Consider the following 57,671-nt stretch of genomic DNA (forward strand, 5'->3'; position numbering starts at 1 on the left):
TCTTTCACAAGCTATTCAAATAAGACATCAATCAAATCATGCCAATATATTTGAAGGGATTATAAAACCAGGAGAATATTTTGATTTTGTAATGTGCAACCCTCCTTTTCATAGCTCTAAAGAAGAAGCGTCTAAAGGTACACTTAGAAAACTAAAGAATTTAAAAGTATCTAAAGACTTAGAACTTAATTTTGGAGGGCAAGCGAATGAACTTTGGTGTAATGGTGGTGAAGCGCTTTTTTTAAAACGTATGGTAAAACAAAGTATTTCTTTTTCAAAACAGGTTGGTGTTTTTACCAGTTTAGTTTCTAAAAAAGAACATGTAGCCAAATTAAAAAAACAACTAGATAAAATAAAAGCTCAACATACTATTGTAGACATGTCTCAAGGTCATAAAAAAAGCCGTCTGATTACCTGGACATATTAATTTCTATATTATAAAGTATAAAATATTTTTAAAAGAAAAATGCCTGTCATACTATGACAGGCATTGAATAAAAAGTTTTAGCGTATATATATTTAAATAACTTTTACATTTACCGCGTTTAATCCTTTTTTACCTTCTGCAAGATCAAATTCAACTTCATCACCCTCACGAATTTCATCTATTAATCCAGAAATGTGTACAAAATGTTCTTTGTTTGAACCTTCTTCAATAATAAAACCAAAACCTTTAGCATCATTGAAGAATTTTACTGTTCCTTTACTCATTGTTATAATATTAATTTTAATAATTATTTTAACATATTCAAATATGGTGCCATAAATTTAATCAAACTTTCTAAAATTATACTATCTAATTAAATTAATCTTCAGGCGGCCTACCATGAATTTCTTCAAATAATGTATCAAAATTATCACGTAGATAAGAATTTAACTTCTTTCTATAATCATCTTTTAACCAGCTTAAAAAATTATAAGTACTCTTGCTTATACATTTTGCATACGCCTGTATTCTATGATCAATATCCTCACCCAACATCTTTGCTAAACCTAATGCATCATAGATATCCTCACTATTTTCAATACATATTTTTGCATGTTGCGCTATAGATTGTTCCAAAACGACTTTAGAAGATTGTCCCTTTTTCACAGATTCGATATATGTATCTTTAATATCAAAATACACCTCTTCAGAATTAGCAAACTCAGCTCTCAACTCAGCTGGCATTTCATGCTTAAATTTACTTTCTATCTCCTCATCATTGAGAAGCCTATCCATATAATAGTTAGGAGAGTTAAATATTTTCTGCCAATCCAAATCTGCACCCCAAGGTCCAAAACGATAAAGGTTGTTTCCTAGATCAATAACAGAAAATTTAGCTTTATTCTTTAAGATCCTAGAACCTCGACCAATCATTTGATAATATAAAGTAAGAGATTTAGTCGCTCTGTTTAAAATAATGGTATCTACCGTAGGCTCATCAAATCCTGTTGTTAAAATACTCACCGAAGTCAAAATAGCATTTGGTGTTTCCTTAAACCAAGTAAGGATTTGATTCCTTTGTTTTTTGGTAGCGGTATTGTCAAGGTGTGCTATAGGATATCCTGCAGCTCTAAAGGTGTCAAATACATGTAATGAGGTATTAATCCCATTGTTAAAAATTAAAGTTTTCTTACCCAAAGAATGCTTTTTATAGGCTTCTAGTAATTTCCCAAGCATATCACTATTAGTATATAAATCTTCTGATGATTTTACAGTATAATCACCGTTAGATCCAACTTCTAATGACGTCAATCCCATATTATAAGCAAAGACTTCTGCACGTGCCAAAAACTCATTCTCTATAAGGGATTCTATGGTTTCACCAGTAATTAGCTCATCATAATTATCCTTCATAGGTAACTTCATGTTTGAACTCAACGGAGTTGCTGTTACTCCTAGAATAAAGGATTTATCAAAAAATTTAAACAACTTGGTAAAAGAGTTATAATGCGCTTCATCAATAATAACCAAACCTATATCTGAAATATCTAATTTATCCTCATTAAGTCTGTTATTTAATGTTTCTACCATGGCCACAAAACAACTATACTCTTCCTGATCATCAAGATTGGCCTTACTATCAACTACTTTATTTACAACACCAAATCCCGTAAGCATATTAGAGGTTTGCTTACATAATTCGATGCGATGCGTCATCACTAAAACTTTCTTATTATGATGTTTTAAATATTGTCGTACTATTTCAGAAAAAATCACCGTTTTTCCACCACCAGTTGGTAATTGATATAATAGATGGTAATCTTCGCGGGCATCTTCAAAACTTTTAAAAATCTTATTAATAGCTCCTTTTTGATAACTATATAATTCTTTTCCTGTTTTCCTCTCTTCTGAACTAGTAATTATTTCCGACATAACCTCTATTTTTTTAAGGGATGTAAAATTAAGGCCTTTCATGGGTTTTTAAAGAATTTTATGATGAAAAAATTAAATCATTTTATAAAATTCGTATTTCTATACACTAAATAAAGAAGAAATAAATAAAAAAAGAGATTCTAATTCCTAGCAGAATCTATTAAAACTATTGGCTTAATACAAGTATTGATTGATTCTTTGATTATCCAACAGTAATTCTACACATATCGGTTAAATAATTGTTATTCTTACCTTTTTCTTTTTCAGTCTGCTATTATTTAAATTAGCTACTAATTGATTTGCAATAGATGCAGGTACAGCGACAAAAGTGCAATCTTGTTTTAATTCTATAACTCCTAATTGATCTTTATCAATTTTCCCTTGTTTAAAAAATAAACCTGCAATATCTCCCTTTGAAATCTTATCTTTTCTACCTCCAGAAATAAATAAAGTTTGCCAATATTGAGAAGGCCTTTGTACAGATTGGTCATTAATCACCTCTATTTCAGCATTTTTAATAAAATCTGGCAAATACTCTTTTTCCCATTTTAAAACATATGCAGTTCCTTTAGCATCTACTCTTGCAGTCCTACCATTTCTATGTGTGAATTCTTCCATTTTTATGGGAAGCTGATAATGAATGATAAATTTTATCTCTGGTATATCAATTCCCCTTGCTGCCAAATCAGTCGCAATTATGATTTGATGTGTTCCATTTCTGAATTTGATCAAAGATCGTTCTCTGTCTTTTTGTTCCATTCCACCATAAAAACATCCATGACTTATATTGTTTTTATCTAAAAAGTCACTTACATCTTTTATGGTATCTTTTAAATTACAGAATATAATTCCGGGTTGATTACCTATATGATTTAAGACTGACACAAGTGTATTTAATTTATCCTTTGATGGAGAAATTATGGTTTTAATAGCCAAATTAGAAACTCCTTCTTTTAAGTAATTAACAATAGTAGGGTTTTCTAGTTGTACAAAATCCGGAATATCAATTTCTTGTGTTGCAGAAGTGAGTATACGCTTTCTAATATTAGGTAATGCATTAATAATTCCTCTCATTTCATACTCAAAACCAATTTCCAGAGATTTGTCAAACTCATCTAATATCAAAGTTTTTATGTTTTCTTTTGAAAAGCGTTCTCTACTAAAATGGTCTGCTACTCTACCTGGTGTTCCTATTAAGATTGCCGGAGTATGTTTTAGTTCCACTTTGTCTTTAGAAATAGATCGCCCACCATATACAGCATTTACTTTATAACCTGATCCCATTTCTCTAACTACTTGTTCTATCTGAATGGCTAACTCTCGTGATGGCACTAAGATCAATGCTTGTATATCAGTACAATCGGGATCCATTCCCGAAATAACCGGTAATAAAAAAGCTAAGGTTTTTCCTGTTCCTGTAGGTGATAAAATAATTGTATTATCTGTATGTTCAACGGCAACAAGAGCTTCTTCCTGCATTGGATTTAAACTCTCAATATTCAATTTATCAAGAATTCGTTTTTGTCCTTTAATATTATTTGCCATATCAATATATATTACTTTCTTTTCTTTTTAGACACCTCTGTCTTAACCACAGGAACACTTGATGTATTTTGAATATGATAGCTTGCGATCATTTTTTCAATAAGTTCTTCTTTTGTGAGATGATGAAAAACAGTTTTTATTTTCTCTTTATACTGATTAGAGAGGTCATGATTTGGTTTAGTTTTAAATATTTTTTTAGCCCATAACAATCCTTTATTCTCTTCAATACTTTGAGCATCTACCTTATTATATTCTTTAAAGTTAATATCTAACTCATCAGAAAACTCTGCAATATCTATTATTTCTTCTTTTTGCAAAACAGTTAACGATAACCCCTTCGCTCCTGCTCTTGCGGTTCTTCCACTTCGATGTACATATGTTTCATATACATCTGGTAAATGATAATTAACCACATACGATATTTCTTTAACATCAATTCCTCTTGCAGCCAGATCAGTGGCTACAAGAATATGTATATGCCCTTCTCTAAATTGTTCCATAATTCTATCACGAATGGGCTGTGATAGACTTCCGTGTAGAGCACCAGAAGAGAATTTATTTATTGCCAAATTTTTGGCGAGTTTATTTACTGCAGCTTTTGTTTTACAAAAAATGATCCCTCGTTCTCCTTCTTTTGACGTTAAAAAATGCATTAAAACATCTAATTTTTCTATAGGTTCGACAACTACATATCGATGGTCTATACCCTGATGACCTATCTTTTCCATATCAGCACTTTCCTGTATGACATGTTTTGACATATAGTTTTGTACCATCTGTTTTATAGTTCCCGGCATTGTGGCGGTAAAAAGAATAGTTCTTCTGCTTTTAGGCAATACTGAGACTATTTCATCTAAACCATCTTTTAGAGAACTCACCATTTCGTCTGCTTCATCAAGAATTAGGTAGTTAGCAATTTTTATGTCAATAGCATTTCGTTTAATTAAATCTATTAAACGTCCCGGAGTAGCAACAACGATATGTGTTACTTTTGTTAATCGTTCTATTTGTGGTTTAATCGGAATTTCACCACAAATTGAAGCTATAGATATGTCAGGTAAATATGTTGCAAAAGACATTAAATTATTATAAATCTGATGTCCTAACTCTCTGGTCGGTGCTAATATTACTGCTTGAATATTTTTATTATCAACATCAATCAATTGTAACAATGGTAATCCAAAAGCGGCTGTTTTTCCTGTCCCTGTTTTTGCTAAACCAACAAAATCATTCTTTTTTTGTAATAAGACGGGAATTGATTTTTTTTGAATATCTGTTGGTGTAGAAATATTTAAGTCTTCTAAACTTTTTTGAAGAGGAGCTATAATTCCTAAATCGGAAAACTGTATTGACATAAAATAAATTTTGGCAAAGATAGAGGTATAAAATGGAAAGACTATCCCAATTTTAAACTCAATATATTAAAAGATTTTACCGTAGTAATTCAAGTCAACAATTTCACCTTTAGTAGTTTTATAATCACATCGTATAGTCCCCTCTAATTCAAAACCACTATTTAGAGCTACTCTAATACTTCTCGTATTTCTGCTAGAAATTCTACACAATAATTTCTTAAAATGATGTTCATTTACAATATCATCAATTAAAGAAGCCATTGTAGTTGTAATGATTCCTTTTCCTTCATGTTTTGAGTCGATAAAAGCTCCTAATTCTGCTTTTGGAATATTCCAATCAATATTTTTAACATCAATAAAGCCTACAATCACGTTTGATTCTTTTTCAAGTATAAGGTATGGAAAGTAAGACTTTTCGTTAATTTTTTGCTCTATTTCTTCACAATAATTGATTGTATCTGCTATGGTTTTAGTACGTAAAACTGTTCCTGCAAAGAAATCTTCTAATCGCTCTCTATTAGTGTTAATTAACTGAAAGAATGCATTATTATCATTTACACTTAACATTTTTACTATATACTTATTCATCTGCTAAAGAATTATTATTTGGTATTGGAATAGCTACAAAATAACCACATAATAAGCGTATAAAAATTGATTGAAATCAATATCTCTTAATTCTGGATAGTGTTTCTGGGGCCATTCTTAGATATGAAGCAATATACTTGTGCGGAATTTCCTGAAATAACTCTGGTCTTCTTTGTAAAACTCTTTGATATCGTTCTGCCGGAGATGAAATTAAAAGATCAATTTCTCTTTCGGTTTGTAAATAAATAAGTTCTTCTAAGATCGCATACCATAAAGATAAATTCTCTGGATTACTCATCATAAATTTCATAAAGTCATCTTTGGAAATAAAATCGACTTTTGTTTTTTTAAGGGCCTGAATTTCTAACTGTGATACTTTATTTGAAAAAAAAGAATCCAAAGCAGTTATCAATGACTTTTTATATCCCAAATACAAAGTATGTTCTTCTTTATCATTAACATAAAAAACTCTAAGGCTTCCCTCTGAGATAAAATACAAATTTGTATTAATATTATTAGCCGTTTTTAAATACTCCTCTCTTTCTAGAGTTTTGAATTTTGTTAGAATTCCTCCTTTCTCCAGATTATTTTTCAATTGCTGAATCGCATTCATTCTATCTAAATATGATGAAAAAGTTTTTAAATTTCATTTTTTAAACCACGATAAACTTCATTCATCCTTAGAATATAATACATTCCTAAAAGAAATAATAAAACAATCGTTATCAATACTGGCATTTTTGAAATATGTATGTCTAAACTAAATAAATGATATGACGAGGCAAGTAACTTAAATGCCCCGAAGCTTATTATAATTAAACTTGTAGCTATTCCAAAAAGAAGCTTCTTTACAGGAAAAACAACTTTTATTTCCTGCTTGTTTTTCTCTTCAATCTTATTCATCAATAAGTCTGTAAAATCATCTGAAGTATGAATCATACTTTTCTTTACTAAATCCTGAGTTAACTTATCATTCATAACAAACTATCTATATCTTTTTCTAATATCTTTCTTAAAATAAAATTCATATTATTTCTTCCTCTATGTAAACCTACTTTTATTTTTGAAACACTAAAACCAGTAACATCTTTTATTTCTGTTATCTTTAAGTCACAAAGATAAAAAAGTCTTATCAGCAACGCTTCGTCTGGTGTTAAGCGTTCCAAAGCAAGTGTGATATATTTCTTTTGATCCTTTTCCTTAAGTTTCTCGACACCTGTTTTTTGATTTGCCTCTATTTCATGACTATTAATTTTATCAATACTTATATGACTTCTTTGTTTTTTAAAAGCATTATAACTTGTATTAACAACAATACGATATAACCAGGTAGAAAAGTTTGATTTAAATTTAAATGTGCCTATTTTTTGATATACTTTAATAAATACATCTTGTAAAACATCTTCTGCTATACTTTGATCCTTCAATATTGATATAGCAAGAGTAAGAGATACATCCTTATACTTTTCGACTAAATGTCTAAAAGAGGTTGTATCTCCCTCTTTAATCTGCTTGATTAGATGGATATCATTATCTTCGATTCTATCTTTCAAGTCTTTTTCTTATAAAATGAGCAGCAACTAATCCCGCCGAACCAAAAATTAAAATGGTACCCCACACCAATAAATCTGTAGTGTCTTCTGTTAAATCAATTGATGTAAAAATTGACGAAAATAATAGTCCGATTCCTAATCCAAAAACAATACATCCTATATCTATATATTTAAATTTACTTTGAGACTGTTCTGGGACCAATCCTTTTTCTATCATTGCTTTTTTTATTAGATAATTGTATTTGGCTACGATAAAAACCATTACTACTAATCCAATTACTATGATCAAACCTCCTAGGGCTTCTCCTAAATTTTCCATGTTTTATACTTTAAAATTGTTGTTCTATTAATTCTCCTATTTTTTCTATTAAAGGAAGTAGCGTATCTGAATTTGTAAATAGTGCTATTCCGTATTGTTGTTTTGGCACAAACATGGCATATGATTGAAAATCATGATTATTGCCTGTATGTAAATGCATTAATCCATTAGCTGTCGGTTTTTGTGCAAAACCAAGCCCCCATCCTGTTTGCCCTACTTCTTTTAAAAGTTTGTTATCTGATTTAAAATGATTATGTTCTTTCAACATTTCATCGATTAATTCTTGTTTTAAGTGCTTTGGCTTCATCATTTCTATCAAAAACCGAGCATAATCCAAAGCTTCAGAATGAAGGCTATATCCCGGTCCAACAGCATTGTACTTTTCTATTTCGAGGTTCACTTTTCCTTTTTGGTGTCCTTTTGCTTTATACTTTTTTATAGTATCATTCCAGGTATAAAAACTGGTATTCATCTTCAATGGGTGAGCTACTTCTTTAAGAAACAAAGTATCCAATTTACTATGCCAACCTATACCTAAACTTGTTCCCATAGCGGCTCCAAGATGTTGATACGCTTCACCCGAGTATGAAAACCCTGTTCCTGGTTTAAAAGCGATATGAATAGGTTTTCCTTTTGCCCAATTTGGGATTCCCGTAGCATGCGAAAGTACAATACGAGGTGTAATAGTCCTATAATAATCAAATGAAACACTATCTATAGTATTAGCAGGAAAAATCTCTTTCAAATGTGGATATATAGGGGTATCTAAATCAAATTTTCCTTTCTCTACCATTTTCATGACAAAATAAGCAAAAAGTGGTTTTGAAAGAGAAGCAGCTTCAAAAATTGTCTTTTTAGTTACAGGTGATTTACCTTTTATATTTATCACTCCAAAAGTATTATGGTACACAACTTCAGCATTATTAATAATAGCAATAGAAAGTCCTGGCATTGCTATTGAATCCATTATTTTTTTAATATGATTATCTAATTGTGAAATGGATACAGGTTTTCCACTTACGGTCTTAATATATCTTTTATCGCTTTGTCCATAAAAAGCAAAAATTCCAAAAGAAAATATTAATAAAAATGTAGTATGGGATACTATTCGTTTTGATTGATTCATCTTGTATAAAATTAATATGATTACTTACTTTTATTGCGAATTCACATTGATTTGACAAAGTGTTGTTAAAAAAGGTTACAAAATTGTTATTTAACACTTCGACAAATACATTATTTGTATTAATATGTATACATTAAATATTCTCAACTCTTCAATAATACTATGGGTTGATATATAAAAGTCATTTGCAAATGTTACTTTTGAAATATTAAAGAATAGCATTATGAAAAAGCCAACTCAATCAGAAATTTTTACAGATGTTAAAGACTTTGTTTCTAAATTCTCAAGGTTTCCTGTTCATAAATTGAAGGACAATTTTATATTAAAAAGTCACCCACTTAAAATGAATAATCCACAACTAATTAGTATGGCATTGGCACTAAGAGGGTATGTTAAAAATTTTGAACCTAATGCTACAGTTTTAGCAACAGAAATAAAGAAAAGTAATTTAACCGTTGCTCTACTTTGTAATTTGATCAATAACAAAATAAACCACTAGGTTATGAAAAGTTATTTTATTCCAATTGTAGTAGTATTATGTGTATGTATTATTCCTGCGGACCTCCTTTCTCAAGATGATACTCAAAATTGGTTAGAGCGAAATAATATTAGCATTCGAAAAACTTTTGATGGTTCTGTTAATGAATATAAACCTGCTACGTTTAGTTTCTTTGAGAATCATAAATCAGATAATGATTTTATAAATGTAGATTTAGCTATTAAATTTGGCGAAATCGAGTTACTGGAACATACAAATTCTGTTTTATTGCTATATCCGGTAATAGAATGGCATAAGTCTTCTAATGAGGATAATGAAAATGATAAACTAAGTGCTGGTATTAATGCAGAGTATTATTTTGGTCAAAGTTTTACACTAAAACCTTATCTGTTATCCAATTTTGCATTTAAACGTAATCTTTTGGAAGATCATAATGAGCTAAGGTATGTGGGACAATTGTCATTTATTGGTGACCCAGAATATTCATATTTACCCGGAGTTACATGGCGTTTTAAAAATGATGAAGTAGATTATAAAGGGTTATACTTTCCATATTTTGGTTATGAATACAATGAAGTCCCTGATCTGGTTTCACAAGGAGAAACAGAAACATTTTCTGCCTTATTTGCACGATTATTTATAGAATACTGGGCTTTACCGCGATCTATACAGCTTATTTTTGACGGAACCTATAGAGGAGTTTTGGGCGATAGTTCTACCATAAAAAAAGAGCTTCCTTTAGTAAATCTTTCATTTAATTATTATCCAGGAAAACAGGAACATATCAGTATAGGTGTTACTTATAGAAATGGATATGCTCCTGATTTAAAATATGCCAAAATAGAAACTACCGCCATTAGTCTTAATGTGAAGTTTTAAATATAAAAATGAGTTTTATTTAATTGTAACCCCTTTTGGATTAGAGAATTTACCGGTAACTAACCAACCTCCAAAATCTTCAGAAACAGCTAACAGCAGCGTATTTTCTCCTTTTTTTAGATCCAAATATATTGCATCAAACAATCCAACAGTTCCTAAATATCGATAGTCTCTGGATCTCCATCTATTGGTTCCTTTATAAATAGCATTATTATTCAAAATAGCAACTACCCTATCACTATATCCAAATTCAAATAATTTTATCTGGTCCTTATCCGATGTAAAGGTAATTTTTGCAAAAACAGTATTTCTCGGAGTTCCATCTCTTAAAATTACCTCTCTTGCAATATTAGCAGCGGTACCTTCTTCTACCTGAATCATTTTACCCCACTTTCTGGACTTAACAACCTTTGTTAAATTCGTAATATCATCTAACTGCTTTTCTTCAAAAATATCAGAAACTTGCCATTCTGGAACTAACCCTTCTATTGGTTTTCTTTTTATTGGTTTAAAATCTACAATGTCATATTCATTTTTATTAATTGTAAAATTTGCATAGTGCATAGCCGAAGCTCCTCCTCCCCCTATAGCAACTTCTCCTTCACGGGGTTCACGAATCAAATCCCAAGATAGATTCGGTTTTTTTGCATAATCCAAATATATCTGAGCTCTACGACCGTTAACTACTAGTTTTACATGTGTCCAACCGTCATAATTATAGTCATAGGGAAAAGAATATCTCGGTCCAAAATAGAGTTGCCAGGGCGAAACCCCATTAATAACTGGGGTAGCTTGATTTGCATCGGGTTTTCCCGGCAAATGAGCTCGTAGATAAAAAGATTCCATATTAGATCTATCTACTGCCCTAAAGCGAACTCCTGGGAACCCCTGACGTTCTGTGAGATACACATCAAATTCTATAGTCCCATTTAAAAATTTGGTGTCCTTGAGGTATGCTAAGCCGCGTTGAATATAAATAGCGTCTTTGCCTTTAAAATTCTCTAAGACATAAGACTGAGCATTAATTTCCCAATGTGTTGTATCAATAGGGATAATATTTTGTGATTTTGTAGTGTGAATACAAAGTGTGCTCAATAAAACGAAAGTGAATACCTTGATCATTAGATTTAATTTTTTGATTGAACTCAAAGTTCTAACCTATTACCAAATAAAGCAGAAACAAGTTCGTTCAAATCGATTCAATGTTGTTCAAGTCGTATTTTTTGATGATTTTTGTTAGAGATTATGAATACATATCCAGAATATAAATTAGTACAGAAATGTCTCCTCGAAATTGAAGAAAATCTCGAATGGGGAAGTTCTGATGTTTGGCATAATGATGTATTTATTGAATTAAGCGAAACTATCCAACAACATACTCAAGTTCTTTTAAGTCCTACTACATTAAAACGAATTTGGGGTAAAGTGAGCTACAAAAGCGCACCTAGTATTAGTACCTTAAATACCCTTTCACAATTTGCCGGATATCTAAACTGGAGGGATTTTAAACATAAGAATGAAAGTCAAAAATCCTCATGGTTAGAAAAAAAAGTCTTGCAAAATATGGGGATTATTGCAACATCTGCGGCGGTTTTGACAATTGTATTTATTTCTTTTTATTCTATGATTGGATCTAATCAGAATACATCGAAAACAATTGACTTCACAAAAGTTGAATTTAGTAGCCGCCCCATAACCGATGGCTTACCTAACTCTGTAGTTTTTGATTTTGATTTAAATCATATTACATCAGACAGCATCTATATTCAACAGTTTTGGGATGTCACTAAGACTATTAAAATAAATCCAAAACAAGATCAGGCAACAGGAATCTATTACTACCCTGGTTATTTTGGAGCAAAACTTCTAGTTGATGGTAAAATTATAAAAGAACATGATTTATTTATTACCTCTCCTGGTTGGATTGGTACAATAGATTACAAGCCAGTTCCTAAATATATACAAAGTGATAATCTGTTTCATAGTAATTTGTCTTTTCCGAAATCTATTATTAAAGAAATTACAACCAGTACAGAACCTATTGTTTCTTCTTTTCATTTGGTAAAAGATTTTAAAGGTTCTTCTGGGGATAACTTATCTATAAAAACTTCAGTACGAAATGTATATAACGAAAAGTGGGCCATTTGTCAATCTTTAAAAATTGTAATTCTTGGAACGAACGGTGCTCTAGTCATCCCTTTTTCAATACCAGGATGCGTTTCTGATATTAACCTTATGCTTAATGATCTATACTTAAAAGGTAAGGAAAATGATCTTTCTGCTTTTGGCGTCGATTTATCAGAATTTAGAACAATACATATAGATATAAAAGAAAAACACGTAACTGTGTTAATAGACAATAAAAAAATCTATTCTGGACAGTATAATAAATCTATGGGGAATATTGTCGGTCTTCGATATCGGTTTTTGGGAGCTGGAGAAGTAGCTCATTTGAATGTAACAGAAAAACTCAATGAAGAAGTAATTCTTGATGAAAATTTTAAATAGTTAGATTACATTTATTTTTCTTTCCAACCCCAAGGTGCCTCGGGATTTTTGACTGGTTTTGTAATATCCATTACCACTCTAAAAACTCTTGGTGTTCCTAATCTTCTCAAATTATATGTGAATTTTGTTTCGTCTATAGTTATCCACCAAACATTTGTTGAAGCTTTAGGAATCATTTTTTGCGTGTCTTTATCTGCAGGAAATATCTGTATATCCTTTTGTCCAGGATTCGTTGTTATACCTCCATACTGAGTGATCTTATCTTCGGTACCATCTTGATGTCTATGATCATGTTTCAGCATAATTTGATCATTAATATGAGTTAATACCCAAGTTCTGGATTTATCTTCTCCTACAAAAAACGGTATTTTAATTACATCATTACTACATTGACGCACATGCATTACTAATTTTTTTCCTCCAAACTGGTCATCCTCTGCTGGTAATTCTAGAATGCCTTCAAATGATTTTCCACATAAATTCTGTAAAGAATTCCAAAATTGTTGAGAAGGATTATCATCCTGTGCTGTTAATGACATTAAACAACTTAAAAAAAGAAAAACAGAGAATACTTTAGACATATCAATATTAATTTGCAATAGTTAAGAAAGGTATAAACTTCTTTTTGAATTTAATCTAGAAATGTTAATGATAATTTTAGAGATATAAAAAAAGGACCGTAATGTACGATCCTTTTTTTATAAGTATAGGTAAGTTCAGGGTATTGATTAAATTTTATTCTCCTGCTAATATCACATAAGAGTTGGTAACGGGAGATATACTATATTCTTTAACATTTTTAATATCCTTCAAATGTTTGTCAGCTTCTTTAAAAGCTGTTTCTAACGCACTTAATTTAGAATTTTTATTAACAACAATGGTCTTAGATAATACATTACCATTAGTATACTCTATTGTGATTCTCCATTTCTTTAAAGAATGCGCATTTTTATTTTGAGAAGCATCTTCTTTTTTACGCTCAATTTTATCTTTCTTTTTTAATGAGATAGGATCTGTTATCGATGGGGTTGCATTTCCTATAGATACACAAAATACTACAGTTGCCAATAAGAGTTTCATAGTTTGATGATTTTGAATTTGTATTTCACGAATATACAAACATTATTTTAATAATCAAATATTTTTTTAATAAAAATTTATTTGATTAATCAAACATTATATGTATGTTTGTTTTATGGTTAATAGAAAATTAAAAAAGCTCCTTAAAAAAAGTAAAGGAGCTAAAACGGTATATGGTATTTCAAAAGTTCTGGGAGTAAGTCCGCAGGCCGGAGATTATGTCGTTAAGCGAAAAGATCTATTAAAAGACTTTGAGCGGTTAAAGAAAATAGCCGATTATATGGGAGTGGAAATAAAAGATATTATAGATTATAAGGAGAAATAAGTAAACTCTCTTACTTTTATAGCTTGATCACTAAAAATAGGCTTGAAGTTTTACTCCAAAAACAAAACCAGATCATTTCTAAGAGTTAATCTTATAGGATATTGGCTCCTTTAAAATTATCTTTTCTTAGAAATGATCTGGTAGATCATCTTTCAAAAGGTATGCTTTAAATAATTAGTATCTAATTATTAATGTGCTACAACTTTTGCTGTAATTTTTTTTAGCATTGCTCGAGCATTATCTCCAACACCTCCATCAGGATCCATTTTTATGGCTTTATTATAATACTCGATTGCTTTTTCCTTATTCTCTAAATTTAAGTAACTTTCTGCAAGACTATCCCAAGCATTTGCAGAATCTGGAAACAGAAGGGTGTTTGATTTAAAAATAACCTGAGCTATTTGTGTTTTCTTACTTTGCATGTATTCGTATCCAAGTTCATTAATACTTCCTTCTCCAAGTATATTGGCTTTCACCAACAACCCAAGTTGTTTATGTACTTTATTTTTATCTGCATCTTCTCCGTTTTTATCTTTTAAAGCAGTAAGTGCCTTTTCTAATGGTACAAAAAGAGAATTCTTATACTTTGAAGCTTCTTCTATTGCCAATTCCTTTGCTTTTTCCAGAGCATCATCAGCAACCATTTTAATATCTGGTTGTACACCAACTCCCTCCCAATTTGTTTTTGTAACTGTATTAATAGTTCTTGCAAAAGGTATCCCTATTCCAAAACCATGATCCAAAGGAAAATATCGTGTAGGGTGAGCCCCTCCTCCTGTGACTTCCCCAATTATAGTAGCTCTACTTCTACTTTGCATGGTATATGAAAAATCTTCTGCCCCAGAAAATGTGGATGTACTAGTTAGTATATACACCGGTACTTTAGGTCTTTTTGTTCCATTTACATCCACAACCCATAATTCTTCGGTATGATTTTGTGCACGAGAATATATAGAATTAAGTAATACTTTTTCATTAAAAAAGTAACTGGATAGATAGTTAACAGTGGTTGGATGTCCTCCTCCGTTTCTTCTCATGTCAACAATAATAGCATCCGCAATTTGCATCTCTTTCATAACAAGGTCTATCTTTGCCAGATGTTCTTCAGAACCACCAAAAAATGCCAAATCTATATAACCAATATTAGATTTCAAAAGTTGAAATCCTCGTAACATTGGAGATCTATACCTGGCTAGATTTGCTGTAATTGATCTTTCTTTTTTCTTTTTTACTTGATCTTTTCTAGGGGCCGAAAAACGAAGATGTTTATCTTTTGTAATCTTTTGCAATTCTAAGGTAAGTGCTTTTGCTAAATCAGCGGGAGATTTTTCATCAAAGAAACCTTTTTTCATTAATACATCAAGGTGCGCATTTGTTTCTTTTGCTTTATCCAAAAAGATATAATTCTTTTCTAATAATTCTTGTGCCTGTTTTATAATATCATTATTATGATACTGAGAAAAGGAAGGCGTTAAAATGAAAAGAAATGCGATTACTATTATACTTTTCATAAAGACTGCTTGTTTCATGATTATTGAATGACTTAATTAATTATATGAATAATGTAATACACTACTAGTTATGTAAATTAATGAAGAAAAAAGCTTAAAAAATAGGATGAAATTAACCTAGAAGAAATAATCTATTATATTTTTCTAAATTCATAAGGTCTAAAACCTGTGTTGAGCTTAAATATCTTCGAAAAATGGCTCTGATCAGAAAAACCGCATAAAAAAGTAATTTCTGTGAGAGACTTATTACTATGCTTTAAAAATAAAATGGCTTTTTCTATTTTGATTCTGCGCATATACTCTCCAAGCGTACAATTAAAGTATTTGGAAAAATATCTTGAAATCGTAACAGGATGTATATGAAGCTCCTGAGATAATTCTTCGAGTGTTATAAACTCATTCCAACGATCACATAATAACTCTCTAATAACATCTACCCAGGGAGGTTTGCAGTCAGTTGCTTTATTATAACCCGAAAACAAGGTAAGTAATGACGAATGAACAGATACTGAAGAAGAGATATCATTAACCCGTAGTTCTTTATATATCTTTAATAATTCAAACTGAACCTCTGTATTTTTAAGTATTGATGTTTTAAAATCAGAAGTTGAAAGTTCATTTTGCATAAAGAATAGATCATCTATTTCTATATTAAGATTCTCAGAAGGAAATGCGGTATGCCGATTACGATGTATTTCTTCTTTATCATATAATATGATACTTCCTGGCAGTACCTGAATATCTTTTCCTTTTCTAGATTCTAAGTTACCCCCTTGTAAAACTAAGGAAAGATGATACTTTTCATGAGAATGCCAATCTTCTGATACTGGTTGATGATATTTAACCATAGAAATATCATAATTATCAAAAGAAAACTGTTCTGTTGTTTTACCTAAAAACTCTTTAGTTTTTAATGAGATCATGACATGTTATCAAATTAGAAATCCAGCAAATACTCTTAAATATAAAGATAATTTTTGAGCAAATATAATGCCACTAAAAAATGCTCAAAAAATGCTCTTAATCATATTAGCAATTCTTTAACTGTAGACATACTACTTTTTCTTTACTTTTAAAAACATCGATCATTCTATAAATCGCACACCATGAAAACATTAGTAACATTCATCATCACTTTGATTCTATTTTTTTTGACCATCACCGGTAACGCAAATTCTTCTTTAAAAGCTAATTTTACTACCGGTAATCCTGAGATTAAATCAATTAATTCTATGACCTTCGGACCCAAATGCATATTATTTATTGGGGATAGTAAATCTGCACAGATAGTTGCAATTGACGTAAGTTCACATCCAAAAGTTGATAATAGTAAGGTAAAAATAGACCTTTTGGATCAACTTATTGCTGATATGTTAGGTACTACAACAGACCAAATACAAATTACTGATATGGCTGTTAATCCTGAGAATAATAATATTTATTTATCTGTACATCATGGTTCTGGAACTGCTATATTATTTAAGGTAGATAATAATAAATTAAAACCAGTATCTCTAGATAATATTTCTCATAGCAAAACTTCTTTACTTGATCCAATCGCAATGGATGCAAAAGACAAACGAGGTCGAGAACTTCGTAAGTGGGCGGTAGCAGATATGCAATATACTTCTGGAAAAATTATGTTATCTGGTTTAAGTAATAAAGAATTTGGATCCACTTTTCGGTCAATCGATTTTCCATTTACTAAAGAACAGAATTACAGCTCTCTAGAAATTTATCATGCTGCACATGGTAAGTATGAAACACATGCTCCTATAAAAGCATTTGTTCCTACTAAGATAAAAGGGAGTTCTCATATTATTGCTGGATATACATGTACCCCATTGGTCATATTTCCTACAGATCAAATCAAACCAGGTGTTCATAACAAAGGAAGAACTGTGGCAGAACTCGGCAGTGGAAACAGTCCTATAGATATGATTGAAGTGGAAAATGGAGGGAAACGATATTTACTTATTGCCAATAGTAATAGACCTCTAATGAAAATGGAATTTTCTGATTTAGAAACTTATGAAGGTTCTCTCACTACTCCTGTTATCAAAAAAGGAGCTGCTGTAGGTGTTGATTATGTAAATTTACCTTTTGTAAATGTCCAACAATTAGATAACTACGGACCATCAGGGTTCTTAATCGTACAACGAGAATCGAATGGAAATTTAGCTTTAAAACAAGGACGTACCTGGTGGATCGAGAAATAATACTAACAAGCCATGCATAACAAGGTTAAAAGCATTGTTAGTGTCATATTTATATCGTTTTATTTTGTTTTGGGGATGTTCTCGCAGACATCTCCAAGGTTTAGCTTTGGCAAAACCCGTCTTACTATAACAGATGAGTTTAACCTTTCTAATAATCTTAAGGTGTATAGAGGCCAAATTTCTGAAGAAGAACTTGATCGTACACATCCCATACTGGGTACAATACAGATAGATGAGCTAGAACTTCATTTTACACCATTGGTGCCTTTTGGATGGAATCAGGAGTATACCTTTATATATAACAATACCATAGAATATTTTACTTTAGAGATACCTGAAGCGTATAATTATCTTGCGGTAGAAGCGATTTATCCTTCTGCAAAATCACTCCCTTCGAACCTGTTAAAGTGGTATGTACAATTTTCTCATCCCGTTAATGAAGTTCATGTGTACGATTATATTCGTTTTATAAATAATCAGGGAGATACATTATCCAGGACTACTTTATCTCTTGAAAATGCTCTTATTAGTGAAGACGGAAAACTGTTAACTGTCTGGATAGAGCCCGGGCGACAAAAACGTGATTTAATTCCTAACAAACAATTAGGGCCAGTATTCGAAAACGATGCTATGTATCAATTAATCGTATTAAAAAACATAAAGGACCGACAAGGTGTTTCCATGCAAAAAGATTTTACTCATTTGTTTAAAATTACTTATGCAGATCGAATACAGCCCAGTATGGGTTCTTTCAAAATTTTACCTCCAGAAAACAATGATGATTTGGTTATTTTTCTTGGTGAATCCATGGACTATGGTAGCACCCTAAATAGCATGAAAATTATTAATGCTGAAAAACAAGAAATCTATGGAGAATGGCAACTAACAAACAATGAATCAACATTAATTTTTACTCCAAAACATCCATGGAAAAAAGGGCAATATCAAGTTTTGATTGATTCTCGCCTAGAAGATCTGGCAGGAAACAACCTAAATAGATTATTTGATAGTGAAGTTAGTATTTTAGATAAAAAGCAACTTTACGATGAATATAAACTAGAATTTAGTATTAAATAAAAGGTGGGCTTTGATCTCGATTTAAAAATAAATCTTACAAGATTCTGGCAATAATTGTTTTATTTTCTGTTTCTCTTCTTCTGTAAGCTTATTATGAGTTATCTCTAGTCTTTTTAAATTCACTAAATGTTTAATCGTCTCTGGTAAATTTCTTAATTTATTTTTGTTAAGAATTAATACCTCTAAATTTTTTAAATTACCTATTAAACCTGGAATGTTACTTAAGTTATTTTTACTTAGATCTAGTTCTTCTAACATCTCCATATCTTTTATAACTTCTGGAAAAACATCTAATTTTGTATCTGATAAATATATCTCCTCAAGTTTCGTTAGGTTTGTTAAAGATTGTGGTAAACTTTTTATACTATTTTCATTAAGCATCAAAAACTCCAAATTTTTTAGCTGACTAACTGCATTAGGAAAACTATCTAATTTTATATCCAATACATATAATTTCTTTAGTTTAGTGAGCTTTGCTAATGATTGTGGTAAAGTTTTTATCTTATTTTGATTGAGAACCAGAGTTTCTAAATTTTCTAACGTACTCACTACTTCTGGAAATTCTTTTAATTTATTTCTTTCTAAACCTATTGATTTTAAATTTGTTAGATTTTCAATAAATTCAGGAACAGTCTTTAGCCCTAACCCTCCAATACTAAGTGATTGCAAGGTTTTTAAATCTCCAATTACGGTAGGCAAAGCATCGAACTTATTATCTATTAAATATAGTCTTTTGAGACTGGTCAGATTTTTAAACGAATCCGGTAAATCGCGAAGCTTATTTTTATAAAGTTCGAGCATTTCCAGATTTTTTAAATTGCCAATGGATTCTGGCAATCTTTTTAATTTATTTTTGTTCACCCTTAACATCTCTAATTCTGTAAGTTTCCCTATAGATTCAGGAAGATAAGTCAGTTTATTATTATGAAATTCTAACCAATATAAATGATTCAAACCCCCAATCTCTTTTGGTACATGGGTTATATTGTTATTTGCAAGATCAAGTGTTCTCAATTCTTTTAATCTCATCAAATATGATATTTCTTTTATTTTACCATGTGTAATTCTTAAATCTTTTAATTTGATGAGTTTAGTAAATGACTGCGGTATTTCTTTAAGGTTAGTTTCATAAATAAAGAATATTTCTAAATTGATTAGCTCCCCTATTGATTCTGGTAATTCGCTAAGTTGGTTTCTAAATATTTTTAGATCTTTTAAATTGCTAAAAACTCCTATAGAATCTGGTATTACTGAGGGTTCCCATTTATCAAAACTTAAAGATTCAATATTTTCTTTATTCTCAAAAGCTCTTATTATATAACTAGGGTAAGTATCTTTTTGAGCATTAATATTAGAATACCCAAATAGTATTATTAAAATAGAAATCAATGAAGTTTTTGTTATTTTTAAAAGATGTAATAATATCATATTCCGTCTATTTTATCTAGTACTAGTTTTCTATATGATTTTCCTATCGGTAAAACCTTAGTACTATTAAGTATAAGTTGATTCCCTTCTATCAATTTTAATTCGTTGAAATTAATCACAAAAGATTTATGAATTCTAATAAAATTCTCTTTCGGGAGTTTCTCATAAAAATCAGATAATGTATTAGGGGTTAACACCATAGTATCAGTAAAAATCTTAATATAATTTCCATAAGCTTCTATATATTGAATGTCCTCAAAACGTATTTTTATGAGTCTCTTGTCACTTTTTACAAAAATAGCTTTAGGTGGCTCCTCTTTCTCTGAAATGATTTTTACATCATTTTCTACAGTATTCTTTTTTTGAGTTTTTAGTACTGCCTGTATAAAACGTTCTAATGAGAAAGGTTTTAACAAATAATCAGTTACCGATAATTCAAATCCTTCTAAAGCAAATTCTGGATACGCTGTTGTAATAATGACTTCTGGACGGTCTATCATCGTTTTCAATAAACTCAATCCTGATAATTTTGGCATATTAATATCCAAAAATAAAATATCAACCATTTGTTTCTGCAATAACTCCATTACCTCAAAAGCATCTTTACAAGATGCTATTAATTCCAAATTTGGGACTTGTCCAATATAATTTTCTAAGATCTGACGAGCAATAGGCTCATCATCTGCGATAATACATTTTAATAGTTTCATTTAAAGTTGTAATGTTAATTGGACATTATATTCTTCCTCTCCTTCATTTATGTCAAGTATATACCTGTCTTGGTATATTAAATTCAAACGTTTTTTTGCATTTTCCAAACCGATTCCGCTTTTCCCTTGTTCTAAATCAGACTCAAGATTTTCAGATGTATCGATAGTATTTTTACAAATAAACATTAATTCCCTTTCATTAAGTTGCAAGTCAATCATTACTCTATTTTCATCTTTTTTAGAAACTCCCAAATGTTTAAATGCATTCTCTACAAATACTATTAATAGCATTGGGGCTATATATAAAGCTCCCGTATCAGAAGGAACATTTAGAACTATATTTGTTTTGTCTTCTAAACGTATCCGTTCTAAAGATATATAGTTTTGCAGATATTGAATTTCTTTTTGTAAAGGAACTACTTGTTCTTTAGTATCATATAAACTATACCTGAGTAAGTCTGATAATTTGAGCATCAAATCAGGTAATTTATTAGAATTTACTACAGATAATCCATACAAATTATTTAAAGTATTAAACAAAAAATGAGGATTTAATTGTGCCTTAAGTAATTTTAATTCAGCATCTTTTATCTCTTGTCTACGTATAAAACTGTCTTTAGCAATTTTTATAGCAGTGCTAAAAAGCAATGCCAAAATCATAACTGAAAATAGATTGTATAGCATACGCCATTCAAACTTTTCAAAATAATTACTCATAAAATATACAGCAATACTACTAAAAACAAATGCATTTAAACAGAACAACAATATTCCCAATAGTTTATTTTTTCTGTTAAACAAAGGAACTATTTTGAGATTGTTTATATATACTGGGAAAATCAAAAACAGTACAGCAAAAACAGCCGTAAGAAGTCTATTTTCTGCTTGTATAGACATCGCGAGTATTAACATGATAAAAATCCATACGACTATATTTTGTACAAATTTGTTATCTATAAATCGATCTAGTTTAGACATGTTTTTTATTTAATTGCTCCCAAAAATACTAGAAAATGCTTCGAAAACACTTATATTAATGATGAAAGGAAGTCTTTTCCTTGTGAACATATCTAATTTGCTGATTAAGGTCACTATCGAGGTTTTACTCCTATTGATCATCAAAATCAATCCATTGGTCACTCTTTATTTTTTATGTATGGTTTTAACATGACTTTTGAAATGTATTAATTCAAAAATCAATCATTATGAAAACCATCCAAAATTTAATATTATATGTTATCCTTGCTTGTTTAGCCATATTCAATGCTATATCTGCTCAAGAACAAACCTTATCATCTATTACAAATAAATATACCACAAAACTTAAACAAGAAAACAAAGGGGTGGGAATTCTGATTAAAAAAAATAACAATACAGAAACGACAAGTCTAGGAAATTTTGATCTAAATGGTAATACCGTTTTTAATGTGGGGAGTGCTACAAAAACATTTACCGCGATACTAATACTACAAGAGGAGGAAAAAGGAACATTACAACTTACAGACAGTATTGGTGCTTATCTCTCTCCTATTAAAAATGTTGATGGTTCGCTTACCATTGAATCATTATTGAAACACCAAAGTGGTCTTGGTGAAATTGTTGGTAGAGATACTCGAGTGTATTTTTATGCTACCAAGGACTCTGTTTATCGTAAAAATGTATTAAATAAATTTCCAAAAAGTGATCCGTCAATGGTTGGTCATTATTCATATTGTAACTCTAACTATATTCTCCTTGGAAAAATTATAGAAAAAGTAACAGATAAGGACTACTTTGATTTATTAAGGGAGCGAATTTTTATTCCATTACAAATGGATGATTCTTACCCTTATGTCTCTAAAACAATTAAAAATTTAGCTCGACCATACGATAAAAACAAGGACGTATATGAGCTTTTGGATTATCGTTTTTTTGCTGATTATGCATTCTCTGCCGGAAGTATTGCTTCTACCCTTTTTGACATGGAAAAATTCTATACTGGTCTATTTGAAACTGAAATCCTTCTAAAAAAAGAAACCGTAAATAAAATGCTTCCTTCTGCAGAAGAAAAATATGGACTAGGGCTAATGACCTATACTCATGATAACACAATACATTATGGTCATGGAGGAAATAACATTGGATACGCTTTTAGAAACACATATGATCCAACAACTAAAAACTTGGTTCTATTATTTAGTAACAATCGTAGTATTCCCTTCAAAGCATCCATACAAAAGGATATGTTAGATTATTCTAATAGTAAAAAAGTAACTACATCATTAAATCAAAATATAGTTGCTGATTTTAAAGATTTTGTGGGAGAATATAATCTGGTTGAAGCCAATGCAAAATTGGAGATCGTTGCAGAAAATAATGAAATGTACATGCTCATTCAAGGCCAAAAAGTCCTTCTGGCCTATGAAGATATTAATACACTATATGATGTCAAAGTCGGTGTGAGATTACAAAGAAAACCAACAGATAAAAGCATCATCACCTTTAGACAAGATAGTTTTAAAGCAGAATTAAAAAGAGTAACCAAATAGTACATCTACACATTAACCTTAAAAATAGCAAAGATGAAATTAGATATACAAAACGTATCCAAAAAATACAGCGGAAAAAAATACGGATTAAAAGATTACAGCCTTAGTATTGAAAAAGGAATTCTAGGACTATTAGGTCCTAATGGAGCAGGAAAATCCACCTTACTAAAAATGATTGCGACCATAAGTAAACCTACTAACGGGGCTATACATTTAAACAAAAACAATATTATTAAAGATCCAAACTATATGCGTAAACAATTAGGGTATCTTCCGCAGGATTTTGGAGTATATCCAAACTTAAATGCCTATGAATTTCTTGAGTATATGGCCGCATTAAAAGGTATTGGAGGCACACAATTAAAAAAAAGGATTGCTCTTTTATTAGAAGGATTAAATTTAACAGAAGTTGCAAAAAAACCTATAGGAAATTATTCTGGAGGTATGAAACAACGTATCGGAATTGCACAAGCATTGCTCAATCATCCTAAAATAGTATTATTTGATGAGCCTACTGTTGGTTTGGATCCAGAAGAACGTGTACGTTTTAGAAATCTAATCTCAGAATTAGCAAATGACTGTATCGTTATTCTGTCCTCTCATATTGTTTCTGATATTGATACCATTGCAGACGAAGTTGCAATAATGAAAGATGGGCAACTACTTACCAAAGCATCCCAAAATACAATTGTTGATTCGATTAAAGACAAAGTATATGAAACTACCATTACCAAAGAAGCAATATCTGGTTTTAGTGCTAACCATGTAATCTTAAATACAATTCGCAAAAAGGAAAATATTATCGTGCGTTATATTTCCGAGGAAAACCCAAAAGATAGCAAACTATGTCAAGCAACCCTTGAAGATGCGTATCTATACCTAACTAAAAGATAATAAAGACATGAAAAAGTTTATAATCTTACTAAAATCTGACTATCTGCAACGAACGCGTAGTTATCCATTCCTAATTACATTATGTATTAGTTTAGCCATAGCGTATACTTTTATTCCACCTCCTGATGCTACGTATTCTACCATACGTATTGGTGATTATCAAGGTTACTATAACTCAGAATGGATCGGCTATGTAACCGCTATAATGACAAGCATCTTTCTTTCTCTAGTAGGATTTTATTTGGTTAATAGTGGAATTAAAAAAGATATATCCAGTAAAATAGGACAAATTATAGCAACTACTAAGATTTCTAATTTTCAATACCTATTATCTAAAGCCATTGGAAACTTTTTAATCCTGTCTACAATCGCGTTCATTATATTTATAATGAGTATTTTACTTTTTTTTATATACAGTACTGGTTACTCTTTTAAAATACTCCAGTTTATTATTCCTTACGCCGTTATAGTACTACCTTCGTTACTCTTTATTTCTGTACTAGCAGTTTTCTTTGAAGTTTTTTTAGGACGTATTCCCGTACTACAAAATATACTATTTTTCTTTCTTTTTTCACTAATACTGGTTAATGACAATTTTGGAACCAAAGAATTTGGATGGGATATCTTTGGCACCAGAATTATTCTGGACCAAATGGAAGAATCAGTGCGGGAAATTTCAAATATAGAGAATACATCAGGGTTATCTATTGGATATGCTTTGGGAAATATTTCAAAAACCAAATACTTTCCTTTTGAAGGAATTCATTTTCCCGGATCATTTCTTCTAAGCCGATTGGCATGGATGGGATTAGGTCTGTTTTTATTAGGTTTTGCTTCTATATTTTTTCATAGATTCAAAATTAAAGAACGTTTTCAACCCAAAAAGATAGAAAATGTATTAAAAACTGTGATTAAAAGTGATATTAATATTTCGAAACTACCAAAAATTGAAAAGTCTTTCAGGGTTTTACCATTAATAAAAACCGAATTTGTATTGCTTGTAAGAAGCGGACATAAATGGTTATGGGTACTTAACATCATAGGAGTGTTATCGCTTTGTTTTGCTCCTCTATCTGTCGCACATCAAATCATATTACCTATACTTTGGTTTCTTCAGGTAAGCAGATGGTCTTCTTTAGTAACCAAAGAAAAAAACTTTAATACACACTTCTTTACTTTTGCTTCGTACCGACCACTTAGAAGACTTCTTCTATCTCAAGTGATATCAGGGATTTTATTAGCGCTTTTATTAGCCACACCATTGCTGGTAAGGTATTTGATACTACTTGATTTTGCTCATATTACAACGATTTTATTAGGAGGTGTATTTATTGTTTCTCTTGCAGTTGTATTAGGAATTTTAAGTAATGGAAAAAAGTTATTCGAAATCATATTTTTTATGCTTACTTATACCAACATTAATGCTATACCATTTACAGATTACTATGGAGGATTACATCATCACCATGCATATCTTATGGCAATAACCATAGTCTCAGCTTTTCTGTTAATCGTGAGTTACACTATTAGAAGTATAGAGCTAAAAAAAATATAAATAGTGATACTAAGAAAATTAAAAAGCTTCCGAAACATATGCTTTCGGAAGCTTTTGATATTATGTATATATATTTAAAATTATTTATGAATGATAAATCTTTTTGCAATAGTCTTTTGACCTGTATTTACTTCTAAGATATACATTCCTTCAGGTAAATTTGTCACATTAATATTGTCTTCTGATAACTTATCCCTCATCACAGTTTGACCAATATAATTTACAATTCTAAACGCTACATCTTTCTGATGTATACCTTTTATAAATAGTACACCTTGCTCTATCGGATTTGGATACAAAAACATATCATTTATTCCTAATTGAGTAAGGTTATTCTCTTTAGAAAGGGTTGACGTACCAATATTTATTGTATAGTCTTCTACTTCTCCATAGGTAAATGTATCACAAGCTCCTGAAGCTGTACTATATTTCATAGATACTCTCATTCTGGTATTACCCGAAGAAGCAGTATTAGGAACATCAAAATTAAAGGATTGATTAGCACTACTATTTGATGAATTTGAGACTATCTGTTCTGTAGTATCAAAAACACCATCTTGATTATAGTCTATCCAAACACTAAAATGTTCTCGATATGCTGTATTAGCAAATCCTGCACTTAATATAATGGTATTGGCTCCATAACCAATTGATCCTACCAAGCTTGTAAAATCTCCATAACCTCCATTGGCCACAGTTGAATTTGCAATACCTCCTATTTCAACATAGTCAATATATTCAAAGCTGACATTAGTTCCTGTAGAAGTACAATACGTAATTGTGGTTTCTACTGTGGTCACGTTAATAATATCACTTGATGAAGAAGTATTTCCTGCAGCGTCTCTGGCTTTAACTGAAAAAGTATATGCAGTGTTTGGTGATAAACCTGATACCACATGACTGGTTCCTGTAACTGTAGTAATGAGTGTTGTTCCTTGATATATTTCATATCCGGAAACTCCAATATTATCTGTAGATGCATTCCAGAAAAGGCTTACAGTAGTTCCTGTAATTGCTCCTGCAGTAAGTGATGTTGGTGTTGAAGGTGACTCAGTATCTGGTGCAGAAGATCGTATCACAAGGTTATCTATAGCCATATCACTTCTGAAACTTGATCCTGTAGTTCCTTTAAATTGTAATTTGATAACCGATCCGGCATAAACAGACAAATCAACTGATGCTTGATTCCAGGTATTTCCCGCATCTCCACTTTTTGTCCAGATTGAAGTATAATTAACACCATCATCTGTACTTGCTAAAACCTCCATGCTTCCCATATTAGATCCATACATATGATATCCAAATTCTAAAGAAACACCCGAAAGTGAAGCCAAATCAATACAAGGACTTGTAAGAAGTGCTGTCTTATTATTAGAATTACCAGAAGCCTCTGTATACAGATAAAAAGAACCATCTTGTGCTGCAGAAGGACCTGTTGAAGATGAAGGTGTACCTCCAGAATCACGGGTCCAATCAATACCATCTCCAGTTTCATTGATCCATACTCCTATACTAGTTTCAAAACTCTCATTATAAGGAAAGTTACTTATTCCTGTACAAGGTTGTGCGTCTGTAGTTGTAAAATTAATTAATGTTCCGTACGGAGAACTGGCTCCGCCTGCACAGTTACTTCTTACTTGCGCTTCATAAGCAGTAGAAAGTGTTAATCCTGTAATATTAATTGTATTCGTATCAGATGATAAAGTTGTCCAGTTTGTAGTTCCGGTCTCACGATATCTCACATCAAAAGTAGCTCCAGAATTAGCACTCCAACTTAGCGTAGCCGTTGTGGTTTGAATATTTGAAGCAACTAATCCAGTAGGTGCCACTCCCCCAATTGGTGTTAATTGAACATCTTTAATGACTGTAGCATAATCTGCTACGGTAACACCAGTTAATGTAACCGATTCATAGCATTCTGCTTCATATAAAATATCATATGTCCCCGCTTTTATTGGTCTATAATAATCTCCTTCTGGCAGTTCTGTAGGTACCCATGATTCATAACTCTCACGTCCTTTTACAGTTACTTTTGCTTCGATAGGCTGGTTAGTAACGGCATCAGTAACCACGCCGTGTATCCCATAATTTACCTGTTTTAAAAATGCAATAAGAGCATCTCGATTATAATTCCAAAAATTTACCAACTGACTAGCAGCCGGGGTTTTATTATCTGATAACTCAACGGTTACTTCTCTTCCTTTATGATTATAAATCTGATAATCTTGTCTTCCTCCTTGTACTTCATACCAGGCAAAACCATTGGTAATTCCGTTATTCAAAGCATCAAAATATCCAGCAGGGCTATTAGCTTGACATAAATCTCTATATTCTTCAGAAACATGAATAAAATAATCCTGATCAGGGTGAGCTCCTGCATACGTATCCCAAGGATAATTAATCAATTCTATTCCCCCATGAAAATTAGCAGATAATACAAAATGTTTGGATGCGGCAAAATTCATGAAAGCAAGTGTTTCTATTTGATGTACATTACCATCCGGATTCACTCCATCATCTGGATCAGGATAATTTCTATTTAGATCCACATTATTTGCATTTCCTCTAGTTGCATTTGCTACAGATGTGTTATTTGGACTATTTCTATAGGTCCCATCTGGATTTGCTAATGGATTAATCCAAACTTCGTTATTATCAAGAAGATCTTTAATTTCTGCATGTTTTGGATGACTTGTATCCTTGTATGCATCAAGTAAATAATCAATTAGATTTAGCATCATTGGATATCCAGCAATTTCATCTCCATGCATAGAGGATGTATACATTACCCTTGGTTCTTGTTCATTAAGATCAACATTATCAGATAATTTTACAAATAATATGGATTTATCTCCTTCTGTTGTGGCTCCAATATTTTCTACTTTACACATAGAAGGATTATCGGTTGCAAACTCATTCATCATAGTTACATAATCAGCATATGTTGGATACGCTGTAAGCGGATAACTAGTTGCTTTCACTGCAAGATCAGAAGTCATTAATCTTTCTCCAACAATATTATCTTCTGTAGTAATGGTAAAACTGATTTCTTTCTTTAAAAATGAAGAAAACTGATTTTTATTGGCCATTACTTTTACAATATTGTTAGCATCATCATAATGTACAATAGATAGTTCTTTGGTAATTGTGCTTAATTCTGCTTTGTTTTTTACTTCAAAGCTAAAAATTACTTCCCCCTTAATAGTAAGGTATTCGTTGGCGAGTTCTTTGTTACTTTTTTGTGCAACAAGAGAGATGCTCATGGTGCATGACACCAAAAGCACTAATAAGAATGTGTTTTTCATCGGTTTTAAGAGTGATTTAAATTGAGTTAATTATTGATTTAATAAAATGCGTAATAAATTGGTAATCTAAAGATACTATAAATTCAATAACAATTCAATAGAAACACCGATATCAAAGGAGTAATCACTCTTAAAACCAGCATTTTAGGATGTATTTATATTCTTTTTCTTTATTAAAACAACTGGACCTATCTAATATGGCTTCCTGCATTCATATCAATGGTTGCACCTGTGGCATGATCCATTAACCCCGAACACATCAATCCAATCAATGGGGTTAGATCTTTTGGTTTTGTAAGTTCATTAAGTGCAATTTCATTCAGAACCTTTTGTTCACCATGATTTGCAATAAAGTTTTCAGCCATTTGTGTACGTGTAAATCCGGGAGCAATAATAAAGGATTTAATGTTTTGTTTCCCAAAAGATCGAGCAATACTTCTGGCTAAGGAAACCATTCCTCCTTTGGAGGCTGCATATGCTAAGTATTCTTCTGTTTCTCCTCTAAATACTGCTCTACTTGCTATATATATAAATCTTCCTTCTCCATTTTTAATGAAGTGATCTATGCCTAATTTAGTAAGCAGCCCTACAGAGTTTAGATTAACATCCATAGTTTTTTTCCAGACCGAAAACCAATCCTTAGCATTCTTTTGAATAGAATGAGGTAGAAACACTGCCGCATTTAGTATAATAACATCAATTTTTCCAAATTCATGGCAAACATCATCAAAAAGTTTATAGATATCTTCTTCTATAGAAATATCAGCTCCAAAAGTTTTTGATCCTGTATGAGGATATAAGCTAACCAGCGTTTCGGCAGCTTTTTTATTCGTATTGAAATGTACAGCCACTCTTGCTCCCATTTTCATTAAAAACTCAGCTCCTTCTTTTCCTATTCCATTAGAAGCTCCGGTAACTAGAATAGTTTTTCCTTTCAAATCAATGTCTATCATTATCATATATGCTTTAGCTTGAATATAAAAATAAGGTAATTGTATAAAATTATTATAAAAGAGTAGTGTAATAATGTATCAACTAAAGGCAATAAAACACCTGTAAGTTTTACGTTCTGTTACTTAGCAATTCTTTTAAAAATATACAACAAAATATTAACGACAACTCGTTAAGCAGATTAATAAAAATACCGTATATTTAAGGATAGACCTCTTCTTGTCAACAAGTTACACCTTTAGACAAAATACACACATTTTTATTACTTAAAAACCTTAATTCTTAAATTATGAGTATCTCACAAGCATCTCCTAAAAGTAAAATGGAAAAACCCAACTTTAAAAGTCAATATGAAAATTATATTGGCGGAAAATGGGTAGCACCCGTAAAAGGGCAATATTTTGACAACATCTCTCCCGTTGATGGAACTAGTTTTACAAAAATAGCTCGTTCTACCAGTGAAGATATTGAACTGGCAATTGATGCTGCATGGTCTGCAGCTCCAGAATGGAATAACTCTTCAGTAACTTATCGTAGTAATTGTTTATTAAAAATTGCATCAACATTAGAAGAAAATCTTGAAGTATTAGCTCGTGCAGAAACCTGGGATAATGGAAAAGCAATACGAGAAACATTGGCAGCTGATTTACCTTTGGCAATAGATCATTTTAGGTATTTTGCTGGTGTAATTCGTGCAGAAGAAGGTTCTGTAAGTGAATTAGATTCAAGTACAGTAAGTCTAAATGTTCAGGAACCTCTGGGAGTTGTTGGTCAGATAATACCGTGGAATTTTCCAATATTAATGGCAACATGGAAAGTTGCCCCTGCTTTAGCAGCAGGGAATTGTATTGTTCTTAAACCTGCAGAGCAAACTCCGGTTGGTATTATGCTTTTAATGGAACTAATTGAAGGTGTGTTGCCTGATGGCGTACTTAATGTAGTTAATGGATTTGGAGCTGAAGCTGGTAAACCTTTAGCGTCAAGCCCTCGTATAAATAAAGTAGCATTTACAGGTGAAACCACAACTGGACAACTAATAATGCAGTATGCTTCTAAAAACATTACTCCTGTTACTTTAGAACTTGGAGGAAAATCACCAAATATCTTTTTTGAAAGTATTATGGATGCTGATGATGATTTCTTTGATAAGGCGATTGAAGGTGCGGTTATGTTTGCCCTTAATCAAGGAGAGGTATGCACATGTCCATCCAGAATTCTAATACAGGAAAGTATATATGACAAGTTTATAGAACGTGTAATAGAACGTACTGAATCTATTAAACTAGGACATCCCCTAGATCCTCAAACTATGATGGGGGCACAAGCATCTAATGATCAATTTGAAAAAGTCATTAATTATATCAATATTGGGAAAGATGAAGGTTGTGAAGTATTAACGGGTGGAGAATCTGCTTATATTGAAGGGCTGGAACATGGATATTATGTAAAACCTACATTACTAAAAGGTAATAATAAAATGCGTGTATTCCAGGAAGAGATTTTTGGTCCTGTAGCATGTGTAACTACGTTCAAAAATGAAGCAGAAGCAATTGAAATTGCAAATGATACACTCTATGGATTAGGTGCTGGAGTTTGGACAAGAGATACACATCAGGCTTATCAAATTTCTAGAGCTGTAAAAGCCGGACGTGTTTGGGTGAATTGCTACCATACATATCCTGCACATGCTCCTTTTGGAGGATATAAGAAATCTGGTATTGGACGAGAAAACCATAAAATGATGCTTAATCATTATCGTCAAACCAAAAATATGTTGATCTCTTATGATAAAAAAGCGATGGGCTTTTTCTAAAATTAGATAATATGATTTTACGTGTTAAGATTACCGATGCAGCAAAAGCTGTAATCGACACCCTTAGTACAGAACATGGAGAGTTAATGTTCCATCAGAGCGGAGGATGCTGTGATGGATCATCTCCCATGTGTTTCCCTAAGGGCGAATTAATGATTAATGAAACCGATGTATTACTTGGAGTAATTCATGGGTGTGATTTTTATATGTCTAGCGATCAATTTGAATACTGGAAACATACGCAACTTACAATAGATGTTATACCTGGCAGAGGAGCTAGCTTTTCTCTTGAAATTCCTATGGGAATAAGATTCGTAACAAAATCCCGAATCTTCACAGAAACTGAAATAAAAAAATTAGAGCCAGTTTTAACAGGATGACTTACCTGTTTCTGAATATAAAACCACATCGAATTCTATATCATCTGATATCATTTGATCAGTGAGGTGAATATGAAACCTTCCTGATGCATGGTTTATATCCCATCTGGTACGATTTATACTAAATTTAGATTTCAATATAGTTTGATTATTCTTATTTTCAATTTCTGCAATAAAATTAACTGGTTGCTTAATACCTTTTATGGTTAAGTTCGCTGTAATGTTAACTTTTGAAGTAGTAATATATTCAATACCAATGATTTTCAATTTTGATATTGGATAAACATGTACTTCAAAAAAATCAGAATTTTTTAAGTGATCCACCAACATCTCGTTGTACTTACCATCAGTATTCACAATTGAATTCATATCAATGTAAAATTCTCCTCCAATGATTCTGTTATTTTCTGTGTAAAATTCTCCTTCTTTCAATTTTATTGTACCAAAATGATCTCCTGTTTTCAAAGCATAAAAGCCTCTCCAATTAATTGTACTGGCAACTGTATCAATAAAAACTTTGTTTTCTGCGACAAACTTATTTTTTTGTACGATATCTATTAATTCTACCTCATATACTAATGTTGAATCCGGATGAGGAAAAGTTATATTCCCCATTCTCTTACTGAGTTCTGGTGGAACAATTAATTTTCTAACCTCTCCTACTTTCATCCCCAATATTCCTTCATCAAGCCCCTTAATAACCTGATTACCTCCTACCAAAATTTTAATTGGGTTTGTCAAATTTCTAGAAGAAAAAACCAAAGAACCATTCGTATATTTTGTAGTTTCATGAATATGTATTTCCTGTCCTTTTTGTACGACTCCTCCACTACCTTCTTTTAGAATTTTATATTGTAAACCAGAAGATGTTGTAATCATTCTTTTATTATCATCTGTATTATTGCCACATGATGTTACTATGACTAATAAACTTATCATAAGTAGTGCTATAAAATTCTTTATGTATTTTTTATGGGTTACTTTCATTTTTATGTTATTTTGTTTGAAGTTATTAATGAAAGTTAAATATAGAATTGGAGCTACCTTAAGCTTTTAAAAGGATTGTAAAAAAGTGTAACTTAAATGTAAAATTGATACTAATTGAAGTTTTTTAGCTATAATATCAAACAAAATCATAGAAAATTATTTGGGTTATTATTCATAATTTTTGGATCGTTAATTTTATCTGGTTTTTATCAAAAAGAAAACCCTTCTTATTTTTCTGAAAGAGTCAAAATTGCTTTGCGAGATATTGGTAATACATTATTACTTGCTGAGAATGATTCTACTTCTCTTATATTACCTGTAAAAGAGGTTAAGGATTATGAATATATTGTTTCTTTTCAAAACGAATTATATATCGAACCTGATGTTTTAGTTCATTCTATCAAATCCACTTTTAGTGCTTCTAACTTACCAGAAGATTATATAATTGAGGTAATTGATTGTAGTATCAAAGAGGTTGCTTATAGCTATCAAATTATGGGGCCAAAGGAAAATGATATTATTCCATGTTCTGGAAGAACACTACCTTCTAGTTGTTATAAAATACGGGTCCTTTTTTTAATAAAAGAATCCGCATCTGGTTCTAAAATATATCCAATTTCTGCTTTAGTACTTCTTTTGGTATCACTTTCAACAGGATTTATATTTTTTAGAAAAAAGAAGAATAATTCCATAAATGCTACAACCGGCATAGAATTAGGGAAATTTAAATTCTATTATGAACTACAGTTATTAAAAATAGAAAAAAGCCAAATAAACTTAACTTCTAAAGAGTCTGAAATTTTAAAGATCTTTAGCCAAAATCCTAATCAACTTATTAAAAGAGAACGATTGATTAAAGAAGTCTGGGAAGATCATGGGATAGTTGTTGGCCGTAGTCTGGATATGTTTATTTCTAAACTAAGAAAAAAACTAAATACAGATCCGTCTGTAAAAATAATCAATGTTCATGGGGTCGGATATAAAATTGAAATCTCATAATCTTCATTTAACGCACTATCCCGACTAGTATCCACATTTTTTTATTCGATTCATTTTTCCAATTCCCAAAATCTTTAATTTCTTTAGAAATTGAAAAACCAGCCTTTTCTAATTCAGATTTTACAAATCTTAAAGATATTGTATGTTCATCCGTTTGTTCTTCTCTGGATTTATTACGAACATGGCTTTTAAATTTTTCCAAAATCATAATACGTCCATCTGGTTTAAGTGATGTTTTAATATGATCTAGCACCTTCATATAATCATCGATTTCATGATAGGTATCCATAACAATAACTACATCCAATGATTGTTTAGGTAATTTTGGATTATCATAATCACCCAATATTGTTTTTACATTAGTAATTTTTCTTTCCTCCAGATGTTTGTCCAATTGTTCTAATCGATCTTTTCTGACATCTACAGCATAAACTTTACCCGCTTTATTAACTTGTTTAGACAAGTGAATGGTAAGATATCCTTCATGAGAACCAATATCTGCTACGACACTTCCTGTTGTTACTCCTGTTAATTTTAATAATTCTGGTACGTTCATCCACGTATCTCTCTCTTCCCAATCTTTTTGTTTATACTGAGCAGAACATAGGTCCATTCCCAAAACTAAAATTGAAAATATCAAAAATCGCATAGATCGTTTCATAATCATCACTTTTACAGTATTTAAGTATTCAAAATACCTCTAAATAACGTTGAAACTATCTATTTTATGAAAAGTTTGTGTTTTAGAAGAAAAATATGATCAGGAATATTTTACTTAAGGTTATTATGATATGATGTCTCTATTTACTCTATAAAGACCCTGTCTTTTCCCTTGAATTCTGGAGTTTGAATTGAAATAACTTTCAAAGGGGTTTCAGAAATCACCTTAACCGCATGAATTGTCTTTTCTGGTATAGTTATCCAATCTCCAGCTTGCACAACAATTTCTTCCTTATTTAACCAGACATTAGCCTTCCCTTCAAGTATAAAAACTTGTTCGGTATGTTTCAAATGTTGATGTGGTTTTACTTCGTTTTTAATCCATATGACAAAGGTAGAAGTATGAGGATCAGTAAATATTTTTTTAACCAATACATTTTCAAACTCTTTGTCTGGTTTAATATCGTATGCCGAAAATTTACCCTGAGACCAAAGTATGGTGGTTGAAATTAAAAAAAAGAATATCACGCATAACTCTTTCATAAATAGTAAATTGAAAACCAAATTAAGAATTGCTTTTTTTAACTTTTTTCACTGTAGGTGGTCTATATCCCAAAAAGGGGAGTTTTAAGAGTTTTCCTATATTTGAATTAGCGCCTACATCAGGATAAGTATCTACTCCATAAATCAAATCATCTTTTCTTATTTTGGCAAATGTTCCAAAAATTCTATCCCAAATAGAAAAAATATTCCCATAGTTTGTATCTGTATATGGAAGTACGTAATGATGGTGTACTTTATGCATATCAGGAGAAACGATAACCCAGCTTATGATATCATCAACTTTTTTAGGTAACGATATATTGGCATGATTAAATTGAGATAATACAACTGATAGAGATTGATATAACATGATTATCCCTACAGGAGCTCCCACTATAAGTACAGCAAGCGTAGTGAATACAAAACGAATAATACTTTCTCCTGGATGATGTCTATTTGCTGTTGTGGTATCTACATGATGATCTGTATGATGAACCAAATGGAACATCCATAATGGTTTTACCATATGTTCTACATAATGAGCTAACCATGCACCTATAAGATCCAATAAAGCTACACCCAGTAATACAGAAGCCCAAAGAGGTAAACCTAACCATTGAATCACTCCAAATTTATTTGCAACTGTCCAATCACTGGTTTTTAATAGAATAAAAGCTAAAACAAAATTTATAACGATGGTGGTTAACGTAAAGAAAATATTAGGCCAGGCATGCTTAAACTTCTTATACTTAAATTTAAATAATGGCACGGCATATTCAACTAACCAGAAAAATGTAATTCCTCCTACCAATATTAAACTGCGATGTGACGAAGGTATCGTTTCGAAATAATTCATTATACTTTCCATAGCTACAAAATATTCCATTTTTAATAAATTACCAATAGTTTTGAAATAAATATGGAATGAAAACAGGTCATTTGCGCAACCAAAAAGTTGCGTATTTGAAAAATATCTTTATATTTGCAACTATATAGTTGCGCATTGATATCATTTTGCTATACATTGTTTAATCAATAAAAATAATTAAGATGAAAGATGTAATTCGTAAAGAACATATACTTAATCATTCTATAGATAATGTTTGGAATGCTATTACCAAACAAGAACAAATTTCTAACTGGTTTATTGAAGCCGATTTTAAAGCAGAACCAGGTTATAAATACACTTTTACAGCTCCCGAGGAGCAAAACTGTTCCCAAATTACCGGAGAAGTAAAGAAAGCTAACCCCTATACTCTTATTTATACCTGGATTGTGGCTGAAACCAATATTGAAACTACTGTAAAATGGGAACTCGAGAAAACCGAAGAAGGTACAAAGTTATTGCTTGAGCATTCTGGAATTTCAAATTACTTGGGAGAAAATGCCGTTACAATGTTTACTAGTTTTAATGGAGGTTGGGATAACTATATTTCTGGCCTATCAAAATATTTAAAACAAGATGTCCATGCAAGATAAAATCACTAAGATATTAAAAGCTATAGCTGATCCTACCAGACGTGAAATTTTTCATGCTCTGGTAGTAGCTGCTACTGCCCTGCCTATTACTCAAATATCAGGGCAATTCAATATTAGTCGCCAGGGAGTTACCAAGCATTTAAAAACTTTAGAAGATGCTAACTTGATTAGAATAAAAACAAAAGGTAGAGAGCGTTTTTGTTATGCAAATACTAACCCTCTTAAAGAAGTAAATCAATGGTTAAAATTTTACGAGAAATTCTGGGATGGTGCATTAGATAACTTAAGTAGTTATTTAGATAAAAACGCTTAAACAGGTATTTATTTCTCTTGCGTTTCCAGCTCAAGACACTTCTTAACCGAAGCTACTGCCATTTCAAGTGTTTCAAATATCATTATCTTATCATGATAAAATATTCTTTCTATTTTTACGCTAATTTCTTGTGCAGTAGTATATGCAACAACCACAAATACTGCAAGATTTGGAAACACCTCCCTTATTTTCATATAATCCGTAGGTTTTAAAGAGTATGAATTTATTCTATGAGAAATGTAACCAAAAGGACGGTTACCAAAATGTAAATTTGTTAGCAGAGAGAGTTCGGTTGCTTTTTCGTGATTAAAACATATACCTTCTGCGACTTCAATAATTAGATAATTCTCAAAAAAAAAGACCTCACCCATATCAAGGCTATATTTCTGAATAAGCCTTTCTTTCATTAATGGTTTCAACATATTCATTACTAGGTTTAAGAGCAAAATGAGTTCGTTGTTCGAAGGCGCGAATCTAGTTAAAAACTCATTACGATTGTAGATTTTATAATTTTGATAACATTTAATACTAAAACCCATAAACTTCTTGAACCAAATCTCAAAAAATCAATTATGACCAGTGTTTTCTCAAATTTGTAATTCACACAGTTTCTGATTACATTGTTACAAACAAACAACTTAATATCAATGAATTATGAAAACAATAAACAAACCACCCATATGGTTCTGGATAATTGCTGTTGTGGCTCTTATATGGAATATTATGGGAGTCATGGCCTATATTGGTCAAGCATATATGACACAAGAAGCGTTAAAGGCATTGCCAGAAGCTGACCAGAATTTTTATAATAATACACCCGCTTGGGTAACAGCAGCATTTGCTATTGCCGTATTTGCTGGCGCTTTGGGGTGTATAGCACTATTGATTAAGAAAAAATGGGCTTCTACCCTACTTATTTTATCCCTCATTGGCGTCCTTGCTCAAACGACTTATAATTTCTTTTTACAAGATTTTATACCATTATCCGGGGCACGAATCATTATGCCTATTATTGTTGTAGTTGTTGCACTCTTTTTAGTGTGGTTTTCTAAAAATTCTACATCAAAGGGCTGGATTTCCTAATTAGTTAAGAATATATTAGTGCCATTCACAACCTGAATCATGATCATAGATTCAGGTTTTTTTAATTTCAATACCTTCATTTTTTAAGAAACTTTAACAATTTTTTTAACATCATCTTAAACACTAATATGAGTTTTTGACTAGTTAACCTACTTGTAAAACTATTAATTGTCATAAACTCAAAATCAAACTTAATGAAAACAAAGACAGTATTAAATGGATTAAAAATTGGTGTTCTTGCCATTGCCCTATCATTTATTTCTTGCGAAAAAAATGAAGAATTTGATCAGTCAACAGACCCCACTAGTCAAGAAGAACAAACTATAGAAAAGTTTTTCTTAGGAGAACGTGTTCGTGTGAAAAAAGAAAATGATGGCACGTTTAGCCTTCAAGGAACTGATGTTAGATTATTCGAAGATCAATTAAGTGACACAGCTATCCCTGTTTCTAACACAGAAGAACCTACTGATGAAGTAAATGCAAAGCTTGGACTTGGAGGTGGTGTACGTAAATGGACTAATAATACCATTGTTTATGTTATCCAAAATGGATTAAATCAATTTGTTAGAGACGAGCTTCAAAAATCTATGGATGAATGGACTAGTAAGACAAATGTTCGTTTTAAAGAACGTACCAATGAGTCTAATTATGTAACAATCAGCAGTAATGGTAGAAATTGTAATTGTGGGGTTGCTACATTAGGGATGAATGGTTCTAGAGGTTTTATTCGTTTAGGATCGAGAACTAGTGCCGTCGTAACTATCCATGAAATCGGACATACCTTAGGGTATATCCATGAGCAAAATCGTTCTGATAGAGATAATCATATTATTATCAACTTCAATAATATTCAGGATGGTGCAGAAGATCAGTTTTTCAAAAGTAATTCTGCAACTCTAATTACCAGAGATTTTGACATTAATTCTACTATGATGTACGGAAGCTATACATTTAGTAAAAATGGTCAACCTACAATAACAGATCTAAATGGTAACGTTTTACCTAGAAGAAGAGCTGCAATTTCTCCTTTGGATATCCAAGGAACCAATAACGCATATCCAGGTGATGGAGGTGGTGGAGGAAATCCATCTGTAAATCCTTGCGAAGGCATTGCCGCATGGGTAAGAGGTCAGAGCTATTCTGTTGGCGATAAAGTTACCTACAGAGGTTTCTTATACGAAAGAGATTTTACAAGATGGAATAGAATTGCAGAATGTACTGACACACCGGTAAGTGCAGATATCTGTGAAGGTGTTTCAGAATACAATAGAAATAATAATTATTCTGCAGGGGATAAAGTAACTTATAACGGATTCTTATATACTCTTGGATCTAACGGAAGATGGTCTAACAACGGACGTTGCGGAGCGTAAACATCTGTTTGTTTGAATATTTTTAAAATTTAAAAGGGCTGTAAAAAACAGCCCTTTTTATTTTACAATAATTTATTCTTTTTCTTCAAGTTCTTTAATTAGTACCTCTGCAGAATTCATACTTCCAGTATAAGACTTATATACCCATTTTGTAAAAACAAAAAAGAATACAATTGCCAGTGGAATGGCTATTACTATTGGCCAAATAGATTTTGTCTCTGTAAACAAATCTTTACCTTTAATAATTTTTGAAGAAACAGGCATAATAACAAACATGAGTACAAATCCTAAATAGTATCCAAGTTTCATACTTTTTTTAAATCGTTGTTTCCCTTTAGTATATTCAATCAATGTTTCTTTATAGCTATTTCCAGAAATATTAATATTTCGCATTTTACTTATCCATTTTAGAGATAAAACAGGTAATACTAAAAGTGTAACTACTGATATTAATCCAGATACTAATGAATACCAATTATCTAGTTTTTCGAGATTAAATAAGATCAATATTGCAACACTATAGCAAATGACTGCTCCTATTATTTCCGGGTATGCTATTTTATTCAATTTCTTTCTGTACTGCTCTTGTGTCATCATAATAATCATTTTATCCGTTAATTTTTTTTGTTTTTCTATCTGATCACTCATTTGGGACCAAACTGCTTGCATTTCTTCTAATTCCATACCCATTATTTTTTTACAATTTGTGTCTTTAATCTTTGTTTGATTCTCGAAATTTTGGTACCTACATTGCTAGGAGACAAACCTGTTATACTTGCTATTTCCTCGTATTTTTTTCCTTCTAAAAGCAATAACATTAATCCTTTTTCCAATTCATTAAGACCATGTATATGTGCATAAAGAATCTTTAATCGTTCCTCAAATTCTGTATCGTATTGATCTGTTTGTTTCATGATCACCTGATCAATTCCAATCTGATTTCCTTTTCGCTTCTCCTTTTTTAATCTGGTAATTGCGGTATTAAGTCCTACACGATACATCCATGTACTAATTTTTGAATCTCCTCTAAAATTGTCAAATGATTTCCACAACTGATAGACAATCTCTTGATAGAGATCTTTCTGATCTTCATGATTATTAGTATAGATGGTCGTTATTTTAAAAATAACACCTTCATGATCTTTAATAATTTGAGTAAACTCATACTCTTTGGCCATATAAGCTTATGTTTTTCTTATTAGTAACTAATACATAGAAAAAATCACAGCATATTTATAAAAAATTATAAAATAACTACACTTAACATAAAAATACATTGAAAAACAAGTTGCTAAAGAAGAGCATGCAACTTTTAAAAAAAAACTGATTATTCTTTTACGACAATTAGAGAAGCCTTAACTCCTTTTGTTAAATTCCATTCATTACTGGTAAGTAAATTTCCTTGATCATCATACAAATGAAATTCTGCAGTATTAGGTCCAGATTCACCCTGATTAAGAGCCTGAATATCGATTTTATTGAACCCTTTAATTAGATCGATTGAAATTCCTTGAAATTTTCCTGAAAGATATGCACTTTGTACGATTACATCATCATTAATAAAAATTCTCACTATATCACCATCAACAAATTGATGATCTCTATACAACAATCTGACAAATTTACCATCACTTTTGAAATCACCAAGATACTGATCACTTTTATATTCTTCCTTTATTTCTTTATCTTTTTTAAACCACTTTGGAGTGCCTTTAATTTCTGGTTTAAAAAAGCCATCATTACCAGTCATATCAAATGTTTGTTTGCGACGGCCATATTCACTCAACTCTTTTGGTGCAGTATACAACGGGATATTACTATTGAAATCTGATTTTGGAAGCCCTGTAGACAAACTGTACTTATCAGTTTTTAAATCACTTTTTGCGTCAATACGTAAAGAGGTAGAACTTTCTACCTGAGCCTGTATCACTCCTGCCATACACAACAAAAAAACTATATTTAGTTTAGCTTTCATATCTTTTCGTACCACGCTTGTTTAATGTAAATATAAAGATTATAGAGGGTTAATAATGTTAATTACTTGCAAAAGTACCCATTATATCCTATAACCAATATATAATAGGACGTTATAAATTTATAATAATTACATTAATCTTCTCTGTAGTTGGCCAAATCAATAACAAATCGTCAATTGTACATGAACAACAATTAATTTATTGTTAATTCAAACACATGATTTATAGTTATTTAAATATATTTTATAACTTAAACTTATAATATTTTGTTTATTATTTACAATCGAAAATTACTCTGAAAGCCAATAACTTACAAGAAGCATTTTAATTAAAAACTGTCAAACTTTGTACCATTTTTTATATTGTTCCAAAAGTTAGATTTTTCGTTACGATTTTAGGAATTGCATATTATAAGATAACTTATTATTTTAATTCAAAAGTGTGTAATTAAACTTCTAATTTTAACGTATGTCATATTATACCCATCTTATTGTAAAAGTTAATTAAAAAAACTGTACTTAAATTTGTAAGATAATCCTTATATCTTTTAATTTGTTTTTAAATATAAAGTATGATATATTATATAATTATCGGTATCCTATTCGCTGTAATTCTTTTTTTATGGTTAAAATACCAAGGAGTCAAAAAAAGGCTGGATGAGAAAAGTAATGAATTGCAATCTTTACTCAATACATCTGAAAAACAAGTTCAATTTCAGCAAGATTTTATTTCTATTCTCAGTCAAGAATTGAGAACTCCTTTGTATGGAATAATGGGGTTGACAAATCTTTTAGCAGAAGAACACCCAGAACTTAAAGATGATAAAAAAATAAAATCGCTGAAGTTTTCTGGAAATTACCTACTTACCTTAATTAATAATATTCTTCAAGTAAGTTTTCTTGATAATGAAGAAGTTACTGTACAAAATACTCTATTTAATTTAAAAGACGTTACTCAAAATCTTGTTCAGTCTTTTAGTTATGCGACAGAAAACAGTGATAACATTTTGCACTTTGATTTTGACGCTGAAATAAGCCAAACTGTTGAAGGAGATCCTGCAATTTTGTCCCAGATACTCATGAATCTTGTAAATAATGCTCTGCGATTCACAAAAAATGGAAATGTTTATTTCTCAGTAAGTTTGATTAAGAAAAAAGGTGATGTTTCTACAATTTCTTTTAAAATTACTCATGATGGATATGAGGTATCAAAAGAGGATCAAAAATCAATCTATCAAGAGTTTATTAATGTAGAAAATGAAAAAAAATGGTATTTGGGTACAGGTATAAACTCAAGAATAGTAAACCGACTGGCAGAAGCTGTAAATGCAGAAATAATTATTCAGAATAATTCTCATGTCGGATCAGAATATGTATTTGTGATTGATTTTAAAACACAACAAGTCAAGGAAGAACAGGCCCATCAAAATTCTGTTTTTGAGGTCAATTCTGGCACAAAATTCAAAGCTCTAATTGTAGATGACAATAAATTAAACCTATTAGTAGCAGATAAAATGTTATCAAAAGAGCAATTTGATTGTACAACTATTGATAATGGCTTTGATGCTATTAAATTGGCAAAAGAAAATGTGTATGATGTCATTTTAATGGACATTAACATGCCCAAGCTTAATGGTATTGGAACAACAAAAAGAATAAGAGAATTTGATTTAAAAACACCTATTATTGCTCTAACAGCAGTAGACGTAACCCAATTAAATAGACAAATCATTCAAGCAGGACTAAATGATTACATTTTAAAACCTTATAACAAAAATCATTTATTAGAAATGATTCATAAACATATTGAGAATTCAGTACTTAGTTGATAATTATCTGTTGTCCGATTTTTAGTACTGTATTATATTTTATAGAATTAGTTTTACAGATTTCGGAAACAGCTAATCCATGTCTATTGGCAATTCTATGAAGGGTATCCCCTTTTTTTACCGTATAAATCTTTTTTTGTTGCTCTTCGAATACTGTAATATCATCAATGGATTTATGAATTACTATTTTACTCTTCCTTGTTGATCTATGAAATCTTGGTGTTGCCCATTTTCTAGTTACAAAAAGTACATCTGATCTTATTTTAGTATCAGTTGTAAACTCAAATAAATATTCTGGATTAATACTTTTCCCATGATATCTTACTTCTAAATGTAAATGACTACCTCTTGCGTTTCCTGTCACTCCTCCTTTTCCTATAGCATTACCTTTTTTTATTTCGTCATTCTCCTTGACTAATGTTTTTGATAAATGTGCATATACCGATTCTAAGCCATTGTAATGTCTAACTATAACCGTATTTCCATGCCCTCCATGATATCCTACATACCTAACTTTACCATCTAGTATAGATCTTACACTGTCTCCAGTTTGAAGATCAATATCTATACCTTGATGAGGCCTTCCTCTTCTCCACCCATAACGAGAAGTAACCACCATCTTACGGGTAACCGGTGATGAAAAATTAGTATCATGAAAAGTCAATTGAAAAGGAAAAGACAATGATTCATCCCAGTATGGGTTAAATCGTTGATTATCCCATTTAGCATTAAATTCTTCTTTATTTTTTACTCCTAAATCTCTTGAAAGTAATTCATTATTAGAAGAAACTATATTATTGAGATATATAGGTAGGTAGATTATATCTCCTTGAAAAATTAGTTTTTTATGATCTACTGGTACTTTTTCTTTTGTTTCAATAATTTCCTGAGCAGATATCATAGAAAAAGATAATAGAATCAGGAAACCAAATACAAGCCTCTTTTTAATTAAAAACATCAATTACAATACATTTTACAAATTAAAATAGATTTCGGGCTTTAAATTCTTCTACAATATAACTGTAAAAATAATACGTTATTACAACAAATCAATATTTTATTTAATAGAAAATTTGATTTACAATATGATATCATAGATACAAATTTGAAAATCAAACACTTAAAAAATATCTAGATATAGAACTTCCGTAAGAGTGTTACGGGATAATATTGTTTGTCAAAATTATTAACATATTTTAAGAAATTCATATGAAAACATTAATATCTGCAAAAGCAATAAATGCAGTTAGCGGTAGTTAATTAAACACTAATTATTAATTAAATAACCATGAAAAGATCATTCACATTAATTGCGTTATCTGGAGTTTTAGTTATGACATCCTGTGTATCTAAAAAGAAGTATGTTGCTCTTGAACAAGAATTACAAGACACACGTAGTACTTTACAGAAAACTGCAGTAGAAAAGGAAGAATTAGAAGAAAAATTTGCAAAGATTGAGTCCAGAGTGGCTGATTATAATGCTAAAATTAATTCTTTGAAAGAATCAAATGATGAGAAAATGGTGATGGTAGATGGGATTGCGGCTATTTCTAATAAAACAAAGGAAAGTATGAAAGCAACTTTAGCCAATGTTGATCAACAAAAACTAAAAGGAGCTACATCTTTAAAAGATTCAATGAATCTAGCAGTTTCTTACAATTTAAAAAGTAATCTATCTGATAACTTGAAAGAAGATGACGATATTTCTATAAACGTAGACAATACTGTTGTTATGATATCTATTTCAGATAAAATGCTTTTTAACAGTGGTAGCTACCGCATAAGCAATAAAGCTGATGAAGTATTACAAAAATTAGCAGATGTTATTAACTCTGAGCCAAGTTTAGAAGTTATGGTTGAAGGACACACTGATCCTAGAACCATAAGTAATGCTGTAATACAAGATAATTGGGATTTAAGTGTAAAAAGAGCTACATCAATTATCAGAAAACTACAAACATCTTATAATGTTGATCCTTCAAAATTAATTGCATCAGGAAGAAGCAGTTATAAACCTTTAGTAGAAAACGATTCTAAAGAAAATATGGCTATCAACAGACGTACTAGGATAGTTTTATTACCAAATATGGATAAGTTTTTTGCAATGCTATCCTCTAACTAACTATTATCGATATTAACCACTCTTATTGAAAGCGGGATGAATTATAATAATTCATCCCGCTTTCATTTTGAAATACTTTTTATTCTTTATGAAATTAAACCTTTTTGTAATTAAAGTGTCTTAATTACAAATCAAAACATTCATAAACTATGAAACATACAGCCACACAAAAAATTCACCATTCTTTATTATTATTATTTATCTTACTGATAACCAGTAGTTTTTCTTCAAATATTGCTAACTGGGAATATTTAGGCTCCAAAATAGTTAATTACAAATTAGATAAAGATATTATAAAAGTAACGGCCAAAGAAGGAGCGTTTAAAAAACTTAAAATAAAAATCACAGGAGGCTCTATTAATATGCACAGAATGGTTGTTCAATATGGTAATGGAGAAAAAGATGTGATCCAATTAAGATATAACTTTTCTCGTAGAAGTGCAACAAGAGTCATCGATTTAAAAGGAAACAAAAGAATTATAAGAGATATTACATTTTTCTATGACACCAAAAATTCATCAAGAAAAAAAGCAAAAATCCACGTGTTCGGAAGGCATTAAAAATAATCAAAGTAGTACCTCCCCTTCTATATTGTTAGGAGAGAAAGGTTACCATTGTAGTTAATGTACTCTATAATATCCACATTTAAGATATGCACCTTCTGCAAAAATTATAGGATGATCAATATCATGAGTTGTTTTTTCTAAAACTTCAAAAGTTCTGCCAGTACTTAAAATGTTATCCTCAGAGATTTTAAAAAAATCTTCTTTTATAACTCTCGAAGAACAAGAAGCTAATACTAACAATCCATTTTTAACTACTAATTGAGCTCCTAACCTAGCAAGTCGAGCATAGCTAGTTTTTGCTTTATCAATTTCATTCTCTCGTTTTGCAAACGAAGGTGGATCAATGACCACAATGTCAAACTTTTTATTTGTATTTATCAGATTTTGTAGTCCTTCAAAAGCATCGGCTACAATAATATTATGTTTTCCACTACATGTATTAAGGTTGACATTTTCTTTGGCCATATTTAAGGCATGCTTGCTAATATCAAGACTCACAACTTCATTAGCTCCACCGGCTAATGCATGCACAGAAAAGCCACCTGCATAAGAAAACACATCTAACACTGTTTTTTCTTTGGCTAACTCCCCTACTCTTTTTCGATTATGGCGATGATCCAGAAAATATCCAGTTTTGTGTCCTTTAATTACATTTGCTGAGAACAACACTCCATGTTCTCTAAAAACAACAACATCCTCTTCTAAAACCCCATAGATTACCCGACCATCTTTTAGATCATATAATTCGCCTTTAGATTGTAACAATCTGCTTAAACGTAGCACAACAGTAATACAACAGCTTATTGCAACCAAATGTTCCACAATGTAATTCAAATACGGAAACCAAATTTGTGAATATAACTTAATTACCAATACCCCATCATACACATCTGCAATACATCCCGGAAGATGATCATTTTCTCCAAATAACAGTCTATAACTATTTGTATCGGTTTCAAGTAAAGGTTTTCTTAATTCATATGCTTTTAAAATAATTGCTTCAAACCATTCTTTATTAATTTTGACTGGTTTCCCATAGTGTAAAAGCTTAACTCGTATTGGAGAATATGGATCGTACAACCCACAAGCCAAAAAAGTATTCTTTTTATTATCATAAACAACCACCAAATCTCCTGGATTACCCTCTTTATTTTGTTTAATAATACTATCTTCAAAAATCCAAGGATGCCTTCTTTTGACCATTTTCTCTGCAGAAGGCCTTAGTTTTATAGCAATTGTTTTTACGGGTATATTTGGAATAATATTCATCTTTTGCAAGATTAGTAATTATTTTTCTCTAATGATGTAATCTACCTCTTTATTTAATCAAAAAGTGGTTTAAGACCTGTGTGTATGCTTTATCAAATACAGTATGTCGATAGCAACAAAAAATCATTCATGTCTACAGATATCTCCTTGGGTAAAATATCTTAAAGAAACACAATTAGTATGGAGCCCTGTATACACAACCAACTTACTATTATTCTTAGCAATAATTTATGGCTAACAAATCATCAAATAAAAAAAGAGACTGTTAATTAACAGTCTCTTTTTCAAATCTTTTTTTGAGCAATGGTTAATACCACAGACAACCACCTGACCCTCCAATACCTATACACCTACCTGCATCGCAAATAGCCGCACCTGGTGCAAGTTCACAACAAAATATACCCCTCTGTTCACAAGCATAACGTGCTGCTCCAGAAATCTTACTTTGTTCTTCTTTACTTAGAGTTTTGATACCGTCTAAATTCAAAAGAATTTTCATTTGTGTAAATATATATGGTTAATTAAGGTCTATCGAATATTGATAATAGAAACTAGACAAATCTGTAAGTTTAATTTTAACATTAAAATATACTTACTTTCTTCTGTTACAAAGTCATTAAAATTATCAATTTATATTTATGATAAAAATAAGACAATTACTAGATATTCAAATACAGGAAAAACTCAAAATATATACTGTTTTAATACTAAAAACCGTAAAAACAAAAAGCACTCATCCCAAGAAATATCAGGATAAGCGCTCTCATCTATGTCGTTCGAACTTTTATTTTGTGTCAATAAAGAACAATGTATTTTTTTGAAACCTAGTAATTTTTTTTTGAAAAGCACCTATCCCAAGAAGTATTAAGATAAGCGCCTAACAGCTATTGTTAAAACTAATTTACTTTTATTCAATAAATTACAATTTCTTTATTACTTATATTTACTAGACGAGCATTATGAAATTTTGTTACAGATAAAATTATTTTTTTTATAAAACACTAAAAAACAGAATTTTAAAATACATAAAAGTACCCTGTAATAGCAGCGATAATTGTTTCCAATCACTTAACATATTTATAAAATTAAATATGTATATTTGTAAAATGAATAATCAAATGATTCTTGAGATAAATAAAGCCTTAGCAAATTCGACTCGGTTGGATATACTTAAATGGTTGAAAGATCCTGAAGCAAATTTTCCACCCCATATAGAACTAGGACATTTTAACGATGGTGTCTGTGGACAAAATATTAAAGATAAGTCGGGATTATCACAACCAACAATATCTCACTACCTTACAGGGATGAGAAAGGCCGGATTGCTTATAGCAACAAGGCATGGAAAATGGACGTACTTTAAAAGGAACGAAAAAGTAATAAAAGAGTTCTTAGAAATTATGAATAAAGAATTGTAAAAATTTAGTATAACATATTTACAAAATTAAATATATAATTATAAAAATATATAAATTAAAAATCAAATATGAAAGTTTTAGTAATCGGTTCAAGTGGCACTATAGGTTCAGCTATATATAAAAGACTGGTAAGTCAGAGTCATGAAGTATATGGAGCCCATAGAGGTAGTACTGACTACCCTATCGATATTACAGATGTGAATTCTATTAAACATCTATTCAAAAAACTCCCAAAATTAGATGCTGTAATTAATGCCGCAGGGACGGCATCATGGAAACATTTTTCTGATCTTAAAGAAGAAGATTATTATGTAGGAATAAAAAGTAAACTAATGGGACAGGTAAATTTAGTACACATAGCAAAAAACTATTTAAAAGATAATGCTTCCATTACATTAACAACTGGTATCCTTGCAGAACATTATGAGCCTAATGCCGTAGGACTTTCTCTTGTAAATGGTGCAATACATAGTTTTGTAAATGCAGCCTCTAATGAACTTGATCGAGGTATCAGGCTCAATGTCGCAGCTCCTGGTGCAATTGCAGGTGATTTTCCTGAAAACAAAAAATTTGCTGGGTATTTCCCGGTAAATATTGAAGATGTAGTTAATGTATATACAGAAATATTAACTAGTGATACTACTGGCATGATTTATAAAAAATATTAACTCATTTAAAATAAAACAATGAAAATACCCATATATCAGGTAGATGCTTTTACCAAAACTTTATTTGGAGGTAACCCAGCTGCTATCTGTCATTTGCCATATTGGCTTGATGATAAAACGTTATTAAATATTGCAATAGAAAACAACTTGGCAGAAACAGGATATTTTGTAAAAAAAGATGATATTTATGAAATAAGATGGTTTATGCCATATGAAGAAATTGATTTATGTGGACATGCCACATTAGCATCTGCTTATATCATTTTTAATTATCTGGATACATCTATAGATGAAGTTACATTTTCTTCAAAAAGTGGAATACTTAAGGCAAAAAAAGAAGATAATGGGTCAATCACTTTAGATTTTCCTTCTAGGATGCCTGCACCAATTGAAATTCCAAAAGAAGTATATGATGCATTTAAAGTAAAACCTATTGCGACTTATGCAGCAAGAGATTTAATTATTACACTTTCTTCTGAGAAAGAAATATTAAACGCTTCGCCAAACCTAGAAGCACTTAAAGAACTTCCATATTTATGCACTATAATTACTGCTAAAGGTAAAAATGTTGATTTTGTATCTCGCGTTTTTGATGCCAATCCAGAAGCACATCCTGAAGATCCTGTAACAGGCTCAGCTCATGCTTCTCTTGTTCCTTTTTGGGCAGAAAAATTAAATAAAAAACATCTCTTTGCAGAACAATTATCAGCAAGAAGAGGGCAATTAGAATGTAGAATTGAAGGAGATCGTGTTTTTCTAAGCGGGTATTCGGTACTTTATTTAGTTGGGGAGATAGAAATATAAACACATTATCTAACCTAAGATTAATCAATTGTTTAATCCATAAATAATTGATTAATCTTGGATCTCAGTTTTCGTTTATAATCCTCTTCCAACCAATCCCGATAGTTTTTGGTACTTTTACTAATACAATAAGAATATCGACGTACCCTATATTCTATATCCTGATCCAAAAGTTTGCTCAAAATTCGAGCATCAAAAACATCTTCACTATTCTGAACACACATTTTTGCATGTTGCTCTATGGATTTTTCAAGAACGGTAAGACTTCTCAATCCAAAACGTTTTGTTTTTGCGTATTCTTCTTCAATATCAAAATCAATATCTTCAGAATTTGAAAATTCTTTTCTTAAATCTTCAGGAAGTACGTATTTAAAATTACGTTCAATCTCTTCATCCCCCACTAGATTATCATAATAAAAATCAGGAGACCTAAATATAGATTGCCAATCCACATCAGAATTCCATAAACCAAATCTCGCCGTGTTATTGCCCAAATCCAGTATAGAAAATTCTTGTTTGGTTGGCAGAATCCTGGATCCTCTACCAATCATTTGGAAATACAATGTAAGTGATTTTGTTGCCCGATTAAGTATAATACATTCTACTGTAGGCTCATCAAAACCCGTAGTGAGAATACTAACCGAAGTAAGTATAGCATCCTTAGTATTTTTAAACCATGCTAAAATATCTTCTCTTTCTTGTTTACTATTCGTATTATCCAAATGGCGAATAGCATATCCTGCTTTTTTAAAGGTCTCATACACATAAATGGATGTATTGATCCCATTATTAAAAATCAGTGTCTTTTTACCTTTTGCTCTTTCTTCATATGAATACAACAATTTATCTTGCATTAACATATTTGTATACAACTCTTCTGATGATTTTACAGTATAATCACCGTTCATTCCTATCTTAAGAGACCCTAACCCTACATCGTAGGTATATATAACAGGAGTTGCTAAAAATCCGCTATTTATCAATGAACTAATTGTATCTCCAACAATCAATTCATTATAATTATCTTTCATGGGAAGTTTCATATTAGAACTAAGCGGTGTAGCGGTTACTCCCAGGATAAAACAATTTTTAAAAAAACGAAAGAGCTTTCTAAATGAGTTATAATGTGCCTCATCAATAATAACCATTCCAATATTATCGAGTTCTAAATGATCTTCATTTAATCTATTATTCAGTGTCTCGACCATAGCAACAAAGCACATATACTCGTTTTGATCATCGAGTTGCTTTACCGAGCTATTTATAATTTTATTTTTAACTCCAAATTCGGTAAGCATTTTAGAGGTTTGACCACAAAGCTCTATACGGTGTGTAAGAACAACTACTTTTTTTCTGGAAGACTCAATATACCTTCTTACTATTTCAGAAAATATAACAGTTTTTCCCCCTCCTGTTGGAAGTTGATATAATAGATTATATTTTTCTGGAAACTCTTGTAAGCGACTAAATATCTTGTCTATATCCCGTTTCTGGTAATCATATAGTACTTTTTGTTCTTTTTTACCTATCCCTGTGGGTTGTAATCCCATGTAGCCCTCTATTAAAAAATAAGCTACAAAATTAAATACTTTAAAAGGTTATATAAAGGAATTAGAGAAATATATTTGTTCACTCATTTTTTTTAGAATGTTAATTAATCATAATTGTTTAACTGAAAGGGGTTTCTTGTTTTAATTTTAACATTTATAAAAGCGAAATAGTTATAATGAATAAAGAGGATAAAGATTTAATTCCCGTTCAAACCCTTCTAATTCCCAAATCTATTTTATATACAGGGAAAATTCTAAATTGGATCTCCCCCCTTTTAGCCTCGAGATTTGCAGCTAGAATATTTTTGACACCATTTGGCTATAAAATCCCTGAAAGGGAAAAGAAAATGTATGCTACAAGCAAAAAAGAGCAAATCTTTATTAGAAAAATTAATAGAGAGGTTATGGTATATACTTATGGTGATTCAAAAAAGAAAATTCTTCTTGTACATGGTTGGTCAGGAAGTGGTACACAACTTTCGAAAATAGCTGATGCCTTAATAGCAAAAGGATATAGCACCATAAGCTTTGATGCTCCGGCTCATGGAGATTCTCCTGGAAAAAGAACAATGTTACCCCATTTTATAGAAACGATTTATCAGTTAGAAGAAATGTACGGTCCTTTTGAAGCAGCAATTGGGCATTCTTTAGGAGGAATGTCACTCCTAAGAGCTACAAAATATGGTTTACAAATTAAAAAATTGGTAATTATAGGTACTGCAAATAGTATTACTGCTATAACCAAAAATTTCGCAAAAAACTTACAATTAAATAAAAAAGTAGCTCGTTTACTAAAAGCATATTTTGATAAAAGATATGGTGAAGATCTTGACAATTATTCTGGTGCAATTTCCGCTTCGGGTGTTAATATCCCCACTTTGGTAGTACATGACAAAAATGATGTAGATGTTCATTATAGTGCAGCTTATGAAATCAATGATAACCTGACAAATGGTAAGCTACTGATAACTGAACAATTAGGTCATAGAAAAATTTTAGGTACTCTAGAAGTTATCTCCAAAATCGAAAATTTTATTTTGGAATAGTTGTTGATACGTTATTCATAGAGTATTTGTACGACTATTAATTAAAACTTTATTTAACTTTATTCAAAAAAAAACATGAAACGTTTAATTTTAATATGTTTAGGAGTTCTAACAATTAGCTGTACAAGTAATGCTCAACAAAAAACAGTTAAGGAAAAAAAGACATATTCAGTTAGTAAGACTAATGCCGAATGGAAAAAAATCTTAACCTCTGACCAATATTATATTCTCAGACAAGCCGGAACAGAAAGACCTTTCTCTAGCCCTTTAAACAAGCTATATGTAAAGGGTACATTTCATTGTGCGGCTTGCAACACTCCATTATACGAGAGTGAACATAAATTTGATAGCGGTACTGGTTGGCCAAGTTTTGATCGTGCTGTAAAAGGTAGTGTAGATAAAGATGTTGATCATAAATTAGGATATGCAAGATCAGAACTGTTATGTGGAACTTGTGGAGGACACTTAGGCCATGTATTTAATGATGGCCCAAGAGAAACTACAGGAATGAGACATTGTATAAATGGAGATGCTTTAATTTTTACACCAAAAGAATCGAAGAAATGAGTAAATATCCGATACAGAAATCTGAAGCTGAATGGAAGACAGAACTTACAGAAGAACAATATAGAGTATTAAGACAAAAGGGAACAGAAAGACCATTTACGGGAGAGTTCAATATGCATTTTGATAAAGGTACATATGAATGTATGGCATGTCATGTTGCTTTATTTGATAGCACTACAAAATTTGATTCTGGATGTGGATGGCCCAGTTTTGATGAAGCCATAGAAGGAAGTATCGAATATGTTAGAGATACCTCACATGGTATGATAAGAACAGAAATATTGTGCGCAAACTGCGGTAGTCATCTCGGTCATGTGTTTGATGATGGCCCTACAGCAAGCGGTCAGCGATATTGCGTAAACTCGGTAAGTATAGACTTTGATAAAAAATAAATTTACAACAAATAAATATTTAGAATTCATGAAGAAAATTTTCACATTACTTTGTATAACTACGTTTATGTTAACATCTTGTTCTAATGACGATGATACAGATTTTGATACTATTGGGCAATCATTTGAAGTTGACAATGTAGATTTTAGACCAGATATTGATGGATTTATTGCTGTGAATATCCCGTTTCCTGCTGGTGTCGAGGTATTTGATGCAGATGTAGTATTAGTATATCGTCTAGAAGAAGTTTTTGAAGGTAATGACGTATGGGAACCTTTACCTACTCCTCTAATTATAGAGGCTGGAGGAGAATTAACCTATAGATTTAATTTTACAATAAATGATGTGGATATTCTTATGGATACTCCTGATTTCAATTTAGTCCCACCTAGGTACACAGATAATCAAGTATTTAGAATTGTAATAGTTCCATCTAGATTTGCTCAAGATTCAAAAATAGATTTTTCAGACATTAACGCTGTGCAATCTGCACTTAAACTTGATTTTTAAAGAGAGTTTCAATTATAATTAATACTATTATTATAGAAAGTATTAAAAATTAACACTATCCTTTGGGTAGTGTTTTTTTTATACTCCTTAATGATATAATTCATATTCTTATGGAATGCTTAAATCCTTTTTTGGTTAGCCGAATTATCCTTAAATTCGTGACTTCAAAAAATCGACATTTATGAGCACATATGATATCATCGTTTTAGGGAGTGGTCCCGGCGGGTATGTAACCGCAATTCGAGCTTCACAATTGGGTCTTAAAACCGCAATAATAGAAAAAGAAAGTTTAGGAGGAGTTTGCTTAAACTGGGGATGTATCCCTACAAAGGCATTACTAAAAAGTGCACAGGTATTCGAATACCTTAAGCACGCTTCAGATTATGGACTTACTGTAGATAAGTTTGATAAAGATTTTGATGCTGTTGTAAAGCGTAGCCGTGGAGTTGCTGATGGAATGAGCAAAGGTGTTCAGTTTCTGATGAAAAAGAATAAAATCGATGTTATTAATGGTTTCGGAAAACTAAAAGCTAGCAATAAAATTGAAGTTACTGATACTGATGGTAAAACTTCAGAATATGAAGCAAAACATATTGTTATTGCTACCGGTGCCAGATCAAGAGAACTACCAAATTTACCACAAGATGGTAAAAAAGTAATTGGTTATAGAGAAGCAATGACTCTAGAATCTCAGCCAAAGAAAATGATCGTTGTTGGATCTGGTGCTATCGGAGTAGAGTTTGCACATTTTTATAACGCTATGGGAACTGAAGTTACTATTGTAGAATTCCTTCCTACTCTTGTCCCTCTAGAAGATGAAGAAGTATCTAAGCAGTTTGAACGAAACTTCAAAAAAGCTGGTATTAAGGTAATGACAAATTCTTCTGTAGAAAGTGTAGATACTAGTGGCGATGGTGTAAAAGCTACAGTAAAAACTAAAAAAGGAGAAGAAGTTCTTGAAGCAGATATTGTATTATCTGCTGTAGGAATCAAAACCAATATAGAAAATATAGGATTAGAAGAATTAGGTATTGCAACTGATAGAGATAAAATAGTTGTAAACGATTGGTATCAAACCAATATCCCGGGAGTTTACGCAATTGGAGATGTTGTACATGGACCAGCATTGGCTCACGTAGCATCTGCCGAAGGGATTACATGTGTAGAAAAAATTGCAGGAATGCATGTTGAAGCAATTGATTATGGAAATATCCCTGGATGTACATATGCCTCGCCAGAAATTGCGAGTGTGGGAATGACAGAAAAACAAGCTAAAGAAGCTGGTTATGAATTAAAAATAGGTAAATTTCCTTTCTCTGCATCTGGAAAAGCAAGTGCTGCCGGAACTAAAGACGGTTTTGTCAAAGTAATATTTGATGCTAAATATGGTGAGTGGCTAGGATGCCACATGATTGGAGCAGGTGTTACTGATATGATCGCTGAAGCCGTTTTAGGTAGAAAATTAGAAACGACAGGACATGAAGTACTAAAAGCAATCCACCCTCACCCAACAATGAGTGAAGCTGTAATGGAAGCTGTGGCTGATGCTTATGGTGAAGTAATCCATCTATAAAAAGGAAAAATAAACATAAAAAAAACACCTTACGATCAGTAAGGTGTTTTTTTATTCTGTATACAATCTTGTTAATTAAAAACTTTGTAGAGCTAACTCATAGCTTTGCAAGCCAAAACCTAAAATAACGCCTTTTGCATTTGGAGAAATATAGGACTGATGTCTAAATTCTTCTCTTCCAAATGTATTAGAAATATGAACTTCTACCACAGGAGTTGATATTGCTTTTATAGCATCTCCAATCCCTATAGAAGTATGGGTATAAGCTCCTGCATTAAGAACAACACCATCAAATAGGTCATCTGCTTCCTGTATTTTAGTGATTAATTCTCCTTCGATATTAGATTGAAAATAAGTTAATTCTATTGAAGAAAACTGCTCTTGTAATTGAACAAAAAATTGATCAAACGTTTGGCTGCCATATATTCCCGGTTCTCTCTTCCCTAGAAGATTTAAATTAGGGCCATTTAATATTAAAATCTTCATATTACTAATCGTTCTGTCTTCTGTTATTTTTAGTTTTAAATAAATACCCTACCGATATTTGACCTACAGCATTCTTATTATCAATATCTGCCCCTTCTATATCAACAATATTTGTTAATCCCAGGTTATAACGTACTTGAAAAAACAAACCGCTCTCTAGTTTATAACCTGCTCCAAATCCCCAACTAAAATCAAAATTAGAAAAGGAATCAAAGAATTCATCAGGAGTATCTTCTGCAGATTCACTAGCATTGGCTAATGTGGCCAATTGAGGACCTGTTTCCAAGCTAAATTTATCTGTAAAATAGACCTTGGCAACAACAGGTAGTGCTAAATAATTTAAACTAATTTTATTCTCCTCCCCTGCTTCATCAAATGTATACCCTTGTGCAGAGTACAAAACTTCTGCCTGTATAAAAAATCGACGAGTAATAGGAAACTCTATCACTGCTCCCAAATGAACGCGTATTCTAGCATCAGTATCTTCTGCATCTCCCGTAATGTTTGCATAATTTCCTCCAAACTTAAATCCGGCACGTGTATACAATGCCTCGCCTTCATCCTGGCTATATAATGAAGAGGTTATAACCATTAAGATGGTTGTGATTAAAAAAAAATTATTTCTCATTCGTCTTATTTAAATTGTAATATAATAAAATAGGCTTATCTATTCTATATCTAAATACTATTAACTATTCAAAAGTAGTTTTATTTTTTAGAATCCAGAAACTACAAACAAAAAAGCATCCTAAAATATCAGGATGCTTTTATTTATTTTTAATTATACTATATTAGAACTTATACCCTACAGAAAGTTGGATTACCGAGTTTTTTTGTTTTACATCATCAGAACTTTCAGTATCATTAATATTAGATAAACCCAAATTATAACGACCATCAAAAAATAATCCCATATCCAATTGATATCCTAGACCAAAATTTAGTCCAAAA

At 31.2% G+C, this 57,671-nt stretch carries 63 protein-coding genes (2 of these 63 running past the window's edge); 28 read left to right on the forward strand and 35 right to left on the reverse strand.

Going from position 1 to position 57,671, the window contains the following annotated elements:
• Positions 1–427: the 3' end of a 23S rRNA (adenine(1618)-N(6))-methyltransferase RlmF gene (gene rlmF, locus DK442_RS18625; RefSeq protein ID WP_109437406.1), read on the forward strand. It extends 428 nt beyond the left edge of the window; 427 of the gene's 855 nt are visible here — the last part of the coding sequence; the start codon falls outside the window, past its left edge; the stop codon is at positions 425–427.
• Between the two features lie 92 nt (positions 428–519).
• On the opposite strand, the gene DK442_RS18630 is transcribed toward rlmF, so the two are convergent.
• The 10 genes from DK442_RS18630 to DK442_RS18675 form a co-directional block, all read right to left on the reverse strand.
• The gene (locus DK442_RS18630) at positions 520–711 is read right to left on the reverse strand and encodes a cold-shock protein (protein ID WP_109437407.1); all 192 of its coding nucleotides are present in this window, start codon (positions 709–711) and stop codon (positions 520–522) included.
• Positions 712–805: 94 nt separating this feature from the next.
• Positions 806–2,359 carry a DEAD/DEAH box helicase gene (locus DK442_RS18635; RefSeq protein WP_109437852.1) on the reverse strand — a complete coding sequence of 518 codons (1,554 nt, stop codon included), beginning with the start codon at positions 2,357–2,359 and terminating at the stop codon, positions 806–808.
• 231 nt (positions 2,360–2,590) lie between these two features.
• Positions 2,591–3,904 (reverse strand): DEAD/DEAH box helicase, encoded by a 1,314-nt coding sequence (locus tag DK442_RS18640; protein WP_109437408.1) that lies wholly within the window; start codon positions 3,902–3,904, stop codon positions 2,591–2,593.
• 11 nt (positions 3,905–3,915) lie between these two features.
• Positions 3,916–5,259: a DEAD/DEAH box helicase gene (locus DK442_RS18645; protein WP_109437409.1), complete on the reverse strand. Its 1,344-nt coding sequence runs from the start codon at positions 5,257–5,259 to the stop codon at positions 3,916–3,918.
• Between the two features lie 66 nt (positions 5,260–5,325).
• A complete protein-coding gene (locus DK442_RS18650) occupies positions 5,326–5,847 on the reverse strand; it encodes a GNAT family N-acetyltransferase (RefSeq protein WP_109437410.1) in 522 nt (173 codons plus the stop codon).
• Positions 5,848–5,923: 76 nt separating this feature from the next.
• Complete coding sequence (locus DK442_RS18655; protein ID WP_109437411.1) at positions 5,924–6,460, reverse strand: Crp/Fnr family transcriptional regulator; 537 nt, start codon at positions 6,458–6,460, stop codon at positions 5,924–5,926.
• A gap of 26 nt (positions 6,461–6,486) precedes the next feature.
• Positions 6,487–6,825 carry a hypothetical protein gene (locus DK442_RS18660; protein ID WP_109437412.1) on the reverse strand — a complete coding sequence of 113 codons (339 nt, stop codon included), beginning with the start codon at positions 6,823–6,825 and terminating at the stop codon, positions 6,487–6,489.
• Positions 6,822–7,400, reverse strand: a complete 579-nt coding sequence (locus DK442_RS18665) for an RNA polymerase sigma factor (RefSeq protein WP_109437413.1) — start codon at positions 7,398–7,400, stop codon at positions 6,822–6,824. Before DK442_RS18665 ends, DK442_RS18660 begins: the two co-directional genes overlap by 4 nt.
• The gene (locus DK442_RS18670) at positions 7,390–7,719 is read right to left on the reverse strand and encodes a DUF6249 domain-containing protein (protein ID WP_109437414.1); all 330 of its coding nucleotides are present in this window, start codon (positions 7,717–7,719) and stop codon (positions 7,390–7,392) included. Before DK442_RS18670 ends, DK442_RS18665 begins: the two co-directional genes overlap by 11 nt.
• Positions 7,720–7,729: 10 nt before the next feature.
• Positions 7,730–8,845 carry a serine hydrolase gene (locus DK442_RS18675; protein WP_109437415.1) on the reverse strand — a complete coding sequence of 372 codons (1,116 nt, stop codon included), beginning with the start codon at positions 8,843–8,845 and terminating at the stop codon, positions 7,730–7,732.
• 223 nt (positions 8,846–9,068) lie between these two features.
• On the opposite strand from DK442_RS18675, the gene DK442_RS18680 reads away from it, so the two are divergent.
• Positions 9,069–9,344, forward strand: a complete 276-nt coding sequence (locus DK442_RS18680; protein WP_109437416.1) for a hypothetical protein — start codon at positions 9,069–9,071, stop codon at positions 9,342–9,344.
• A 3-nt stretch (positions 9,345–9,347) separates the two neighbouring features.
• Complete coding sequence (locus DK442_RS18685) at positions 9,348–10,223, forward strand: hypothetical protein (RefSeq protein WP_109437417.1); 876 nt, start codon at positions 9,348–9,350, stop codon at positions 10,221–10,223.
• Between the two features lie 15 nt (positions 10,224–10,238).
• Here DK442_RS18685 and DK442_RS18690 read toward each other — a convergent pair whose 3' ends face one another.
• Positions 10,239–11,345: a hypothetical protein gene (locus DK442_RS18690; RefSeq protein ID WP_109437418.1), complete on the reverse strand. Its 1,107-nt coding sequence runs from the start codon at positions 11,343–11,345 to the stop codon at positions 10,239–10,241.
• Between the two features lie 123 nt (positions 11,346–11,468).
• Between DK442_RS18690 and DK442_RS18695 the strand changes: the two genes are divergently transcribed.
• Positions 11,469–12,731 (forward strand): hypothetical protein, encoded by a 1,263-nt coding sequence (locus DK442_RS18695; RefSeq protein ID WP_109437419.1) that lies wholly within the window; start codon positions 11,469–11,471, stop codon positions 12,729–12,731.
• A gap of 11 nt (positions 12,732–12,742) precedes the next feature.
• Here DK442_RS18695 and DK442_RS18700 read toward each other — a convergent pair whose 3' ends face one another.
• Positions 12,743–13,312 (reverse strand): hypothetical protein, encoded by a 570-nt coding sequence (locus DK442_RS18700; protein ID WP_109437420.1) that lies wholly within the window; start codon positions 13,310–13,312, stop codon positions 12,743–12,745.
• A 154-nt stretch (positions 13,313–13,466) separates the two neighbouring features.
• Positions 13,467–13,811: a hypothetical protein gene (locus DK442_RS18705; RefSeq protein WP_143915041.1), complete on the reverse strand. Its 345-nt coding sequence runs from the start codon at positions 13,809–13,811 to the stop codon at positions 13,467–13,469.
• Between the two features lie 100 nt (positions 13,812–13,911).
• Between DK442_RS18705 and DK442_RS18710 the strand changes: the two genes are divergently transcribed.
• The gene (locus tag DK442_RS18710; protein WP_109437422.1) at positions 13,912–14,136 is read left to right on the forward strand and encodes a hypothetical protein; all 225 of its coding nucleotides are present in this window, start codon (positions 13,912–13,914) and stop codon (positions 14,134–14,136) included.
• A 188-nt stretch (positions 14,137–14,324) separates the two neighbouring features.
• Here DK442_RS18710 and DK442_RS18715 read toward each other — a convergent pair whose 3' ends face one another.
• Positions 14,325–15,647 (reverse strand): S41 family peptidase, encoded by a 1,323-nt coding sequence (locus DK442_RS18715; protein WP_160114261.1) that lies wholly within the window; start codon positions 15,645–15,647, stop codon positions 14,325–14,327.
• 134 nt (positions 15,648–15,781) lie between these two features.
• Positions 15,782–16,570: a helix-turn-helix transcriptional regulator gene (locus tag DK442_RS18720; RefSeq protein WP_109437424.1), complete on the reverse strand. Its 789-nt coding sequence runs from the start codon at positions 16,568–16,570 to the stop codon at positions 15,782–15,784.
• Positions 16,571–16,753: 183 nt separating this feature from the next.
• On the opposite strand from DK442_RS18720, the gene DK442_RS18725 reads away from it, so the two are divergent.
• The gene (locus tag DK442_RS18725; protein ID WP_109437425.1) at positions 16,754–17,866 is read left to right on the forward strand and encodes a hypothetical protein; all 1,113 of its coding nucleotides are present in this window, start codon (positions 16,754–16,756) and stop codon (positions 17,864–17,866) included.
• A 12-nt stretch (positions 17,867–17,878) separates the two neighbouring features.
• Positions 17,879–18,943, forward strand: a complete 1,065-nt coding sequence (locus DK442_RS18730) for an Ig-like domain-containing protein (RefSeq protein WP_160114262.1) — start codon at positions 17,879–17,881, stop codon at positions 18,941–18,943.
• Between the two features lie 21 nt (positions 18,944–18,964).
• On the opposite strand, the gene DK442_RS18735 is transcribed toward DK442_RS18730, so the two are convergent.
• Genes DK442_RS18735 through DK442_RS18745 form a run of 3 tightly spaced genes read right to left on the reverse strand, consistent with a single transcriptional unit; the run spans position 18,965 to position 22,059 of the window.
• Positions 18,965–20,371: a leucine-rich repeat domain-containing protein gene (locus tag DK442_RS18735; RefSeq protein WP_109437427.1), complete on the reverse strand. Its 1,407-nt coding sequence runs from the start codon at positions 20,369–20,371 to the stop codon at positions 18,965–18,967.
• Complete coding sequence (locus DK442_RS18740) at positions 20,368–21,081, reverse strand: LytTR family DNA-binding domain-containing protein (protein WP_109437428.1); 714 nt, start codon at positions 21,079–21,081, stop codon at positions 20,368–20,370. Before DK442_RS18740 ends, DK442_RS18735 begins: the two co-directional genes overlap by 4 nt.
• Entirely contained in the window at positions 21,082–22,059 is a 978-nt protein-coding gene (locus DK442_RS18745) for a sensor histidine kinase (protein WP_109437429.1), read from the reverse strand.
• Positions 22,060–22,286: 227 nt separating this feature from the next.
• On the opposite strand from DK442_RS18745, the gene DK442_RS18750 reads away from it, so the two are divergent.
• Genes DK442_RS18750 through DK442_RS18760 form a run of 3 tightly spaced genes read left to right on the forward strand, consistent with a single transcriptional unit; the run spans position 22,287 to position 26,058 of the window.
• Positions 22,287–23,609 carry a serine hydrolase gene (locus DK442_RS18750; RefSeq protein ID WP_109437430.1) on the forward strand — a complete coding sequence of 441 codons (1,323 nt, stop codon included), beginning with the start codon at positions 22,287–22,289 and terminating at the stop codon, positions 23,607–23,609.
• A gap of 33 nt (positions 23,610–23,642) precedes the next feature.
• Positions 23,643–24,503 (forward strand): ABC transporter ATP-binding protein, encoded by an 861-nt coding sequence (locus DK442_RS18755; RefSeq protein ID WP_109437431.1) that lies wholly within the window; start codon positions 23,643–23,645, stop codon positions 24,501–24,503.
• A 7-nt stretch (positions 24,504–24,510) separates the two neighbouring features.
• On the forward strand, positions 24,511–26,058 hold the full coding sequence (locus tag DK442_RS18760) for a hypothetical protein (RefSeq protein WP_109437432.1): 1,548 nt from the start codon (positions 24,511–24,513) through the stop codon (positions 26,056–26,058).
• Between the two features lie 80 nt (positions 26,059–26,138).
• Here DK442_RS18760 and DK442_RS18765 read toward each other — a convergent pair whose 3' ends face one another.
• A complete protein-coding gene (locus tag DK442_RS18765) occupies positions 26,139–29,363 on the reverse strand; it encodes a M14 family zinc carboxypeptidase (RefSeq protein WP_109437433.1) in 3,225 nt (1,074 codons plus the stop codon).
• A 188-nt stretch (positions 29,364–29,551) separates the two neighbouring features.
• The gene (locus DK442_RS18770) at positions 29,552–30,316 is read right to left on the reverse strand and encodes an SDR family NAD(P)-dependent oxidoreductase (RefSeq protein WP_235010990.1); all 765 of its coding nucleotides are present in this window, start codon (positions 30,314–30,316) and stop codon (positions 29,552–29,554) included.
• 287 nt (positions 30,317–30,603) lie between these two features.
• Between DK442_RS18770 and DK442_RS18775 the strand changes: the two genes are divergently transcribed.
• Complete coding sequence (locus tag DK442_RS18775; RefSeq protein WP_109437435.1) at positions 30,604–32,127, forward strand: aldehyde dehydrogenase family protein; 1,524 nt, start codon at positions 30,604–30,606, stop codon at positions 32,125–32,127.
• A gap of 11 nt (positions 32,128–32,138) precedes the next feature.
• Entirely contained in the window at positions 32,139–32,507 is a 369-nt protein-coding gene (locus DK442_RS18780) for a DUF779 domain-containing protein (RefSeq protein ID WP_109437436.1), read from the forward strand.
• Here the strand turns inward: DK442_RS18780 and DK442_RS18785 are convergent.
• Complete coding sequence (locus tag DK442_RS18785; protein ID WP_109437437.1) at positions 32,496–33,494, reverse strand: YceI family protein; 999 nt, start codon at positions 33,492–33,494, stop codon at positions 32,496–32,498. The two genes, DK442_RS18780 and DK442_RS18785, sit on opposite strands and share 12 nt — an antisense overlap.
• Positions 33,495–33,608: 114 nt before the next feature.
• Between DK442_RS18785 and DK442_RS18790 the strand changes: the two genes are divergently transcribed.
• Complete coding sequence (locus tag DK442_RS18790) at positions 33,609–34,493, forward strand: helix-turn-helix domain-containing protein (RefSeq protein ID WP_109437438.1); 885 nt, start codon at positions 33,609–33,611, stop codon at positions 34,491–34,493.
• Between the two features lie 7 nt (positions 34,494–34,500).
• On the opposite strand, the gene DK442_RS18795 is transcribed toward DK442_RS18790, so the two are convergent.
• The 3 genes from DK442_RS18795 to DK442_RS18805 form a co-directional block, all read right to left on the reverse strand.
• Positions 34,501–35,154 carry a class I SAM-dependent methyltransferase gene (locus DK442_RS18795; protein WP_235010991.1) on the reverse strand — a complete coding sequence of 218 codons (654 nt, stop codon included), beginning with the start codon at positions 35,152–35,154 and terminating at the stop codon, positions 34,501–34,503.
• 143 nt (positions 35,155–35,297) lie between these two features.
• A complete protein-coding gene (locus DK442_RS18800) occupies positions 35,298–35,696 on the reverse strand; it encodes a cupin domain-containing protein (RefSeq protein WP_109437439.1) in 399 nt (132 codons plus the stop codon).
• Positions 35,697–35,718: 22 nt separating this feature from the next.
• Entirely contained in the window at positions 35,719–36,564 is an 846-nt protein-coding gene (locus tag DK442_RS18805) for a sterol desaturase family protein (RefSeq protein WP_109437854.1), read from the reverse strand.
• A gap of 182 nt (positions 36,565–36,746) precedes the next feature.
• Here DK442_RS18805 and DK442_RS18810 point away from each other — a divergent pair, with 182 nt between their 5' ends.
• Positions 36,747–37,175 (forward strand): SRPBCC domain-containing protein, encoded by a 429-nt coding sequence (locus DK442_RS18810; protein ID WP_109437440.1) that lies wholly within the window; start codon positions 36,747–36,749, stop codon positions 37,173–37,175.
• Positions 37,165–37,488, forward strand: coding sequence for a helix-turn-helix transcriptional regulator (locus DK442_RS18815; RefSeq protein ID WP_109437441.1), 324 nt, complete (start codon positions 37,165–37,167; stop codon positions 37,486–37,488). Before DK442_RS18810 ends, DK442_RS18815 begins: the two co-directional genes overlap by 11 nt.
• Before the next feature lie 8 nt (positions 37,489–37,496).
• Here DK442_RS18815 and DK442_RS18820 read toward each other — a convergent pair whose 3' ends face one another.
• On the reverse strand, positions 37,497–37,910 hold the full coding sequence (locus tag DK442_RS18820; RefSeq protein ID WP_143915055.1) for a hypothetical protein: 414 nt from the start codon (positions 37,908–37,910) through the stop codon (positions 37,497–37,499).
• A gap of 232 nt (positions 37,911–38,142) precedes the next feature.
• Here DK442_RS18820 and DK442_RS18825 point away from each other — a divergent pair, with 232 nt between their 5' ends.
• Positions 38,143–38,571 (forward strand): hypothetical protein, encoded by a 429-nt coding sequence (locus DK442_RS18825; protein WP_109437443.1) that lies wholly within the window; start codon positions 38,143–38,145, stop codon positions 38,569–38,571.
• A 194-nt stretch (positions 38,572–38,765) separates the two neighbouring features.
• A complete protein-coding gene (locus DK442_RS18830) occupies positions 38,766–39,944 on the forward strand; it encodes a M12 family metallopeptidase (protein ID WP_109437444.1) in 1,179 nt (392 codons plus the stop codon).
• A 72-nt stretch (positions 39,945–40,016) separates the two neighbouring features.
• On the opposite strand, the gene DK442_RS18835 is transcribed toward DK442_RS18830, so the two are convergent.
• The 3 genes from DK442_RS18835 to DK442_RS18845 all read right to left on the reverse strand — a co-directional run bounded on the left by DK442_RS18835 (position 40,017) and on the right by DK442_RS18845 (position 41,919).
• Complete coding sequence (locus tag DK442_RS18835; protein WP_160114263.1) at positions 40,017–40,628, reverse strand: hypothetical protein; 612 nt, start codon at positions 40,626–40,628, stop codon at positions 40,017–40,019.
• A gap of 5 nt (positions 40,629–40,633) precedes the next feature.
• On the reverse strand, positions 40,634–41,122 hold the full coding sequence (locus DK442_RS18840; protein WP_109437446.1) for an RNA polymerase sigma factor: 489 nt from the start codon (positions 41,120–41,122) through the stop codon (positions 40,634–40,636).
• Between the two features lie 149 nt (positions 41,123–41,271).
• Positions 41,272–41,919, reverse strand: a complete 648-nt coding sequence (locus DK442_RS18845; protein WP_109437447.1) for a hypothetical protein — start codon at positions 41,917–41,919, stop codon at positions 41,272–41,274.
• 572 nt (positions 41,920–42,491) lie between these two features.
• On the opposite strand from DK442_RS18845, the gene DK442_RS18850 reads away from it, so the two are divergent.
• Complete coding sequence (locus tag DK442_RS18850) at positions 42,492–43,748, forward strand: response regulator (RefSeq protein WP_109437448.1); 1,257 nt, start codon at positions 42,492–42,494, stop codon at positions 43,746–43,748.
• Here the strand turns inward: DK442_RS18850 and DK442_RS18855 are convergent.
• The gene (locus DK442_RS18855; protein ID WP_235010992.1) at positions 43,741–44,706 is read right to left on the reverse strand and encodes a M23 family metallopeptidase; all 966 of its coding nucleotides are present in this window, start codon (positions 44,704–44,706) and stop codon (positions 43,741–43,743) included. The genes DK442_RS18850 and DK442_RS18855 overlap by 8 nt on opposite strands.
• Before the next feature lie 330 nt (positions 44,707–45,036).
• Here DK442_RS18855 and DK442_RS18860 point away from each other — a divergent pair, with 330 nt between their 5' ends.
• Both DK442_RS18860 and DK442_RS18865 read left to right on the forward strand, forming a co-directional pair.
• A complete protein-coding gene (locus DK442_RS18860; RefSeq protein ID WP_109437450.1) occupies positions 45,037–45,870 on the forward strand; it encodes an OmpA family protein in 834 nt (277 codons plus the stop codon).
• A gap of 149 nt (positions 45,871–46,019) precedes the next feature.
• Entirely contained in the window at positions 46,020–46,430 is a 411-nt protein-coding gene (locus DK442_RS18865) for a DUF2541 family protein (protein WP_109437451.1), read from the forward strand.
• Between the two features lie 60 nt (positions 46,431–46,490).
• On the opposite strand, the gene DK442_RS18870 is transcribed toward DK442_RS18865, so the two are convergent.
• Together DK442_RS18870 and DK442_RS18875 are read right to left on the reverse strand one after the other, a co-directional pair.
• The gene (locus DK442_RS18870) at positions 46,491–47,705 is read right to left on the reverse strand and encodes a class I SAM-dependent rRNA methyltransferase (RefSeq protein ID WP_109437452.1); all 1,215 of its coding nucleotides are present in this window, start codon (positions 47,703–47,705) and stop codon (positions 46,491–46,493) included.
• Positions 47,706–48,012: 307 nt separating this feature from the next.
• Complete coding sequence (locus DK442_RS18875; RefSeq protein ID WP_109437453.1) at positions 48,013–48,204, reverse strand: hypothetical protein; 192 nt, start codon at positions 48,202–48,204, stop codon at positions 48,013–48,015.
• A gap of 607 nt (positions 48,205–48,811) precedes the next feature.
• Between DK442_RS18875 and DK442_RS18880 the strand changes: the two genes are divergently transcribed.
• From DK442_RS18880 to DK442_RS18890, 3 genes are all read left to right on the forward strand, one after another.
• Positions 48,812–49,123 (forward strand): helix-turn-helix transcriptional regulator, encoded by a 312-nt coding sequence (locus DK442_RS18880; protein ID WP_109437454.1) that lies wholly within the window; start codon positions 48,812–48,814, stop codon positions 49,121–49,123.
• Between the two features lie 68 nt (positions 49,124–49,191).
• A complete protein-coding gene (locus tag DK442_RS18885) occupies positions 49,192–49,791 on the forward strand; it encodes a short chain dehydrogenase (protein ID WP_109437455.1) in 600 nt (199 codons plus the stop codon).
• Between the two features lie 18 nt (positions 49,792–49,809).
• Positions 49,810–50,595 (forward strand): PhzF family phenazine biosynthesis protein, encoded by a 786-nt coding sequence (locus tag DK442_RS18890; protein ID WP_109437456.1) that lies wholly within the window; start codon positions 49,810–49,812, stop codon positions 50,593–50,595.
• A 32-nt stretch (positions 50,596–50,627) separates the two neighbouring features.
• Here DK442_RS18890 and DK442_RS18895 read toward each other — a convergent pair whose 3' ends face one another.
• On the reverse strand, positions 50,628–52,145 hold the full coding sequence (locus DK442_RS18895) for a DEAD/DEAH box helicase (protein WP_109437457.1): 1,518 nt from the start codon (positions 52,143–52,145) through the stop codon (positions 50,628–50,630).
• A gap of 176 nt (positions 52,146–52,321) precedes the next feature.
• On the opposite strand from DK442_RS18895, the gene DK442_RS18900 reads away from it, so the two are divergent.
• The 5 genes from DK442_RS18900 to lpdA all read left to right on the forward strand — a co-directional run bounded on the left by DK442_RS18900 (position 52,322) and on the right by lpdA (position 56,234).
• Entirely contained in the window at positions 52,322–53,191 is an 870-nt protein-coding gene (locus tag DK442_RS18900) for an alpha/beta fold hydrolase (protein WP_109437458.1), read from the forward strand.
• A gap of 75 nt (positions 53,192–53,266) precedes the next feature.
• The gene (msrB, locus tag DK442_RS18905) at positions 53,267–53,758 is read left to right on the forward strand and encodes a peptide-methionine (R)-S-oxide reductase MsrB (RefSeq protein ID WP_109437459.1); all 492 of its coding nucleotides are present in this window, start codon (positions 53,267–53,269) and stop codon (positions 53,756–53,758) included.
• On the forward strand, positions 53,755–54,150 hold the full coding sequence (msrB, locus tag DK442_RS18910) for a peptide-methionine (R)-S-oxide reductase MsrB (protein WP_109437460.1): 396 nt from the start codon (positions 53,755–53,757) through the stop codon (positions 54,148–54,150). Before msrB (DK442_RS18905) ends, msrB (DK442_RS18910) begins: the two co-directional genes overlap by 4 nt.
• 28 nt (positions 54,151–54,178) lie before the next feature.
• Complete coding sequence (locus DK442_RS18915) at positions 54,179–54,661, forward strand: hypothetical protein (RefSeq protein WP_160114264.1); 483 nt, start codon at positions 54,179–54,181, stop codon at positions 54,659–54,661.
• Between the two features lie 181 nt (positions 54,662–54,842).
• Complete coding sequence (lpdA, locus tag DK442_RS18920) at positions 54,843–56,234, forward strand: dihydrolipoyl dehydrogenase (protein ID WP_109437462.1); 1,392 nt, start codon at positions 54,843–54,845, stop codon at positions 56,232–56,234.
• Positions 56,235–56,309: 75 nt separating this feature from the next.
• Here the strand turns inward: lpdA and aroQ are convergent, their stop codons facing one another.
• The 3 genes from aroQ to DK442_RS18935 all read right to left on the reverse strand — a co-directional run.
• Positions 56,310–56,720, reverse strand: coding sequence for a type II 3-dehydroquinate dehydratase (aroQ, locus tag DK442_RS18925; RefSeq protein ID WP_109437463.1), 411 nt, complete (start codon positions 56,718–56,720; stop codon positions 56,310–56,312).
• 4 nt (positions 56,721–56,724) lie between these two features.
• The gene (locus DK442_RS18930) at positions 56,725–57,348 is read right to left on the reverse strand and encodes a porin family protein (RefSeq protein ID WP_109437464.1); all 624 of its coding nucleotides are present in this window, start codon (positions 57,346–57,348) and stop codon (positions 56,725–56,727) included.
• 163 nt (positions 57,349–57,511) lie between these two features.
• Positions 57,512–57,671: the 3' end of a porin family protein gene (locus tag DK442_RS18935; RefSeq protein ID WP_109437465.1), read on the reverse strand. It continues 434 nt past the right edge of the window; the window shows 160 of its 594 coding nt (coding positions 435–594); its start codon lies beyond the right edge, outside the window; it ends in the stop codon at positions 57,512–57,514.

This window comes from Aquimarina sp. AU119 (assembly GCF_900312735.1).
GTDB lineage: Bacteria > Bacteroidota > Bacteroidia > Flavobacteriales > Flavobacteriaceae > Aquimarina > Aquimarina algiphila.

What these genes read in the sequence shown, in the direction of transcription:
- DK442_RS18630 (WP_109437407.1), bottom strand. Translation starts at nt 711, where the DNA reads ATGAGTAAAGGAACAGTAAAATTCTTCAATGATGCTAAAGGTTTTGGT.
- DK442_RS18635 (WP_109437852.1), bottom strand. Translation starts at nt 2,359, where the DNA reads ATGTCGGAAATAATTACTAGTTCAGAAGAGAGGAAAACAGGAAAAGAA.
- DK442_RS18640 (WP_109437408.1), bottom strand. Translation starts at nt 3,904, where the DNA reads ATGGCAAATAATATTAAAGGACAAAAACGAATTCTTGATAAATTGAAT.
- DK442_RS18645 (WP_109437409.1), bottom strand. Translation starts at nt 5,259, where the DNA reads ATGTCAATACAGTTTTCCGATTTAGGAATTATAGCTCCTCTTCAAAAA.
- DK442_RS18650 (WP_109437410.1), bottom strand. Translation starts at nt 5,847, where the DNA reads ATGAATAAGTATATAGTAAAAATGTTAAGTGTAAATGATAATAATGCA.
- DK442_RS18655 (WP_109437411.1), bottom strand. Translation starts at nt 6,460, where the DNA reads ATGAATGCGATTCAGCAATTGAAAAATAATCTGGAGAAAGGAGGAATT.
- DK442_RS18660 (WP_109437412.1), bottom strand. Translation starts at nt 6,825, where the DNA reads ATGAATGATAAGTTAACTCAGGATTTAGTAAAGAAAAGTATGATTCAT.
- DK442_RS18670 (WP_109437414.1), bottom strand. Translation starts at nt 7,719, where the DNA reads ATGGAAAATTTAGGAGAAGCCCTAGGAGGTTTGATCATAGTAATTGGA.
- DK442_RS18675 (WP_109437415.1), bottom strand. Translation starts at nt 8,845, where the DNA reads ATGAATCAATCAAAACGAATAGTATCCCATACTACATTTTTATTAATA.
- DK442_RS18680 (WP_109437416.1), top strand. Translation starts at nt 9,069, where the DNA reads ATGAAAAAGCCAACTCAATCAGAAATTTTTACAGATGTTAAAGACTTT.
- DK442_RS18685 (WP_109437417.1), top strand. Translation starts at nt 9,348, where the DNA reads ATGAAAAGTTATTTTATTCCAATTGTAGTAGTATTATGTGTATGTATT.
- DK442_RS18690 (WP_109437418.1), bottom strand. Translation starts at nt 11,345, where the DNA reads ATGATCAAGGTATTCACTTTCGTTTTATTGAGCACACTTTGTATTCAC.
- DK442_RS18695 (WP_109437419.1), top strand. Translation starts at nt 11,469, where the DNA reads ATGAATACATATCCAGAATATAAATTAGTACAGAAATGTCTCCTCGAA.
- DK442_RS18700 (WP_109437420.1), bottom strand. Translation starts at nt 13,312, where the DNA reads ATGTCTAAAGTATTCTCTGTTTTTCTTTTTTTAAGTTGTTTAATGTCA.
- DK442_RS18705 (WP_143915041.1), bottom strand. Translation starts at nt 13,811, where the DNA reads ATGAAACTCTTATTGGCAACTGTAGTATTTTGTGTATCTATAGGAAAT.
- DK442_RS18710 (WP_109437422.1), top strand. Translation starts at nt 13,912, where the DNA reads ATGTATGTTTGTTTTATGGTTAATAGAAAATTAAAAAAGCTCCTTAAA.
- DK442_RS18715 (WP_160114261.1), bottom strand. Translation starts at nt 15,647, where the DNA reads ATGAAAAGTATAATAGTAATCGCATTTCTTTTCATTTTAACGCCTTCC.
- DK442_RS18720 (WP_109437424.1), bottom strand. Translation starts at nt 16,570, where the DNA reads ATGATCTCATTAAAAACTAAAGAGTTTTTAGGTAAAACAACAGAACAG.
- DK442_RS18725 (WP_109437425.1), top strand. Translation starts at nt 16,754, where the DNA reads ATGAAAACATTAGTAACATTCATCATCACTTTGATTCTATTTTTTTTG.
- DK442_RS18730 (WP_160114262.1), top strand. Translation starts at nt 17,879, where the DNA reads ATGCATAACAAGGTTAAAAGCATTGTTAGTGTCATATTTATATCGTTT.
- DK442_RS18735 (WP_109437427.1), bottom strand. Translation starts at nt 20,371, where the DNA reads ATGATATTATTACATCTTTTAAAAATAACAAAAACTTCATTGATTTCT.
- DK442_RS18740 (WP_109437428.1), bottom strand. Translation starts at nt 21,081, where the DNA reads ATGAAACTATTAAAATGTATTATCGCAGATGATGAGCCTATTGCTCGT.
- DK442_RS18745 (WP_109437429.1), bottom strand. Translation starts at nt 22,059, where the DNA reads ATGTCTAAACTAGATCGATTTATAGATAACAAATTTGTACAAAATATA.
- DK442_RS18750 (WP_109437430.1), top strand. Translation starts at nt 22,287, where the DNA reads ATGAAAACCATCCAAAATTTAATATTATATGTTATCCTTGCTTGTTTA.
- DK442_RS18755 (WP_109437431.1), top strand. Translation starts at nt 23,643, where the DNA reads ATGAAATTAGATATACAAAACGTATCCAAAAAATACAGCGGAAAAAAA.
- DK442_RS18760 (WP_109437432.1), top strand. Translation starts at nt 24,511, where the DNA reads ATGAAAAAGTTTATAATCTTACTAAAATCTGACTATCTGCAACGAACG.
- DK442_RS18765 (WP_109437433.1), bottom strand. Translation starts at nt 29,363, where the DNA reads ATGAAAAACACATTCTTATTAGTGCTTTTGGTGTCATGCACCATGAGC.
- DK442_RS18770 (WP_235010990.1), bottom strand. Translation starts at nt 30,316, where the DNA reads ATGATAGACATTGATTTGAAAGGAAAAACTATTCTAGTTACCGGAGCT.
- DK442_RS18775 (WP_109437435.1), top strand. Translation starts at nt 30,604, where the DNA reads ATGAGTATCTCACAAGCATCTCCTAAAAGTAAAATGGAAAAACCCAAC.
- DK442_RS18780 (WP_109437436.1), top strand. Translation starts at nt 32,139, where the DNA reads ATGATTTTACGTGTTAAGATTACCGATGCAGCAAAAGCTGTAATCGAC.
- DK442_RS18785 (WP_109437437.1), bottom strand. Translation starts at nt 33,494, where the DNA reads ATGAAAGTAACCCATAAAAAATACATAAAGAATTTTATAGCACTACTT.
- DK442_RS18795 (WP_235010991.1), bottom strand. Translation starts at nt 35,154, where the DNA reads ATGAAACGATCTATGCGATTTTTGATATTTTCAATTTTAGTTTTGGGA.
- DK442_RS18800 (WP_109437439.1), bottom strand. Translation starts at nt 35,696, where the DNA reads ATGAAAGAGTTATGCGTGATATTCTTTTTTTTAATTTCAACCACCATA.
- DK442_RS18805 (WP_109437854.1), bottom strand. Translation starts at nt 36,564, where the DNA reads ATGGAAAGTATAATGAATTATTTCGAAACGATACCTTCGTCACATCGC.
- DK442_RS18810 (WP_109437440.1), top strand. Translation starts at nt 36,747, where the DNA reads ATGAAAGATGTAATTCGTAAAGAACATATACTTAATCATTCTATAGAT.
- DK442_RS18815 (WP_109437441.1), top strand. Translation starts at nt 37,165, where the DNA reads ATGCAAGATAAAATCACTAAGATATTAAAAGCTATAGCTGATCCTACC.
- DK442_RS18820 (WP_143915055.1), bottom strand. Translation starts at nt 37,910, where the DNA reads ATGTTGAAACCATTAATGAAAGAAAGGCTTATTCAGAAATATAGCCTT.
- DK442_RS18825 (WP_109437443.1), top strand. Translation starts at nt 38,143, where the DNA reads ATGAAAACAATAAACAAACCACCCATATGGTTCTGGATAATTGCTGTT.
- DK442_RS18830 (WP_109437444.1), top strand. Translation starts at nt 38,766, where the DNA reads ATGAAAACAAAGACAGTATTAAATGGATTAAAAATTGGTGTTCTTGCC.
- DK442_RS18835 (WP_160114263.1), bottom strand. Translation starts at nt 40,628, where the DNA reads ATGGAATTAGAAGAAATGCAAGCAGTTTGGTCCCAAATGAGTGATCAG.
- DK442_RS18840 (WP_109437446.1), bottom strand. Translation starts at nt 41,122, where the DNA reads ATGGCCAAAGAGTATGAGTTTACTCAAATTATTAAAGATCATGAAGGT.
- DK442_RS18845 (WP_109437447.1), bottom strand. Translation starts at nt 41,919, where the DNA reads ATGAAAGCTAAACTAAATATAGTTTTTTTGTTGTGTATGGCAGGAGTG.
- DK442_RS18850 (WP_109437448.1), top strand. Translation starts at nt 42,492, where the DNA reads ATGATATATTATATAATTATCGGTATCCTATTCGCTGTAATTCTTTTT.
- DK442_RS18855 (WP_235010992.1), bottom strand. Translation starts at nt 44,706, where the DNA reads ATGTTTTTAATTAAAAAGAGGCTTGTATTTGGTTTCCTGATTCTATTA.
- DK442_RS18860 (WP_109437450.1), top strand. Translation starts at nt 45,037, where the DNA reads ATGAAAAGATCATTCACATTAATTGCGTTATCTGGAGTTTTAGTTATG.
- DK442_RS18865 (WP_109437451.1), top strand. Translation starts at nt 46,020, where the DNA reads ATGAAACATACAGCCACACAAAAAATTCACCATTCTTTATTATTATTA.
- DK442_RS18870 (WP_109437452.1), bottom strand. Translation starts at nt 47,705, where the DNA reads ATGAATATTATTCCAAATATACCCGTAAAAACAATTGCTATAAAACTA.
- DK442_RS18875 (WP_109437453.1), bottom strand. Translation starts at nt 48,204, where the DNA reads ATGAAAATTCTTTTGAATTTAGACGGTATCAAAACTCTAAGTAAAGAA.
- DK442_RS18880 (WP_109437454.1), top strand. Translation starts at nt 48,812, where the DNA reads ATGAATAATCAAATGATTCTTGAGATAAATAAAGCCTTAGCAAATTCG.
- DK442_RS18885 (WP_109437455.1), top strand. Translation starts at nt 49,192, where the DNA reads ATGAAAGTTTTAGTAATCGGTTCAAGTGGCACTATAGGTTCAGCTATA.
- DK442_RS18890 (WP_109437456.1), top strand. Translation starts at nt 49,810, where the DNA reads ATGAAAATACCCATATATCAGGTAGATGCTTTTACCAAAACTTTATTT.
- DK442_RS18895 (WP_109437457.1), bottom strand. Translation starts at nt 52,145, where the DNA reads ATGGGATTACAACCCACAGGGATAGGTAAAAAAGAACAAAAAGTACTA.
- DK442_RS18900 (WP_109437458.1), top strand. Translation starts at nt 52,322, where the DNA reads ATGAATAAAGAGGATAAAGATTTAATTCCCGTTCAAACCCTTCTAATT.
- msrB (WP_109437459.1), top strand. Translation starts at nt 53,267, where the DNA reads ATGAAACGTTTAATTTTAATATGTTTAGGAGTTCTAACAATTAGCTGT.
- msrB (WP_109437460.1), top strand. Translation starts at nt 53,755, where the DNA reads ATGAGTAAATATCCGATACAGAAATCTGAAGCTGAATGGAAGACAGAA.
- DK442_RS18915 (WP_160114264.1), top strand. Translation starts at nt 54,179, where the DNA reads ATGAAGAAAATTTTCACATTACTTTGTATAACTACGTTTATGTTAACA.
- lpdA (WP_109437462.1), top strand. Translation starts at nt 54,843, where the DNA reads ATGAGCACATATGATATCATCGTTTTAGGGAGTGGTCCCGGCGGGTAT.
- aroQ (WP_109437463.1), bottom strand. Translation starts at nt 56,720, where the DNA reads ATGAAGATTTTAATATTAAATGGCCCTAATTTAAATCTTCTAGGGAAG.
- DK442_RS18930 (WP_109437464.1), bottom strand. Translation starts at nt 57,348, where the DNA reads ATGAGAAATAATTTTTTTTTAATCACAACCATCTTAATGGTTATAACC.